The organism is Mesorhizobium sp. WSM4822 (assembly GCF_055811155.1).
Genome location: NZ_JBVVQM010000001.1, coordinates 860,745 through 916,487, shown reverse-complemented (window position 1 = coordinate 916,487; position 55,743 = coordinate 860,745). Strand labels below are relative to the sequence as shown.

Sequence of the window (55,743 nt, the reverse complement as noted above, 5' to 3'; positions counted from 1 at the left end):
CTCATCCTGCTGCTGGTCGCCTCGATCGTCGGCGTCGTCGGCCTGGCGACGGCCGCCGTCATCAGCGTGCGCGGCGGCGGACCGCCGCCGGAACTGACCGTGCCCTGGATTGCCCAACAGATGGAACTGGTGGTGCGGCTTTTGCCGGGGCCGGTCCCCGACGTCCTGCGGGTGCAATTCGCCGACCATCCGGCGGGCGGCAAGGTGGCTCGTGCGGAAACGGCGATGCTCAACGACATCCTGCACCGCCGTGGCCTCGACTTCCCGGCGGTCGTCAACGAGAAGTCGGACGAACCCGGCCAGATCGCATCGATGCACCTGCCTGACAGCCGCTGGGCGATCATGGAGGTGCCGCACCTCAAGCCGCCGCGTCGCGAATGGCTGGTTCTGGCCGGCTGGATCTCGCTGATCGTCGCCGGCGCCACGGCGGTGTCGGTCTATTTCACCTCGGTGCTGATCCGCCCGCTCGAGATGCTGGAGGCCGCCGTCTCCAAGATCGGATCGGACGGCGTGCTGGCGGCGGTGCCGGAAGTGGGCTCGGCCGAGGTCAAGGCCACCGCGCATGCGCTGAACCAACTCTCGTCGCGGCTGCGGACCGCCATGGAAAGCCGCATGCGGCTGGTCGCCGCCGCCAGCCATGATCTGCGAACGCCGATGACGCGCATGCGGCTGCGCGCCGAATTCCTCGACGACGAACGCGACAAATGGCTTCACGACCTCGACGAACTCGACCGCATCGCCGACAGCGCCATCCGTCTGGTGCGCGAAGAGGTGAACCAGGACGCCGTCGAACCGGTCGACCTGGCAAAGACGGTGCGCGATATCGAAGCCGAGATGGCATCGCTCGGCCATGCCGTGTCGATCGGGCACCTGGACAAGGTTTGCGTGCGGGCCGGCGCGCTTGGCCTGCGCCGCGCCTTACGCAACCTGATCGTCAACGCCGCCACCCATGGCAAGGCGTGCCGCATCGACCTGGCCGCAGCCGACAATCGCGCCGTTCTGACCATATCTGACCACGGCCCGGGCATACCCACGGAACTCCTGAACAAGGCGTTCGAGCCCTTCTTCCGCGTCAACCCCGGCCGCCTGCAATCCGTCCCCGGAGCCGGTCTTGGCCTCGCCATCGCCAAGGAGATCGTCGAGCGCTACGGGGGCACGATAACGCTGGAAAACCGCCCGGGCGGCGGGCTGGAACAGACGGTGGTGTTCGACGCGGTGTAACGGTTAGCGGTCAGCCGAGTAATCGGCGTTGACGAAAAAACAGAGACGATGCTGCACCGCGCAAAGCCAATGTTCCAAATCATATCTCCACGGAGCCAGGACCGAACCCATATAGCCAAAATATAGATCGCAAAATTTCTTGTGATCCAACAAAGAACTAGGCTCTCAAGCCAGGAGCTCCTCAATCAACCGAGGCGGGAACATCGGCACAACTTAAACCACAGCGTTTAAATTCTGAGGAAACTCGCCAGAAATGGCGAGAACCGGCCGGTTTGTCAATTTTTAGCACTTGCTCACATAAGTATTTCAGCCGGGTAGATTTTTTGTGTTGCGCTGCACAACGCCGTAGCCGAACGATCTCCTAGTGGGACTCGTTTGCGACTGGACATACGCCGTGGAGGATTCCGCCAGGTTGACCAGCTTGAGTTGTCCGTCCGTCGATTTCGAGCCCGGCCCGGCCGTGCTCGCAATGCGCAGATTTGCGGGTGCCTTGGCGGGTCTCGTCCGCCTTAGCCTGCCGCTCGAAACGGCCGGCTGGCGGCCTCATCGCGGATATCACGCCGGCGGAAGCCGCTGATGGGAAGCGCCCGTGACATCCAACTTGATGCGTTGAGAGCTATCGCCGTAACGATGGTGTTGTATTCCCATTTCTTCGCGGAGGGACCTTCGTTCTGGGGCCATATCGGTGTGCGGCTGTTCTTCGTGCTGAGCGGCTTCCTGATCACGCGCCTGCTCCTGGAGGCGCGCTCGGCCACCGAATTCGAAACCGGCCCGGCGCTGCGCTCCTTCTACATCCGGCGGATGTTGCGGATATTCCCGCCCTATTTTGCCGTCCTGGGTTTCGTCTGGCTGGTCGACCTGGATCAGTCCAGGGGATCGCTGGTCTGGCATGCGCTTTATCTGTCGAACTTCTGGTATGCGCTGCAAAATAACTGGAACCCTTGGGTGCTGGGCCATTTCTGGAGCCTGAGCATCGAGGAGCAGTTCTATCTTGCCTGGCCGCTGGTCGTCCTGCTGGCCCCACGCCGCCGCTTCGAGGCCATCTGCATCGCCGTCATCGCACTGTCGCTGGCCTATCGCTTCTATTGGCCGATCACCGCCACGCCGACGCTGACGCGCGACCTGCTGCCGCCGGCATCCATGGATGCGCTGGCGTCGGGCGCGCTGCTTGCCTGCTGGCATTTTAGGGGCGCCGGCCTGCCGCACTGGATGCGGCTGGGCTGGCCTGCCTTCGCGGCCGCATTCCTTGTCATCGAGTGGTTAGTCCCGGAGCCCGCCGATCCGACACTGGAATGGGCCCGCTGGCTGCTGCGGGAAGTCCTGCCCCTGGTGCCGCTGATGGTCATCGTGGCAGCCTGTTCGCGCGGCCTTGGCGGCATCCTGGGCAGGCTTGCCGAAGTGCCGCCGCTGCTTGGCCTCGGCCGCATCAGCTACGGCGTCTATCTCTATCATCCGATATTGCTGTCGCTCGCCGTCAAGGCGCAGCCCTGGATTCCGCTCAACGTCTCGGAGCAAGGGCCAGGGCGATTCCTGGTCGCGGGCGCCGCCACGATTGTCGCGGCCTGGATTTCCTGGGTGGTTTTCGAGAGGCCGCTCAACAGCCTGAAGCGCTACTTCCCCTATGTCGCGCGCACCCGCTCTGCACAGGGCAGCCATGATGGCTGGCTCGCGACGGCGGCCGTCGGACCGCCCGATGGCCGCACACCGGCGCTCGAACTCCAGCGCACGGATGCAAGACGATGACCGCCGCGCCGCTCGTCTCCGTCCTGTTGCCGGTCTACAATGCCGGCCCCTATCTCGCCGCCGCGCTGGGAAGCATCCTGCGGCAGGATCACAGTCGCCTGGAGATCATCGCGATCGATGACGGCTCGACCGACAATTCGCTCGAGATACTCGAGCGATGCCAAAAGGCCGATAGCCGCATTTCGATCGTCTCGCGCGAAAACCGCGGCCTCGTCGCGACGCTCAACGAAGGGCTGGCGCTCGCCCGGGGCGAACTGGTTGCACGGATGGATGCCGACGACGTCGCCTATCCCTGGCGTCTGTCGCGCCAGGTGGCGCTGTTCGAGCGGCGGCCCGAACTGGGCTTCTGCGGCGCCGGCGTCGACATGTTGATCCGCGGCCGCATCGCCATCGGCAGGCCCGATCCGGTGTTCAAATTCGGCCGCATCCCTGTATTGGCGATGTTCTTCACGATCTTCATGCACCCGACGGTCGTCTACAACAGGAAGGTCATCGACGACAGCGTTCTCCACTACGACCCGATCTACAGGCACGCCGAGGATTTCGATCTTTTCAGGCGGCTGGCCGGCCGTTACCCGGCAGCCATGATGCCCGAAAACCTGGTCGTCTACCGCGTCCATGAGGCAAGCGTGACCAGCCGGCACGTCAAGGAGATGCGCAGGACGCATTTGCGGATCGTGGCCGAGAACCTTGAGCGCGAGGGCCTGGCGCAGGCCACGCGGGACCTGCGCGACATCGGCGATGCGGTCAGCCACGACACGGTCGCCCGTGCGGCCAGCTTCATCGTCGCGCTGGAGGAGGAAATCCGCTCGCTGCCGGCGGCGACGCGGCCGAGCTTCGAGGCTGGCGCGCTGAACCTGTTCTATTTCCTCTACCAGCTCGTCGCCGACGAAAAGCAGCCGGCGCTGACGCATGAATTGCTGACGCGGACCGCGAAATGGAACGCCATCCGGCGCCGCGAGCAATATGCGCTGCGGCCCGGCGCCTGGGCGCCCTGGCTCAGCCTCGCCTCGCTGTCGGCCGCCAGACAAGCCGATGCCATGGCGTACTTCTTCAAATCCGCGCCCGCCGCGGCGGTTCTGGCGTCTCATCGGTTGAGTTAAAGGCATGATCGTCAAAGCCCACCAAGCTCTGCAGCGCGATCGTTCGACGGCGCTTGACCCTGCCCCGACCGGTCGCGGCCGTGACCGATCGGCGCCGGAAGTCAGCTTCATCATCTGCACCCGCAACCGCGTCGCGGTGCTCGATGCCTGCATCAAGTCGGTGCAGGCCGCCTGCCGCGCACATGCCGGCTTCGCCGCCGAACTCGTGGTCGTCGACAACGGTTCGATCGACCGCACGGCCGAACGCCTGGCCAGCATCGCCGCTGCGTCGGACATTCCGTTCACGCCCGTCTGCGAGCCGCGCCCAGGATTGGCGGGTGCCCGCAACGCCGGGCTGCGGCGCGCGCGCGGCCGTGTGCTCGTCTTCGTCGACGATGACTGCGCGCTCCATCGCGACTATTTGCGCGATCTGGAGCGACACTATGCGTCCGGGGAACAATGGCTCATCCGGGGCGGCCGTGTCGAGCTTGGCGATGCCAGGGATTTGCCGTTCACCATCAAGCGGTCGTGGGCGCGCGAGCGGCTGACGCCGGATGTCCATCCCGGCGGTTTCGTGCTGGGCTGCAACATGACGATGCACCGCGACGTCGCGGCCCGCATCGGCTATTTCGACGAACGCTTCGGCGCCGGCGGACCATTGCGGTCGGCCGAGGATACCGATTATCTCGTGCGCGCGATGCTGCTCGGCATCGCGGTCGAGTATGTGCCTGACATGACGATATTCCATCATCACGGCCGGCGGGATCGCAAAGCCATCGAAAAGCTGCACCGCGACTACAGCCTGGGCAATGGCGGGCTCTGCCTGAAGCATGTTCGCCACGCGCCCTGGCTGCTTCGCCATTTCTACTGGGCCGCAAGAGGGGCTTTCCGGGAATTGGCGGGAGGACCCGCCTTCGATCGTGAACTCAACCTGCCGCACTGGCCGATCGTCGCCATGAATTTGCTCGGCGCGGCCAGGTTCGCGGTTCTCCTGCTGGCCAGGCGGCCGCGGGCCGAGCCGGTGCGGCAAGATCAGCAAGCCAATGCCCAGGCGAGGTGAAACGCTATAATGCCGATGCTGCCGCCAAGCCTGCCGATGCTGTTCCGGGCGTTCGGAAAGCGGCAACTGCGCCTGCTTCCGGCGGTGGTGGTACTCGGCCTGGTCAGCGCCGTCCTCGAAGGGTTCGGCATCGGCCTGATCATCCCGTTGCTGGGCATCATCATGGGACATGGGGATGCGGCCGGCATGGACGGCTTCTCCGCTGCCCTCCAGCATGTCGGATCGGGCCTGAGCGAGCGCGACCGGCTTGTGGTCATTTCGGTCGCCATCCTCGGCTCGATCGTCCTGAAGAACGTCTTCGCCTTCGCCAACACGCTGCTGACGACCTTCATCTCCGGCAAGGCAAGCCATTCCATCCGCAGCGCCTTGTCGGAGCAGCTGTTGCGGGTCGGCTACCCGTTCTTCCTGCGGCAAAGCCCCGGACGCCTGCTCAACATCATCTCCAACGAATCCTGGCGGGCCTCCGATGCGATCCAGATCATGCTGTCGGCCATCGTCAGCGCATCGGCCGCCATCATCCTCCTGGCTTTCCTGTTGCTGCTTTCGTGGCGCATGACGCTTCTGGTCACGCTCGGACTGGCGCTGGTCCAGATCGCGCATGCCATCCTCTCGGCCAATCTGAAGGAGCCCAGCCGCAGCGTCGCTTCGCGCAACGGCCATCTCGCCTCGCAGATGCTTCACCTTGTGCATGCCGGACGGCTGATCCGCATCTTCGGACAGGAGAACCGGGAAAAGGCGATATTCGACACGGCGTCGGATGCGGTTCGCCGCGCTTCCTTCGCGCTGCTCGTGCGCCAGGGAGCGCTGCCGCCGCTGACGGAGGTTCTCCACGCCATGCTGTTCCTGGCCGTGGTGATCGGCGCCTGGCTGGCGCAGGTGAGTTTCCCGCTGATCATCGCCTTCGTCATCCTGCTCTACAGGCTGCAGCCGCATATGCGGGCCCTGCAGGGGTCGTGGAGCCAGCTGCAGGGCCTGAGCGGATCGCTTGAAGAGGTGACATGGCTGCTGGATCCCGCCGGCAAGCCGCAACCGCCGCAAGGCGACGGGCCGTTCCACGGTCTGCGCCAGGGCATCAATTTCGACGATGTGACATTCACCTATTCCGGCACGGACCGGCGCGAGGTGGTGCTGCATGCGGCGACATTCGAAATCCGCGGTGGCCGCTCGACGGCGCTGATCGGCCGCTCGGGCGCCGGCAAGACGACGATCGTCAATCTCCTGTGCCGCTTCGTGGAACCGGACACCGGCAGCATCCTCGTCGATGGATCGCCGCTCGACCGGATCGACGCCAGCCAGTGGCGCCGCCACATCGCCCTGGCCAGCCAGGAACTGGAACTGGTCGACGGCAGTATTTTTGAAAACATAACCTACGGCCAGGACGCGGCGACAGCCGGCGATGCCGAGGCCGCCGCAAGACTGGCCGAAGCGCATGAGTTCATCGAAAGGCTGCCTCAGGGCTACGAGACCCTGGTCGGCTACAGGGGCGTCAACCTGTCGGCGGGACAGAGGCAGCGGATCGCCTTGGCCAGAGCCCTGGTGCGCGATCCCGATCTCCTCATCCTGGACGAAGCCACCAATGCAGTGGACGGGCTGTCGGAAGCGGCCATCGTCGAGACCCTGAAGTCGAGAGCCGGCCGCCGCACGACCATCGTCATCAGCCACCACCACAGCACCATCTCGTTCTGCGACGACGTGGTCATCCTGAGCGGCGGCCGGGTGAAAAAGCAGGCCCCTTTCGGCGCCCTGGCCTCGCTCAGCATGGACGAGCTTTATCAGCACGAGCCGCTCGACTGAGAAGGCACCGGGCCGGCCCGCGATCGCTTCCCGGGCGTGTTTGCAGCCGCCGGCCGGCGGGTCGTCGCAAAGGTTCGAATCAGAAGCTTGGGGAAGTGCCGCTGGCACCTTCCGTGATCGCACCAATGCCGTGCGGGACCGAGGCGCGCTACCTTACCTGTGCGGCGGACCTGTCGATCCGCCTGGCCGGTGCCCCATTGGGCTTACTCTCCGGGTGAGGTGCCGGCCTCCCATGCACAAAAACAAAACCTGAAGCGCGTCGCCTGAATCCTTTCAGGCGTGGCAGGCCTCAGCCAGCGGCGCCGACATTCCTGCGCATGCGCCGCCTGCCTGTCGTCCGTGCTTTCTTCGCCATCGCCCCGGCTATCTCGACCACGCCGTTCTCGGGCGGCCTGCCATTGGTGGCCTTGTGGAGCCGCTCGTAGGGCAGCAGTTCCTTGATCCGGGCATTGAGCGAGGCGATTTCTGCCTTGAGGTCCTCGCATTCCTGCCTCTGCACGTCGAACTGTATCTGTTCGGACGCCTGTTGCAGCGTCAGTTGAGAAAGGTTGGCGTTCACCTTGGAAAGACTCATCTTGTCGCTTTCGCTCTCCTGGGTCAGCGCGGACAGTCTTTCATCGGCGATCTTCTTTTCGGCCAGGGCGTCGTTCAGTTCGCTCTTGAGCCTGGCGATCTCGCCTGCGGCTTCGCTGTTTTCGGTCGAGGTTTGCTCCAGCCGCGATTGCAGGTTCTGAATCTCCGAGCTCAACCCGCGCATTTCCGCCTGGCCGCGAGCCAGCTCGGCTTCCTTGTCGCCTTCCATCATGCGGGCCGCTTCGCTCGTTTCCGACAGCTTCGCCTGTGCGGCCTCGAGCGACTTCTGGAGCCGCATCTCCTCTTTCTCACTCTTGCCGAGCGCGGCCAGCAGCTCCGCCAGCCGCGCTGCTTCGCTGGCATGGATCGTCGACAGCTCGTCGAGCCTGTGGCGCGCCTGCGATTCCCGCTTCAGCGCCTTGTCGAGTTCGATCGAGAGGTTGACGTGCTTTTCGCGCAGCATCTTGCTTTCGCGCAAGCGCCTGTTGGCCTCGACCGTCCTGGCGGTCAGCCGCTTGGCGATGTCGCCGAACTCCGCTTCGCGCTTGGCGCTCGCATTGGCTGTCTCCACCAGTTCCAGCCTTACCGCGGCCAGTGCCGCACGAAGCGTCTCCCGGTCCTGGACCAGGCTTGTCTCGCGCTGCTGCAGCGCTTCGAAAGCGCCTTCACGCTCGCGAAGTTTTCTCGTCGTATCGTGCAGCTTCTCCGACAGCGCCCTCTGTTCGGCGGCCAGGGCCGCATTGGCAACCTCCAGCTCGTTGGCGCGCAGGATGTCGCTGTGCAGGATGTTGAGGAATTCGCGCGTCAAATGGTGTGAGGTGCCGATCTCCGACAGCTTGTCGTTGATCTCCTCCAGATAGTCCCTGGCGTCATGGAAGAGACCCTCGAAGGCGCTCAACGCAGCCAGCCGGGTCTGTGTATGGGCGGTCAGCCGTGGCGCGGTTTCGGAACTGTCCTCATCACCCGCGGCGTCGGCCTTCCCGGCATTGTCGTCATTTGCCGCGTCGGCCTGGGGTGGCCCGCCATCGGCTGCCGCCGGGGCATCCGGCACATCGTCGCTCTCTGGCGGCACCAGGTCGTCGGCGTCGAGACTTGCATCCAGCGCGTCCGCCAGATCGATCTGCAGATCCTGGATTGCTTTATCCACGTCTTCAGCACGCTTGATCAGGCCTCTGAAGTTCATCACCAAACTCCCCTTACGCATACCTCGCTTCGAACTTAACAAACTGCTAATATATCCTTACATCCGCTGCTTGCGCAGGGGAAGCCCCGTCGGCACAAAGGTAAATTTGGGACATTTGGGGGGTTGGATGCTGCGAGCGACCAATGCCGCGGCAGGGAAAAGCGTGCAGCGCCGCGCTGACCCCACCCGCTGCTTCGCAGCGACTTGCCGGGCGAGCCACAGGTCTCTGCGCAAAAAAACCGGGCGCCCTACCTCCCCCTTGTGGGGAGGTCGGACCGCAGGTCCGGGTGGGGGTGCTGGCGCTGACCCCCACCCGGATCCGCTTTGCGGATCGACCCTCCCCACAAGGGGGAGGGTAAGAAAGTCACCCCGCCATGGCCAGCGGCACGGCGCTCTTGTTGGGGATCTGGATGTCGATTTCCAGCGTCGACATGGTCTCGCCGCGGTCCATCGAGACCTGCAGATAATCCTGGTCGATCTGCACGTGCTTGGCGATGACGGCCATGATCTCCTCGCGCAGGATGGAGACGAGGTCGGGCTGGCTGCGGTTGCGGCGCTCATAGGCGAGCAGCACTTGCAGCCGCTCGCGCGCCACCGGCGCGCTGGAGCGCCGCTTGAAGATATCGAGCAGGTTCATGCCGCCCTCCTTCCCAAAAGACGATCGAGGAAGCCCTTGCGCTCGAAGGGCACGATGACGGGCAATTCCTCGCCCTCCAGCCGCCTGGCGGCGTCGATATAGGCGCGTGCAGCGGAATTGAGCGGCTCCGACAGCGTCACCGGCGAACCGAGGTTGGAGGCGCGCAGCACGTCCTGGCTCTCCGGAATGATGCCGAGCAGCGGCACCGACAGGATTTCCAGCACGTCGTCGATGGACAGCATTTCGCCGCGCGAGGCGCGCGCCGCATCGTAGCGGGTGACCAGCACATGCTTGGCGATCTGCTCGCCCTGCTCGGCGCGCAAGGTGCGTGCGTCGAGCAGGCCGATGATGCGATCGGAATCGCGCACCGACGACACTTCCGGATTGGTGACGATGACCGCCTCGTCGGCAAAGCGCATGGCGAGCTGCGCGCCGCGCTCGATGCCGGCCGGGCTGTCGCAGAACACGTAGTCGAACACCGAGCGCAGCTTGTCGATGACTTCGCCGACACCCTCCTCGGTCAGCGCATCCTTGTCGCGCGTCTGCGAGGCCGGCAGCAGGAACAGCGTCTCGACCCGCTTGTCGCGGATCAGCGCCTGCGAGAGTTTCGCCTGGCCCTGGATGACGTTGACGAGGTCGAACACCACGCGCCGCTCGGCGCCCATGATCAGGTCGAGGTTGCGCAGGCCGACGTCGAAGTCGACAAGCGCCACCTTCTTGCCGGTCTTGGCCACGGCCGCCCCGAGGGCCGCCGTCGAGGTCGTCTTGCCGACGCCCCCCTTGCCCGAGGTGACCACCACTACCTTGCCCATTGAAAAGCCTCCGTTGTTGTTGTTCTTGGTCGGGCAGCCCTCGGCCGCCCCAATATCGAAACGAATGTCAGCTCAGCGTCGAAACCCGCAAAGCGTCGCCGTCGAGAAACGCCTGCACCGGCTTGCCGCGCGAAACGCCTTCCATCTCCTCGGCGGTGACGTACCAGCCGTCGACCGCCAGAAGTTCCGCCTCGTTCTTGCGGCAGAAGATGCGCGCGCCCCTGTTGCCCAGCGCACCCGCCGAAGCGCGCCCGCGCAGCGTGCCGTAGACATGGATCGAGCCCGCCGCGATGATCTCCGACCCGGAAGCGACCGAACCGAGCACGATGACATCGCCATGCGGATGCACGATCGCCTGGCCGGAGCGGATCGGCGCCTTGATCATCAGCGTGCCCGAAGCTTCAACCTGCGGCTCGCTATCGCCCACCTTGCTTGCGTCAACCTTGCCGTCGCCGACCTTGTCCTTGTCCGGGCCGGCTTCAGGCTCCCTGCCCTCGGCCTTGCCCTCCGATGTGCCGGGAACATCCTCCCGCGGCTTGCGGGGCAGCAGCCCATCCGTCGTTGCCTCCTTGGCGCCGACCAGCACCGGCGGCAGGTTAGGCGCGAGTGCGGTGTGGCCGTCGAGCTCGATGGCGTAGATGCGGATGCCGCGATGGCCAAGCACGTCGACCAGCGATTCGATCGCGGCGACATCGGGCTTCAAGGTGTTGAGGTCAAGCACCACCGGCCGCCCGGCAAAATAGCCGGGCGAGTTGCCGATCCAGTGATCCAGCCCCTCCAGCCACACGTCCAAGGGCGCTTCGGGCGTCAGCGTGAAAGCGACGAAAGAGCGGGCACGAAAACGAATGGATTTGGCCTCGAGGGGGGCGGCAAAGGTCACGGCTGGCGAATCCTTACTGAGAGGTAAACGCTAGCGAGGGAATGGTTAACGAATGGTTAATGCGAGGGGGTGGGATGGGACTGGAACGGTTGGTTGGATGCGGCTCCACTACCGACAAATTGAAAGGCCATCAGATCGCCATCGGCGGACACCAACATCTGATCTATTGCTCGGTACTTCCGTTTGAAAGCACAGGGCACTATCAAGACCGCCTAGAGTGAGGCTTGAACCATTTGATATTCAAACGGTGTAAGACCACCTGCGATGTAATCCCGCTCGCGAAGTGATCTTAGTGTGGTTATGGCCTCATCAAGATCATGGTCTCCCCCTAAATAGCCATATACCTTCATTCCTAAAGGGATAGGAATTCCTATTTCCTCCAAACCCTTCACATGTCGTGGAAGATAGTGGCTTTCGATGGTCTCAGCCATCGTTAGATAATCAACCTTGAGAAGTCCGATACGCAAAGCGTAATGATTCACTAGAAGCTGCAACGCCGAGAGCACGGAGGGTACGTAGAAATCTACCTCGCGAATTGCACGGAGAGCTCGATCAATCTCGCGCTGAACCGCTTCAGCTTTGGACGACGCAACTATCCTATTGAGGTAATCTCTTATGCGACCGCCTGTACCCAGCATCCGAAACGCGAAGAAAGCAGCTTGACCGGAAGAAACAAGCGATGAGTCCTTGGCAAACGGGCGCCAACCCATTGCAAGAGTGGCTACCAGCTCCTCATAACTCGCCCGACCCGACCATATTATTCGCCGGTCTCCAGCCTGAAGCCGCTCTTTCACTTTGTCTGCGACAATTCGGATGGATGCGATCGGAAAAGTGGCCAACTGCTCTATTAGCTCAGCAGGAAGATCCAGGTCTGTTTCAAGCTGCGAACGGCGCTCTCGAAATGATTCATCACTGGCAAAGCCCTCAATTCCGATTAGGAAGTCATCACTCAAATCGGCCGGATCGGCTAGACTTGGGATATCCAATTGGTAAGCTTCAGGATCGGGAGGTTCGTTGAATAAAAAAACATTCCCAATCATGTACTTTCTGAATCTGCCCGCACGCCCAGAAATGTTTCTATAAGAAAAATAGTCAAATCGCTTCGAACGTATTTTATCATCAAATATAAAGACGTTCTCCGCCTTTGTATTGACGCCTTCGATGAGTGTGGAGGTGCAAATGAGGATGTTAAGATCCCCCTCCTCGAAGGCACGAAGAATTTGTTGCGACACGCTTCGAGGCATCGCGCCATGGTGCATACCGATGCCAATTTGAAGTGCTGTCGCGACGACCCAATCGGGGTGATAGTGGTCGGCAAGCCATAAGCCCAACTCCCTGCAATAAGGAGCCTCGTATCCAATACCTTCCTGGATTAGGGCATCTGCAAGTTTTCGAGCTGAGGCCGGCGACTTGCAGAACACCAGTGACTTCTCCGCGGACCGTTCCGCAAGCAGAGAAGCGAGGCGCCTACGCTTGTAGGTCTCATGGCTGAAGTCGTGAATGATAGTGGCAACTGTGGCAGCATCTGAATCTATCCGCTTGGCCGAAATTTTTCCCAAATTCACATCGTAGTCAAGATTTGGTCCAAGAAGAAATATCTGTTTAGCTCGCGGCGCATATCGACTAAATACTATATTTAAACAGCGACTACGTGCGTCGTTAACATCGGCGTTAAGTTTATAAAACTCATCTATCACAAGTAAATCAATATTCTCTAGATCGACGCGATCTCTTAGCCTTTCTTGTGTCAAAATTAGGATATTTCCTAACTCTTCAGACAGTATTTGATCATTGCGGTGAATTATTCTATGGGTCTTGCTAAAGGCTCTGTCCAAGCGGCGCCTTTGCTCGTCCAAAAGCGCCAAGGTAGGTACGACTAGCACCACTGTCCTGGGTCGACGAACATCAATGAGATTGTCGACTAGAAAAGACTTTCCGAAGCTTGTTGGCGCGCTAAGAACCAGATTCTGCCCTAATGCAAGAACGTCAAAAGCATGAGCCTGCTCCCTATGAAACAAGTACTTTGAGGATAAATCTCCGGAGGGTCTAAAGCCTTCTCTTGCGATCGCGTCCTGCCAGTCCAATTGAGCATGCTCAAGATAAGGGAAAAGCCCTACCTCTCGCAGTAACCCTTGAGTTACGGGCAAAAGACTCTCTAGCGCTGTAAAATCTAACACGGTCGCATGGAGTGCAATGATGTGTTGATTTAACCAGCCATCGGCGGCGCCGTTCTCTAATATGTAACGCCCAAGCGATGACGCCTTTCGAAAAATACTTACGAGGTCAGAGCCATCCGCCGCAAGAACTGCCTCTAACTCCTGCCGCCTCATGATCGATAGAAACCCATGCGTCGATCGAACTCGTCTTGGAGCAATTTCTTCGAGTTCATAGGTATCATGATCTTGAAGACACTAACTGGGATAGTGAGGCGTGCAAACTCGTCGTCCAACGCGAGGACCTCTGCTTCAAGGCGGGAATTATAGTCGTCTTCGTTCTGAAAATCCGAGCAGGAATCGCTATCATAGGTCACCAATATAGGCACCACTATGCGATCAAAAATTTGGTCAAGAGGAGTGTCAACGTCAAACATCCATTGGAGACGTTCATAACCAGGCGTGTATTTCGAGATTTTTCCACCCAGCATAATCTTTTCACTGCGCAGAAATCCGCGATCGAGGTGTTCCTTGACCGACCTGACAGCATCGCGCACGGCGCGTTTGCCGTCCCGGTAGAATTTCGCCTCTCCCAACCATATCTCAATCTCTCCGTCTCCAGAGAGGCGAACATGAGCCAGATCGAAACCCTTCACCACCTCGTTGGATGAAGTTTTGTAGAAGAGCTTGGAGACGGCTGGAAACGTCCCGAAGAATTGCCTACAACAGATGTGGAGCAACAGTTCGCCTAGCTCACCGCGACTTGGTCCCGCGCGTTCCGAATAGAGGTGTTCTATAGCACGCTCCATCAGGCGTCGGACCTGTGACGTATTCTCGATACGATCTGGTAGGTCGTCCGGCCTAAACGCAAACTCCGGCAACCAGTCTGTCAAATGCGCAGCCAGCCGACCGAATCGCCACTTACGGCCATCAAAATGAGGGCACGGAACCAATAGGCTCCGTTTTACGATCGCGTCTGTCTTGCGCGCAATTAATAATGGGGATGGGATGGGGTACATCGACTGAAATAGGAATCCCTATGGGTGCCTGCACAATATACTAAAGTACGCATGCGGCAATGCGAGGTCTTACGGGTCAGACGAGCAACCTCTGAGGTGGATAGGTCCCCCTTGTCCACAGCCGCTTCTTTTGGCATGACTTAAATATTTTCAGGCGGGATATTCGAGAAACACAATGGCTTATATTTTCCTCAGTCACTCGCATGCTGACAAGCCTTTTGCGCGAAAATTGGCAGCCAGCTTGAGAGGCAATGGCCACTCGGTCTGGATTGATGAAGCTGAGATAAACATCGGCGATTCTCTAATCGGAAAGATTAGAGAAGGGCTTGATAAAGTCGACTATGTGTGTGCCATCCTGTCAAAATCTTCGATCGATAGTCAATGGGTTCAAAAGGAATTGGACATCGCGAGTAACCGTGAAATTGATGAGAAACGAGTGGTGGTGCTGCCGTTACTTATTTCTGATATTGAGTTGCCAGGATTTCTTCGCGGGAAATTTTACGGCGATTTTAGGGATGAGGCTCGATACGATGAGATTTTTGAAGGCCTTCTCCGTGCAGTAGGAGGGGGGAAGAAAGTCGACGAAGCATCACCTGAAGAAATCGAAACTCTTCGCGTCGCGTTGGATCACGCCCAAGCCCAGGCGGAGGCTCATCAACGAGCAGCAAAGCGTGCAGAAAATGCCGCGTTTCGAGCGAAATCAACCCGTTTGAAAGAGGCCATCGCCGAAGCAAATAAGAACTTTCCTCGTCATGCGACAATAAATAATACGTATGCCTTTGAAGTCGCCGACAGTCCTGTTACGCTTGACTATCTTCTCTGGGCAATCGCCAAGGCAGCACGAAAAGGGGCTCACCCTTTGGAGGCGCTGATCTCGGTTACCAATCAATGGGAAGACGTCGAGAACATGCTGCAGGCTTATAGCGAGATGGTTGAGAGACCATAGTTCAGTCCGCTAGGATCGCTCCGGCGGCATTCAGTCACTAACATGCTCCAAAAGCTCTCGATCGCTCCGCCGTCGATCCTCCTGCTCCAAGCTAGGGATCAGGATCTGTAGCGTCGCGAGCGCATCCTTCCAGCCATCCCGATTGACCCCGATCTCCTCGATGTTCCTGATTGCCTTCAGAAGCTCGTCGGCTGCGTTCTTTACATCTGTGCCCAAACTCCGGCCGAGCTTTATGGGAAGTCGCGTTACTAGGCGGTCGTGAGCAGTTCGAAGCGCGTGAAGATCCCGCGCTGGATCATGCCCGGCTGACAGAAACTCTGGCGCGCCACCTTGCCGACGCATTGCAGCGTCCTTGGCTGAATTCAATGCGGCCAGCAATTCTTTCAGGCGATCACCGTCTTCCTGCTGATTTTTCTTCTCCACGACAGTCTCTGCGGCTTTCTTCGCAGCCTGCTTTGCAGACGTGGCTGCCCAAGCCGCGTAGACGGAAAGGCCAATGCCAGCCAAGTTCAGGAGATTCCAGAATAGAGCGGCTTCCATGGCTTAGCGATTACTCGGATGAACCGCAGCCGCGAGGATGGCCTTTGCCTCGGCAACCGTGAGATCGAACCGACGTTCTCGCGGCGTCTTGCGCCACTCCTCCAGCATCCTCTGATAGATTTCGCGGACAGGCATATGCGAGTTCCAGTAATTCTTCTTTGGCGTCGGCACGAATTCAAAGCGTTTAAGGCGCTCGATCGTGTACGCCGTGAAAGCCATAAACTTCCCCTCGTTATTGCCATCGTAGCCCATGAATTTTGTGAAAGGACTATTTTTGATCTCCTCATCGTCAGTCCGAGACACGAACCGATTAATCGCATCGAACATGTCCAGCGTGTCCCAAACCTCGCTGGACTCAGCCGCAGTCATCACATCGTCCCCGTCGTAGATGTGGTCCATGTCCCAGCCATAAAGCATTTCGTAGCCACGCTCGATTGCCTCGCGCTGCACAGCGATGTCATCGGCATCGTTGGGATAAAGTGCCTCCAGAATTCTCATCTGATTAGAGAGGAAGAGCCGATCCAGGCGGCTGAGTTTGGGTTTTTCATCAGACATTTCAAACTCCTGGAGGCTGTCAAATACAACACCGATTTGTATTCTGGCGACACATGGATACCAGAAAGGCAAAGGCACACAAGGAATCGAAACGAGTTTGCGGCGACAAGGCGGACTGACATAGTTACTCGATCAGCCTCAAGGCAGTTGGTCCGCTTGTGATGGGGGAACAACGACAGCGGACTTCCAATGTCCGATGTCGTGAGTTGACCCGTTCCGGTCGTTGCATCCCCTCACGGGAAAGAACTTCCCCGCTCCATCGAAGACATAGGGCGGCCGAGCGCAGCTTCCTTCACCCCCTTTCAAAACGCATGCACGATCCCACGACACAGGCTATGTTGCCCCGTCTGGCCGAAATCATCGAAGGGGGCATGACATGCAGGCAATGCCGATAGCGCATCAAGCCGCGCAACCCGTGGCCGGCCCCTCCCTGGCCGGCTATCCGGCCGCCATCCTGTGCTGGCTGCTTTCGGCCGGTGTCTATATCGCGGCCAAATGGGTGGCGCCTGAAATGCCGCCCTGGGGCCTCTGCTTCTGGCGGCTGACGCTGGCCTGCACCATCCTGCTGCCGATTGTACACCGTCATCACGAGGCGATGATCGGGCTTTTGCGAACGCGCGCCGTGGAGATCGTCGCCGTGGGGGCGATCGGCCTGACGCTGTGCCAGGGTATGATCTACCACGGCCTCAACCACACCGACGCCACCACGGCCGGCATCATCATGGCGCTGTCGCCTGTCATGACGATGGTGCTCGCCCGTTTCGTGCTTGGCGAGCCGCTCGGGCTGTGGAAGTCGCTTGGCGCGCTGGTTGCGCTTGCCGGGATGATTTTTATCGTTGCCCACGGCAATTTGACGGCGCTGCTGCAACTCAAAGTCAATGCCGGCGAGCTGTGGATTGTCGGCAGCGCGTTCTGCTGGGGCCTCTACACCGTGCTTTTGCGCCGTGCCAAATTCGGCATCGAACTTCTGCCGATGGTCGTGCTGCTGCTCGGCGCCGGTGCGCTGGTCGCCTTGCCTTTCCATCTGTGGGAATTGTTCAACGACGAACGCTCCGCCATGAACGTCCACAGCCTTCTCGCGCTCGCCTATCTGGCAGGTCCCGGCGGCGCCTTGATGTACTACCTCTACAACAAAAGCGTGCAAACGCTGGGCGCGAGCCGGGCAAGCATGCTGCTCTACCTGCAGACGGTGTTCGTGGCCATGCTCGCCTATCTGCTGCTCGGCGAGGACTTGCACGATTACGATCTGGTCGGTGCGGCCTTCATCGTCGCCGGCATCGTCCTCGCAACAATGGTCAAACCCAGGCCGGCCGAACCACGCGCGGCGTAGAAATCTTGGAGGCGACGGCTGTGCGGCGGGTCAACAAAAAACCCGCCTGGCGGCGGGTCACTGGCGCAAATCAGCACCATAGGCAAAAATGTAGCATAGCTGCCCTCACCCCGTCAAGAAAAAATTCCTATCGGCATCGACATAAGCTGCCTGCCCGGACACATGCATTCCCAACCAAAGGCCAGCGGCGCAAACTGCGGTGGAGGCCAACATTTCAACGAAAGTAAAATTCAGATCCAGCTTGACGGAACATTAGCCATAGCTAATTGTTGATCTGTGCGGCAGGTGGTGCCCTCCATCGCCTGCCGAAGATCGGCCGTCCGATCGGCCCGCGTCCTCCGCCAGAGGCGCGGGCTTTCGGGGCCGCCGCGCAATCCAGCCGATATTTTCCGTTCTTCAGCTCATTTCGCCAGTCCCTCGTCAGAGCTCCTCCGCCCTTTGGCCTTGAGGCTGCGGGCGGCCTGCTCGACCGCGGCGCGGTCGTTGCCCAGGCGGTCGAGCAGTTCCTGCGCCTCGTCGCCGGAGATGCCGGTGCGCACCGCCAGCGCCTCGACCTCCAGCACGTCGGAGCTGGCGATCTCACCGGTTTCAGGCAGCGCGTCGTCCGCCGTCAGCGGCAGTGCCGACTCGCGGTCGATCTCGGCCTCGGCCTGGTGCCAGTGCCGTTCGGGGTCGCCGTGCATGCGGCCTTCCCGTTCCCAGATCTGGTAGGCGCGCTCACGAATTCTGTCGTCCCGGTCGTCGCTCATGGTCAGTCCTCCTTGGGTCGTGGTTGAACGCCGCGCCAATGCGGACGCTCCGGAAAATCCGCGCGATCGGATCGGGCGGCGCGCGGGCTCTACTGGCATTGCCGTCTCGGGCCGCCGGAATAAGGCTGGTAGGAGTTGTCTTCCGGGCGGTAGGAGCGGTAGCGGCTGAAGCAGGAATCGACATGGTCGGCCGAAAGGGCTTCGCCGCCACCGTCGGCAACGTAGACGCCCAGGCCGGCGCCGTTTTCGCCGCCATCGCCGGCAGCCGGCTGGGCGGCCTGAACAGCCTGACCGGCGGCTTGGAGATAGGGCGAAATGCAGGGGCGCAGCTGCCCGCTGTAGGAGCGATAGCTGTTGTCGTCCGGATGGTAGGAGCGATAGCGGCTGGCGCACCAGGCGAGATGCGGAGGCGGCAACTCGGTCGTCGTGGGCGCGATGGCGCCGGTGACCGTCGGGTCGGGCGGTGTTTCCTGCGGTTTGGCGGGGATGTCGGGCGGCGCGGACTGGGCGGCCGGCAGGCGTTCGAGGCCCTGCCCGGCCTTGTTCACCGGCCGCGCTTTTTTGGTCCACAGTTCCGCCACGCTGACGGTGGCCGTTGCCTGGCGCGGCGGCTTTGCCGCAAGCAGCCAGGCCGCAAAACCCAGTCCGCTGCCGAAGACCGCAAGGGTCAGCACGAAGCCGCAGACCAGTCCCAAAACCGCTTTCACGACACGCTCCTTAAGTCCCTGCTCATAGAATGCGGGGCCTCAAGGCTGGTTCCAGAAAAACGCCGGACGCACGCCCCGAGCGCTGCCGCCGGGCGCGTCCGGCAAGCGCCGTCAAGACAGGCTCAAAAGAGCGCCCAGACACAGTTCAGAAACAATATTCAACAGTTCGGAAAAACTGCCGAAAAGATCGGATGGCATAAGCACCCCACAACAACTGGAAAAATGGCCGTGCCGGGCGATGCCCGGCCTGGACGGGAAAATATGGAAATGGATCACGGTGTCGACATCGCCGAACTGGACGCGGAACGATCGGGGCTGGAAAGCGGCCTGGCAAGTGTCGATGCGCTGGTAAGAACGGCCCCCGCGACAGCCAGGCGCGGGCAAATCCTGACGGGCGCCGACTTTGCCCGGAAAGGCCTGCCCGGCGAGCGGCTCGACACCGTCTTCGAACAGCTTGCCGAAATGTTTGCAGCGCTGCCGGCGGTGATCTCGGACGGGCGTGTCTGGACCTATCGGGAACTGGACAGCCGTGCCAACCAGTTCGCCCGCCTGCTGGTCAAGCGCGGCGTGCGGCCGGGCGACCGCGTCGGACTCATCCTCGACCGCTCGGCGGAGACCTATGTCGCGTTGCTCGCCGTGATGAAGGCGGGCGCTGCCTTCGTGCCGCTGGCCACCGCGTTCCCCGAGGAGCGGATGGCGCTCATCATCGAGGACGCCGGCGTCAGCCTGATCGTCACCATCGCCGCCTACGCGTCGCGCGCCGGTCAGCTGCCGGTTCCGCATCTGCTGATCGACAGCACTGCCGCCGAAATCTCCAAAGAGTCCGACGCGCCGCTGAAGCCGCATGCGAAGGCCGCTTTATCGGACGACACCTGCTACATCCTCTACACCTCGGGCACCACGGGCAAGCCCAAGGGCGTGGTCATCAAGCACCAGAGTTTCGTCAATTTCATCCGCGTCGCCGCCGCCTCCTATGGCTACCGGCCGGGCGACCGCGTCTATCAGGGCATGACCATCGCCTTCGACTTTTCCTCCGAGGAGATCTGGGTGCCGTTCGTCGCCGGCGCGACGGTGGTGCCGGCACCGGGCCAGATGCCGCTGGTGGGCGAGGAACTGGCCGATTTCCTGCGGCTTCACGACATCACCTGCATCGCCTGCAGCCCGACGCTGCTGTCGTCGATGACGTCGGATGTGCCCAGCCTGCGCACGCTGCTGGTCGGCGGCGAAGCCTGCCCGCACAATCTGGTGGTGCGCTGGTCGAAGCCGGGCCGACAGATCCTCAACACCTACGGCCCGACCGAGGCGACCGTCACCGCCACAATGGGCGCGCTGACGCCGGACAGCCCCGTCACCATCGGCGCGCCGCTGCCGACCTACTCCATCGTCATTCTCGACGCATCGCTGCCGCAGCTTGCCGAGCCGGGCGAACTGGGCGAGATCGGCATTGCCGGCATCGGGCTCGCGGTCGGCTATCTCAACAGGCCCGACCTGACCGAACAGAAATTCATCGCCGATTTCGTCGGCCTGCCGAACAACCCGTCGAAGCGCATCTACCGGACCGGCGACCTTGGCCGCATCAACGACCAAAGCGAGATCGAGTATAACGGCCGCATCGACACCCAGGTGAAGATCCGCGGCTACCGCATCGAGCTCGGCGAGATCGAGGCGGTGCTGCTCGACCAGCCCGAGATCGCGCAGGCTGCGGTCACCACCTGGGAGATCGAGCCCGGCCGCGTCGAACTCGTCGCCTATTACGCCCCCAAGGCCGGCCAGAAGGCGATCTCGCGCGCCGACCTCGCCAGGACGATGAAGCGGCGGCTGCCCGACTACATGGTGCCCTCCTATCTGGAGGAACTGCCTGTTATCCCGATGACGGTTTCCAACAAGGTGGATTTGCGCCAGCTGCCGAAGCCGACAAGCGTGCGGCTTTCGGGCGATCGCGCCATGGTCGCGCCCGGCAATGACGACGAGCGTTTCCTCGCCGACGCGCTGGCCGCCGTACTGAAATTCGACGAAGTGTCTGTCGAGGACAATTTCTTCGACGATCTCGGCGCCAACTCGCTGCTGATGGCGCATTTCTGCGCGCGCCTGCGCACCAGGAAGGAATGGGCGACGGCGTCGATGCGCGACATCTATCTCCACCCGACCGTGGCGCGTCTCGCGCTGCACCTGGGCGTGGCGGACGAGATGGCGACGGCCACCAACGAGCCTGTCCTCACCCGCCGGGCCTCGAATTTCGCCTACTGGACCTGCGGCGCCGCACAGCTGCTGTTCTACGCGCTCTACAGCTATGGCGCCCTGTGGGCGGTCAATGACGGCCTCAACTGGATGTATGACGCGCTCGACGATCCGCTGCAGCTCTACATCAGGTGCGTGGCGCTTTCGGCCGCCGTGTTCTTCGGCATGTCGGGCTTTGCCGTCATCGCCAAATGGGTGCTGGTCGGCCGCTGGAAGGCGGAGGCGTTTCCCATCTGGGGCGTGCGCTACTTCCGCTTCTGGGTGGTCAAGACATTGATCCGCACCGCCCCCGTCGTGCTGTTCCGCGGCAGCCCGCTCTACAGCATCTACCTGCAGCTTCTCGGCACCAAGCTCGGCAAGAACGCCGTCATCGAATCGAAATCCGTCCCCGTCTGCACGGATCTCATCTCGATCGGCGCCAACACCATCCTGCGCAAGGAATCGATGATCCTCGGCTTCCGGGCGCAGTCCGGCTATATCCACACCGGGCCGCTGACCATCGGTCGCGATGCCTTCGTCGGCGTCGGCTCGACGCTCGACATCGACACCCGCATCGGCGACGGCGCCCAGCTCGGCCATTCGTCCTCGCTGCACCGCGGACAAAGCATACCGGACGGCGAACGCTGGCATGGATCGCCGGCGGTGCCGACCACGGCCGACTATTGCAAGGTGCGCAATGTCGATCCGTCCAACATCCGGCGCTTCCTGTTCGAAGCGGTTCAACTGATCGGACTGTTTGCCATCGTCACCCCCTTGCCGCTTTTGTTCCACAGCTATTGGGAAAATGTCGGCGACGATTACCAGGAAACGATCGGCATCGTCGCGATCGGCACCACGGTCACGCTTTTCGGCTACATCGCCGTGGCCTTCCTAGCGGCGACGCTGGTGCCGCGCCTGACAAACCTGATCCTGAAGCCAGGCCGCACCTACACGCTTTACGGCTTTCGCTACTGGCTGCAGACGGTCGCCGAATTCTCGAGCAACTCCCGCGTGCTAGGTCTCCTGTTCGGCGACAGCTCGGCCATCGTGCACTATATCAGGGCCATCGGCTGGAACCTCAACAAGGTGGTGCAGACCGGCTCCAATTTCGGCTCCAACCAGCAGCACGAAAACCCGCTTCTGTGCGAGATCGGCACCGAGACCATGGTGTCGGACGGGCTGTTCATGATCAACATGCACAAATCCGCCTCCGCCTTCCGGCTCGAGCCGACGAGGATCGGCGAGCGCAACTATCTCGGCAACAACATCTACTATCCGCCGGACGGGCGCACCGGCGACAACGTCCTGCTCGGCACCAAGGTGATGATCCCCATCGACGGGCCGCTGCGCGAGAACGTCGGGCTTCTGGGTTCCCCTGCCTTTGAAATCCCGCGCATGGTGAACCGCGACAAGGAACTCATCGCGGGCGTCGACGAAGACGACCGGCGCCGGCGCATCCCGCACAAGAACCGCCACAATCTGGTGACGATCCTGCTGTTCGTGGCAACGCAATGGGTCATGCTGTTCGCCACGCTGGCGATCTGGGACCGGGCGCTGAACTACTACACCGAATGGGCTGAGGTCGCGCTGTTCGTCGCCGTGCTCCTGACCTCGGCGATCACCATTCCGTTCTACATCTTCGTGGAACGGGCAAGCCTTGGTTTCGGCCGGCTGAAGCCGCAGATGACGACCATCTACGACGTCGCGTTCTGGCGCCACGAGCGCCACTGGAAGCTGGCGGATTCGCCGATCGTGCGGCTGTTCGCCGGCACGCCGTTCCGGCCCATGATCCTGCGCATGCTGGGCGTCAAGATCGGCAGCCGTGTCTATGACGGCGGCAGCAACCTCACCGAACGCTCGCTGGTGGAGATCGGCGACGACGCCACCCTCAACGAGGGCTGCGTCATCCAGGCCCATTCGCTGGAGGAAGGCGCTTTCAAGTCCGACTTCATCCGCATCGGCAAGGGCTGCACGCTCGGACCTTCAGCCTTTGTCCACTACGGCGTCGTGATGGGCGAAGGCTCGGTGGTCGATGTCGACTCCTTCGTCATGAAGGGCGAAGAACTGGAGCCCAACTCCATATGGCGTGGCAACCCGGCCAAGCTGCACCGCTTCGTCGAGCCGATCACCGACGATGGCTCCAAGGCATCGGCCAGGGCATCGGCTTGAAGAAGGGCATCGGCTTGAACACCGGGGACATCCGTCTCGTTGCCGTGACCGAGGCCAACCGTGCCCTGGTCACGGCCCTGGAACTCGCCCCGGAGCAGAAGGATTTCGTCGCCGGCAATGCGGCGTCGCTGGAAGAAGCCGGGACTGACGAAGACGCACGGCCACGCGTCGTCATGGCAGGGACCCGTGTCGTCGGTTTCCTCATGTACGAGGCGCCCGAGGATGACGACGAGGCGCGCATCTACCGCTTCATGATCGACCGCGCTTCTCAAGGCAAAGGTTACGGCAAGGCCGCGCTGCGCGAAGTGCTGGGCGAAATCCAGGGGCTCGGCCACATCAGCCACGTCTCGATCTGCTACGAACCGGAGAATGATGCGGCGCGAAACCTCTATCGCAGCGCCGGTTTCGTCGAAGAAGGGCTGGACGAGGACGGCGAAATGATCGCCGGTCTCGCTTTGCCGGCACGGACGCACGAGCCGTGACGCGGTTGCCCGAGGAAATCGCCTTGGCCGAAGCGATCGCCGCCATCGCACCATCGGGAGTCCGGATCGGATGTCGGATGATCCGCGACGGCGACGAGGCCCATCTGCTGCCCGGAGAAGCGCATTCCATCCCCGTGCGTCGGCCTGTCATGCGGCGCGCCAGCGGCGCGGCCCGGTGGATCGCGCACGGACTGCTGGCGGAGCTTGGCGCCGGCGACGTCGCCATCCTGCGCACGCCAACCGGCGCGCCGGTCTGGCCCGACGGGATAACCGGTTCGCTCGCTCACGACGACGACATAGCCGTGGCGGCGGTTGCACCGATTGGCGATATCGCCTCGCTCGGCATCGACGTCGAGCCTGCGCAGCCTCTCCCGGATGATATTTTGGCGCTCGTGACAACGCCCGCGGACCGCACGAACGCAGCCGACCGGCATCTTGCCGGCCGCATCCTCTTTGCCGCCAAGGAAGCCGTCTACAAGGCCGTCTATCCGCTCGATCGCGAGGTGCTGGGCTATGAGGACATCACCGTCGACCTGAACGCAGGCCAGGCGACGACGAAGACGGGCCGCAAGACCAGGCTCGTTTACTGCGCTGCCCCGCGCGTGGTGGTGCTGGCGTTTATCGATGGAGATGGGGTTTGGGGTCGGCGCGATTATTCTGCTGCGCTACGGCGTCATGAGTTCCTAGCCGAAAGCGGCAATCGTTGACGTTGGCGCTGCCCCTCACTGTCCTGCCGGACATCTCTCCCCGTATAGTGACGGGGAGAGAGGGGCTGGCCGCGACGCCGGCATTCTTCCCGCAACGCTGGAGATTGGCGAAATCGCCGATGACAGCACCCCTCTCCCCGTCACTTTACGGGGAGAGGATGCCGGCAGGCAGGAGAGGGGCGGCGCAGACGCTGGCCATTATGAACGGTCGCTGTGACGCTGTAGGATTATCCGGGTGGATCCTGGCATCACGAGCCTGGAATCTTCGAAGACTGTTCCTCTTGCGCGCCAACGATCTCCCTATATTCCCGCACTTCGCCATCGAGCCCGCGCAGCCGCCAGCTCTCCCCCTGCCTGCCCTCGACATGACAGGGCCCGATCGGCACCTTGCCGCCGCCTTCCGGCAGGTCGAGCACATAGACGGGGTTGCAGATGCCCGACAGCCGCGCCCGCAGCGCTTCGGTCAGCGCCTGTCCCTGCGCGATCGTCGTGCGCCGGTGCGCCATGCCGCGCGCGAGGTCGCCATGGTGCAGGTAATAGGGTTTGACGCCGAGGCGGTACATCAGCTCGCGGCAGAGCTCCTCCAGCGCCTCGATGCTGTCGTTGACGCCTTTGAGCAGAACGCTCTGGTTGAGCAGCACGAACCCGGCTTGCCGAAGCGTGCGGCAGGCCGCTTCCGTGGCCTGAGTGATTTCCCGCGCGTGATTGAAATGGGTGACGACGGTGACCATCAGCCGACCCTGCAGCGCCGCGACGAGCGCTGATGTAATGCGCGACGGCAGCACCACCGGCACGCGCGTATGGATGCGCAGCAGCCGCACATGGGGGATCGCTTCGATGCGCGCGAAGATGTCGGCCAGCGCCTTGTCGGGCAAGGACAGCGGATCTCCGCCGGTCAGGATCACCTCGCGGATTTCGGGGTGATCCGCGATATAGGCCAGCGCCGGCTCCAGCGCCTCGTGCGTATAGCCACGACCGATCGAGGTCAGCGATTCCTTGCGGAAGCAGAACCGGCAATAGACCGCGCATTGATAGGTCGGGAACAGCAGCACCCGGTCGGCATGGCGGTGCGTCAATCGCGGCACCGGGCTGAAGTCATGGTCGGCGATCGGATCGTCGAGCTCGCCCTCCGCTTCCTCAAGTTCTTGCGGCGACGGAATGACCTGCGCCCGGATCGGATCGGCGGCGTCGTTCCAGTCGATCAGGTCGAGATAGGCTTTGGGCGCGCGCACCTTGTGGTTCGCCGCCGCGGCCCGGGCGGCCGCGCGCTCGGCTGGCGACAGCGGGAGGGACGCCAGGTCGCGCACGTGGCGCACACCGGCGCGGACGTCCGCCTGCCAGGCGGTGTCGGGATCGACGGCGGGTGCATCGTGGAGGTTGGTGTCTGAAGTCATCAGGGTTCTCAGGACAGTTTCTGGCGGAGCTATCGGCCGGATGGCCAGGCGGGTCAACCTTCCGGGGTGGCCGCCGCCATCAAATCCACCGCCTGCAAATCCGTAGGTATTTAGCCAAAATGGCACTATTCTGCGCAGTCTGGGCTTCAGGGAAAACGAATGGATTTCAGCACAGGCCATGGTTACCTGCTCATCGGCGGCCTCATCCTCGTCGGTACTGGGCTGCTCATCCTGTCGCTGATCGTCAATCTGCGCGTCGCCCACAGTGTGCGCGACGACGTGCGCCATCGCGAAAAGCTGCTGGAATACCACCGCAACATCTTCTCGCAGTTGGGCGTGATCCTGATCGGCATCGGCGTGTCGCTGTTCATCTTCTTTTTCCAGCAGAATTACCAAGACCAGCGCAGACGCGAAGCGGATCTTCAGCAGGTTCTGGCCAAGCTGGCGGCGCGCATCGCTCGTGGCGCTCCCCTCGTCGAGTCACTTGGCGAATTCGACGGGCTGCTGGATGACGGCGGGGCCTATATTAGTCCCGAACTTGGTGGAACCAACGCCGCCATCGGCGCGCAGGGAGCGGAGCTTGGCAAGCAGGTCCGCGAAATCCTGCTGGTTGAGCGCGACGTCGACATCCGGGACTTCGACATCCTCAACCTGTCGCGCGATTTCGAGTCGTCGTTCGTCGTCAACGAGCTCGATCCGACGCTATGGTTCGACATCGTGCGCGACGAGAGCGAGATCAAATATGCCATCACCCAACTCACCCTCGACTACAAGGACCTGCAGGATGCGATCGGCGGCGAGCCGATCGAGGTTGCGATCGCCAATCCTGAAACCGAGCGCAAGATCAAGCACGAGGTGCTCGACATCTTCTACGATGCCGACCTCTTGCGCCAGCGCAGCAGGCGATTTCTTGGCCGCGCATGCTGGCTTCTCAGCCACGGACGCAGCTTTGTCAGTCTTGCAACGGTCGATGCGATCGAGGCCGATGCGAAGTCACATCAGGAATGGATAGACAGGTCGAAGCCCTTGCTGGCGCAGACGAAATCGGGCAACGGCGATTGCTTCAAACTGCTCCGGTACGGCCCGGCATCCTGAACTCCCGGCCGCACCGTTCGATTTGGAAGTCAGTCCCCCACACGTTGCAGCGTGCCGAGATGATTGTCGTCGAGAAAACCTACGGTCATGGCCGACGCCTTGCCGTCAGCGCCGACCACAAAACTTACACCCGAGGGGCTATCCGGCGTCTCCGCGTCGGGGAAGGTCAGGAAAAGGTCACCGTCGAAATGCCTCAATGAGTAGGACCGGCCGGCGGCCGGGCCTACCCTGAGCACAAGGTGGTCTCCCGCTTCCGACACAATCGCATCGCCGATGAAGTCGTTGGCGTACCGGCCGGCATAGACGCTGTCCGGCCCGGCTGGCCGTGGCGGAGACGGCGGCGCGGCATAGGCGGCCTTGGCCGCCGCGACCGCCGGACCGAACAGGCCCGCATAGATATCATTCCACGCCTTGACCCAGTCCTTCTCGACGTTACCGTCGAAGACGAGATCGGCGAAGCTGTCGGACAATCCCTCCGGCAGGCCAGTCGGAAAGGCGTTGGCGACGATGACGATGCCCAGCTTCTCCTTTGGGAAGACTGTCACCAGGGTACGCGCCCCGACACTGAAGGCGCCGGCGTGGCCCCAGCTCAGGCCGTGTCGGCCGAATTCGACGTTCCAGCCGAGGCCGTAGAACGATGCGCCGCCGGAGACGGGGTTGTTGCCGCGCGCTATCAGCGGAACATGCGTCTGGCTTAGCGCATCGGCGGCAATCAGTGTCTTGCCGGCATAAACGCCGTTGCCGAGGATGAGGCGCAGCCATTGCGAGAGGTCACGTGCCGTGGAGCTGACGCCGCCGGCGGGCGCCTGCGCATCCGGATCGCGCTCTATCTTCGCGGCCCAGGCGCCATCGACCTTGACGTGAAGCGCAGCACGGTTGCTTTGCTTGACGAAGTCCGAATGACGGGAACTGGTCGAGGCCATGCCAAGCGGACGGTAGAGCTTCTCCTCGGCGACCTCCTCCCAGGGCTTTCCTGTCGGTGTCGCGGCTGCCATGGCACCCTCTGTCAATCCGAAATTGCTGTAGGCATACCCGGCGCGAAAGCTCGACGATGGTGGCACGAACCGCAGGCGATGCACGATCTCGACGCGGTCGTAGCCAATACCTTCGAGGTCGTCTCCGGCGGTGCCTGGAAGCCCGCTGCGATGCGAAAACAGGTCACGAACGGTGAGTTGGCTCGCCGGATAAGGATCGGCCAACCGGAAGGCCGGATCGAGATCGGCGATCTTCGAATCCCAGGACACGATCCTGTCGCTAACCAACGCCGCTACGACGGTGGCGGAAACCGGTTTGGAAAGGGAGGCGATCTGGAACACCGTGTCGGCGTCGACGGTCTCTGGCTTGCCGGCCTCGCGATGCCCAAAACCCTTGAGGAAGATCACCTCGTCATCGCGCACGACGCCGATGGCGAGACCGGGTACAGCACCGTCCGCTACGGCGGCTTCGGCAAGCGCTTCGAGCTTCGACAGGGCAGCAGTGATGCGCTCGGGCGTGAGGGTATCGGCCGGCGCCGCGTGCGGCCAAAGCACCATTGCGGCGATGAAGACCCAAACCCTCCAATGACAGAGATTCCGATTCAGCCGCATGCACAAGCCTCCTCCCAAGCATTCACAAGGCCATGATACAGGGCCGCACGGGTGAGGCCAGCCCTTCTCGGGCCATTCGCGCAACCGGACGGTCGATCTCCTGATCGGCCGCGCCGACGACGCCATCACCTCTGCCGGGCTACCGCATCGACGTCGAAAGCGCGCTGATCGAACATCCGGCGGTCAACGAGCGAGTTGCCGAAGACACCCAGCGGCAAGATTCAGCGGTTCCTGCTGAGGAAGGCCGAGGTGGAGAAGCGGAAGGGGGTGATGCTGCCGATCTCCCCACTTGTGGGACCCGAAGGACGGGCGAGACCCGTGGCTCGCCCGGGAACGGCCCGGCACTACTCCTTTGCGCGAAAAACTTCCGGCACGACGAACACTTCCTCGGCCCGGCCATAGCCGCCGTCGGCGACCTCCTCCACCAGCACCATCGTGAAGGGGCGCACACCCTCGCCGAAAAAGTCGACGAACATGGCTGTCGTTCGATGGATGAGGTCTTCCTTCTGCGCCCTTGAGAGCGCCGCTTGCGGTAACTTGATGTTGGCGAATGGCATGATCTTTTCCTTTCTGTGGAATTTGAGGTTCGGCGTGGAGCGGTCGGCGACGGCTCAGACGACGCCGCCATTGGCGCGGATGATTTGTCCGTTGACCCAGAAGCTGTCCGGCCCGGCCAGGAACGAGACCAGCCCGGCAATGTCGTCGGGCTGGCCAAGCCGGCCGAGCGGGATCATCTTGCCGATGGCCTCGATCTGCGCCTCGCTCTTGCCGTCCGTGAACAGCGCGGTTTCGATCGGCCCGGGCGCTACTGCGTTAACTGTGATGCGGCGCGCGCCAAGCTCCTTGGCCAGGATGTGGGTCATCGCCTCGACACCCGCCTTGGTGGCGGCGTAGACGCCGTAGCCCGGCTGGTAGAGGCCGACGACGCTGCTGGAAAAATTGACGATGCGGCCGCCGTCGCGAAGCCGGCGCGCGCCTTCCCGCATGCCGCGGAACACGCCGCCGAGATTGATCGCGATCTGCGTGTCGAACGAAGCGTCGTCGGTCTGCGCCATCGGCGAAATCTTCATGACGCCGGCATTGTTGACGAGGATGTCGATGCCGCCGAACGCCTTCTCGCCGGCGTCGAACAGCGCTGCGATCCCATTCGGATCGGCGATATCGGCCTGAACGGCGATTGCCTTGCCGCCGCCGGCTTCGATGCTGCGCACAAGCTCTTCGGCCTCGGCGCGGCCCCGTGCATAATTGAGGACGACGGCGACGCCATCGCGGGCGAGCCGCTGTGCGATGGCGGCGCCGATGCCTTTGGAGGCGCCGGTCACGATCGCGGTTCTGGTTTGGCCACCCGTACTTGTTTGATTGGATGTCATGGAAGTCTCTCCGTGTTGGTGACACGGATATAGGCCGACCCGCTTTCCGTATAATCAGCCATCTATTGACATCACTATTCGGAAATTGCGAACAAGGGCCATGGATCGACTGGACACGATGCGGCTCTTCGTTCGCGTTCTGGAGCGGCGCAGCTTTACCGCTGCCGCGGCCGATCTCGGCCTGCCGCGTTCAACTGCAACGGAAGCGATCCGGCGGCTGGAAGAGCATCTCGGCGCGCGGCTTCTGGAACGAACGACGCGGCAGGTGAACGCCACGCAGGACGGCGAAGCCTACTATCGGCGCTGCCTGTCGATCCTGGCCGAGATCGAGGATGCCGAGGCCGCCTTTCGCAATGCCGAGCCTTTCGGCCTGCTGCGCATCGACGCCAGCACGCTGCTCACCCGCACATTCCTGTTGCCGCGCCTGCCGGAGTTCCTCGCCCGCTATGTCAGGATCGACCTGCAGATCGGCCAAAGCGACCGGCTGGTCGATCTCGTGCGCGAAGGCGTCGACTGCGTCATCCGCGTCGGCGAGCCGCCCGACAGCGGCATGATCATGCGGCGGCTGGCTGTCATCCGCGAGATCACCTGCGCCAGCCCTGCCTATCTCGAGCGCCACGGCACGCCCGTCTCCCCCGATGCGCTCGACGGTCACCAGGCGGTGGGCTTTGTTTCGTCGCGCACCGGCGAGACCCTTCCGTTCGAATTCACCGTCGCCGGCAGTATCCGTGAGGTGCGGCTGCCATGCCGCGTCGCCGCCAACAATTCCGACACCGCCGCCGATCTGGCGCGGCTTGGCCTCGGCCTCATCCAGGCACCGCGCTATCGCTTCGAGAAGGATCTGGCGGATGGGACGCTCGTCGAGGTGCTGGCCGACTATCCGCCATCGCCGACACCGCTGTCGGCGCTCTACCCGCAGAACCGTCAGCTCTCGCCACGCCTGCGCGTCTTCCTCGACTGGGCCTCGCGCATCTTCGCCGAGGCCGATCTCTAGGGCAATTCCAGGAAAAATGTGAACAGTTTCCCGGCAAAGCGCGTCACGGGCTGAGGCCGTTCCGGTCCAAAGGCGGACAAGGGCGAATGAGCGCACTTGATCCATAGCCGAAGTTTCACGAAAATCATCCCAAAGTCGGTTGCTGCCATTCAGCGCGCCACTTTCCGTCTGTTGGACTGGATATTGCGGCGCCTGGCCTAATCGCCGCAGTTGAGGAACCGGATAGCCATTATGAGGAGACTGTTTATAACGGTCGCTGAAATCGCGATGACCAAGGGGAGACGATGCGCTACATACGTCCGCTTTCAATAGAAGATGCCGTTGGCCACTTGGCCGGGTCGGCTGGTACGGCCGCCATCCTCGCGGGAGGCAGCGACCTCCTGGTCAGGATGAAGGGCGGCTTTGCCGAACCAGAGCTGATCGTCGACATCAAGGCGATCGATGGCTTGAGCGAGATCCGGGAAACTGCTGAAGGCTTCAGCATCGGCGCCGCGGTTCCCTGCGCCGTCCTGGGAGAGAACACCGCCCTCAAGAAGGCATGGCCTGGTGTCGTCGAGGCGGCCAAGCTGATCGGCTCCAAGCAGGTGCAGGGACGCTGCACCATCGTGGGCAATCTCTGCAACGCCTCGCCGGCCGCCGATAGCGTGCCGGCGCTGGTTGCCGCCGGCGCCAAGGCAGTGGTCGTCGGGCCGGCGGGCCGGCGCACGATTCCCGTGCAGAGCGTGCCGACCGCGCCGGGCAAGACGTCGCTGGCCAAAGGCGAGATCATCGAGGCGATCCTGCTCGACAAGCGCGAGCCGCGCTCTGGCGATGCCTATCTGCGTTTCATTCCACGCACCGAGATGGATATCGCGGTGGTCAGCGCCGGGGTGAACCTGACGCTCGACGAGCACGGGGTCGTCAAATCGGCCCGCGTAGCGCTGGGCGCCGTGGCGGCGACGGTGCTTCTGGTCGAAGAAGCCGCGGAGGTGCTCGTTGGCTCCAGGCTGGACGAAGCGACGCTGGAGCGGCTCGCCAAGGTCTGTGCGGGCGCCTGCCGTCCCATCGACGACAAGCGCGGCACCATCGAATTCAGACGAAAAGTTGCGGGTGTGCTGGCCCAGCGGGCCGCCACATCAGCCTATGCACGTGCAGGAGGCAAATGATGGCTGGTATAGCAGTTTCAACGACAATCAACGGCGACGCTGTCGAGTATCTTTGCCAGCCGGACGAGACGCTGCTCGATGTCCTGCGCGATCGGCTGGGGCTGACGGGCGCCAAGGAAGGCTGCGGCACCGGCGACTGCGGCGCCTGCTCGATCATCCTCGACGATCGGCTGGTTTGCTCATGCCTGGTGCTCGGCGCCGAGGCTGAAGGCCGGCGCGTCGAGACCATCGAGGGCATGGCCCATGGCGATACGCTGCACCCGCTGCAGCAGAAGTTCCTCGAGCATGCGGCGCTGCAATGCGGCATCTGCACGCCGGGCTTCCTGATCGCGGCCAAGGACCTCCTGGCCAAGAACCCCGACCCGACCGAGGAGGAAATCCGCTTCGGCCTCGCCGGGAACCTCTGCCGCTGCACCGGCTACGACAAGATCGTGCGCGCCGTCCAGGACGCGGCCATCGTGATGAAGGGAGCCTGAGATGAATTTCGATCCACGTTTTTCCGGACGTAAATTCGCCTCCGTCGGCACGCGTCCGATCCGTCCCGACGGCATCGACAAGGTGACGGGCCGCGCGCGCTATGGCGCCGACTTCAACATGGCCGGCCAGCTGGTCGGGCGTGTTCTCAGAAGCCCGCACGCTCACGCCAGGATCGTCAAGATCGACACCTCGAAGGCGGAAAAGCTCGCCGGCGTCAAGGCGGTGATCACCGCGGCCGACCTGCCCGATCTCACCGATGGCGATGCCGCCATGTACGACGTCCTCGACAATTGCATGGCGCGCACGAAAGCGCTCTATGACGGCCACGCGGTGGCCGCGGTCGCCGCGATCGATGCCCGCACCGCCAGGCAGGCGCTGAAGCTCATCGAGATTGAATACGAGCTTTTGCCGCATGTCACCGATGTCGACGAGGCGGCGAAGCACACGGCGCCCTTGATCAATGATGCCATCTTCACCGAGGGCCTCGAGGAAAAGCCGGTAAAACCCTCCAACGTCACCAAGCGCAGCCAGTTTGGCCATGGCGATGTCCATCAGGGTTTCGGGCAGGCCGACTTTATCGTCGAGCGTTCCTTCAAGACCGAGCAGACGCACCAGGGCTATATCGAGCCGCATGCCTGCGTGGCGAATTTCAGCTCCGACGGCACCGCCGACCTCTGGGTGTGCACGCAAGGCCATTTCGTCTACCGCCAGCACTGCGCCCAGTTGCTTGGCATGGAAGCCTCGAAACTGCGCGTCACCTCCTCGGAGATCGGCGGCGGTTTTGGCGGCAAGACCCATGTCTGGGCCGAGCCGGTGGCGCTGGCGCTGTCGCGCAAGGCCGGACGGCCGGTGAAGCTGGTGATGACCCGCGACGAGGTGTTCCGCGCCTCGGGCCCGACCAGCGCCACCTCGATCGACGTCAAGATCGGCGCCCGCAAGGACGGCACGATCACCGCCGCCGAAGCGACGCTGCGCTACAGCTGCGGCCCGTATGCCGGCTCCTGGGCCGAGATCGGTGCGATGACGGCGTTCGCCTGCTACAAGCTCGATAACGTCAAGACGGTCGGCTACGAAGTGCTGGTCAACCGGCCGAAGACCGCGGCCTATCGCGCGCCTTCGGCGCCGATGGCGGCGTTCGCTGTGGAAAGTGCTGTCGACGAGCTGGCCAAGAAGATCGGCATGGACCCGGTCGACTTCCGCATCAGGAACGCCGCGCAGGAAGGCACACGGTCCTCCTACGGCCCGGTCTACGGACCGATCGGCATCGGCCCGACGCTGGAGGCGGTGAAGAGCCATCCGCACATGAAGGCGCCGCTGGGCCCGAACCAGGGCCGTGGCATGGCTTGCGGCTTCTGGTTCAATTTCGGCGGCCAGACCTGCACCGACCTCAACATCGGCATGGACGGCTCGGTCTCGCTTGCGGTCGGCACGGTCGACGTCGGTGGCTCGCGCGCCTCGCTGTCGCTGGTGGCGGCGGAGGAACTCGGCATCGACTATTCCCAGGTCAAGGCGATCGTCGCCGACACGTCCAGCCTCGGCTACAACGACATGACGGACGGCAGCCGCGGCACCTTCTCGTCTTCCATGGCGACGATCTCGGCCGCCCGCAACGCGATCAAGATCCTGCGCGAGCGCGCCGCGCAGATGTGGGACATTGCCGTCGACGACGTGGTCTGGGAAAAGGGCCACGCGATCGCCAAGGGCGAGAAGCACGGCAATCTCGGCAAGCTGTCGCTAAAGGAGATCGCGGTCGAGTCGGGCAAGACCGGCGGCCCGATCGCCGGCCACAGCGAACTCGTCGCCGATGGCGCCGGCGTCTCCTTCGCCACCCATATCTGCGATATCGAGGTCGATCCCGATACCGGCGCTACCAGGGTCATCCGCTACACGGTCGTGCAGGATGCCGGCAAGGCGGTGCACCCGACCTATGTCGAGGGCCAATACCAGGGCGGTGCCGCGCAAGGCATCGGCTGGGCGCTCAACGAGGAGTATATCTACGGCAAGGACGGGCGGCTGCAGAATGCCGGCTTCCTCGACTACCGCATCCCGGTCTGTTCGGACCTGCCGATGATCGACACGCAGATCCTCGAAATCCCCAACCCCAACCACCCCTACGGGGTGCGCGGCGTCGGCGAGACGTCGATCGTGCCGCCGCTGGCGGCGATCGCCAATGCGGTGTCGAATGCCGCTGGCGTACGCATGACGCACATCCCGATGTCGCCGCCGCGCATCCTGGCGGCGATCGAGGCGGAACGGGAATGGTCGAAGTAACGCTCTGGGGCTCGCTCGCCGCGACCGCCGGAGGCCAGAGCAAGGTCGAGATCGAGGCCAAGGACATAAGGGAGCTGTTCAGGAAGCTGGCTGAACAGTATCCCGGCCTCGAGCCCTTGATCGACAAGGGCATCGCGGTTGCGATCGACGGGACGATCTATCGCGATACGTGGTCGAAGAAGCTGCCGCAGGGGGCGGAGATTTTTCTGCTGCCGCGGTTGGCGGGGGGGTGATGGGACAGCTGACAGGGTAAAAAGTACACTGTCACCGTAATTCTAAGAAGGCCAAAAACCGCTGTTGGATTCGACCGGGAGGAGGGTCTGATTTGCGCCTCATGCCGGTCATCGCCACGGCTCATCGCCTCTTCTCACGAGCGGACATCTTCGCGACTAGGCTGAAGCTCGCTCGGCGCCGAGAACCGCAGCGAATGTCATGGACTCGATGGTCCGCCCTCTCATCTTTCCGTCCGCCCACCGCATATGCGCGACGTCGAAACTCCGGGAAGGATTGCGTTGGAGCGGCGCTGATCAGACTGGCTGCGCCTCTTCAGTGTGGCGTGCGTTCCAATGGCGCAGCAGGACCGGGACGAAAAGCGCCACGCCGAGTAGCGAGGAATAGAGTTCGGGTGCCACCAGAAGCAGGGCGGCGAACACGAGCAGCACGTTTTCCCATGGGCGTGTGCGCACCAGAAGGTAGCGCGATAGCGCGGCGCCCAGGCAGGTGATGCCCAGCACGCAGCCGAAAAAGGCGAGGAAGAAGTTCGGCCAGGTGAAATCCTTCGTCACCAGCAGCAAGGACGGTGAGAAGACGAACACGAAAGGAACCAGTGCCTTACCCATCCCCAGCCGGAAGGCGGTGTTGCCGGTCTTGAACGGGTCCGCCCCCGCCATGCCAGCGGCGGCGTACGCCGCCAGCGCCACCGGTGGTGTGATGTCCGCCAGCAGTCCGTAATAGAACACGAAGAAGTGAGCGACGATCGGCTCGGTGCCGAGCATAACAAGCGCCGGCGCCGCGATCGTCACCATAATGATGTAGTTCGCGGTCGTCGGGATGCCGCAGCCCATCAGGATGCAGACGACGCCAGTCATGATCAAGGTGAACAATAGGGTCAGACCCTGGGCCGAGAAGATCGCCTCAGGGATGAAGGTGCCGAAGAGAAGGGAAAGGTGTCCAGCCGTCGATGTGACGATGTAGGACAGCTTGAAGCCCACTCCGGTCAGGGTGACGACGCCCACGACGATGCCGACGGTTGCGGCGGCGGCTCCGACTGCGAGCGCATATTTGGCGCCGTCGCGCAGGCACATCACGATGTCGGCGACAGACATGCGCCGGCGCGGATTGAGCAAGCCGACGAGAATACACAAGGTGATGCCCCAGAAGGCGGCCATGTAGGGCGTGTAGCCCGAGAGCAGCACGCCGATGAGGACGACGAGCGGGATGATCGTCGGCCAGTCCCGCTTCAGCGCCTCGACGACATCGGGCATCTCGTCCGGCCTGAGCCCCCTAAGGCCGGTTCGCTTGGCCTCGAAATGCACCTGCATGAACACGCCAAAGAAGTGCATGAAGGCGGGCACGATGGCGGCAAGGATGATGGTCGTGTAGGGTAGTTCGAGAAATTCGATCATCAGGAAGGCCGCTGCGCCCATGATCGGCGGCGTCACCTGACCGCCGGTCGAGGACGCCGCTTCCACCGCTGCGGCGAAATGTTTCTTGTAGCCGAGCTTGATCATCGCCGGGATGGTCAGCGAGCCGACGGTAACGGTGTTGGCGACCGACGAGCCGGAAATCATGCCGAACAGCGCCGAGCCGAAGATCGACACCTTGGCGGGACCGCCGGCGTAGCGGCCGGCGACCCACGCCGCGCAGTCGAGGAAGAGCTGGCCGAGGCCAATGCGGGTGGCGAAGACGCCGAACAGCACGAAGTGGAAGACGTAGGTGGCGACGACGCCGAGCGCGATGCCGTAGATGCCCTGCGTCGTCAGATAAAGGTGATCGACAAGCTGGGAGACGGACGCGCCGGGGTGCACTAGAATGCTCGGCATGTACCGCCCCAACAGCGCGTAGGCCATGAAGACGACGGCGATGATGGGCAGCGGGATGCCGACGGAGCGGCGCGTCGCCTCCAGCAGAAGCAGGATGAGGATAAGGCCGAACACCACGTCGAGCGCCGTGGGATTGCCGACGCGGAAGGCAAGGTCGTCGAGCGGGATCATAGGCACGTGCATGACGACGACGACCGCAGCGATCGCCAGCAGCCAGTCGAAAAGGGGTATGCCGAGCGGCCGCAGGAGGCTGGACCGCGCGGGCTGGTCGTAGCTTTTCTTCACCAGCGGGAAGACGAGGAAGATCAGCGCCAGCACCATCGACAGGTGGATACCCCGGTGCAACATTTCCTGCAGCAGGCCGAAACCGGCGGTGTAGTAGTGAAACAGTGACAGCGCCACCAGGAGGAAGCCGACCAGCCAGCCCGCGACACGGGTCAGTGGCCGGAAGCGGATTTCGGAGTCGAATTTCTCCTCCAGTTCGCGAGCGTTCTCCTCATCGAACTCCATTGCGGAAAGCTTGATCTTGTCGTCATCGCTCATGGCCGGTTCCGTGTCCTGAATTTCCAGACAAAAGAGGCGGAAAGCATCCCTTCCGCCTCGTTGTTGTCAGCCGGGTCCAAATGGCTATTATTTCAGGGTGCCGACTTCCTTGTAGAATTTCTCTGCGCCGGGATGAAAAGGAATGCCGGCGCTGGTAACCGCGTTCTGGAGCGTGATCAGCTTGCCCTTGGCGTGGCCTGCCTGCAGGGCCTTTTGGGTTTCGTCGCTGTAAAGCGACTTGACGATCTTGTAGACGAGGTCGTCGGTCTGCTTGGCGCTGGTCACCCATTGAGCGGCGACGGAAATGGTCTTGGTTTCGCCGACATTTTTGTAGGTGCCTTCCGGCACGGTGTCGGTGGAGAAGAACTTCTGCTCGGACAGCAGCTTGTCGGCCTCGGGGCCGGTGATCGGCACCAGCGTGATGTTGTTGGTGGTGGCAAGCTCAACGATGGCGCCGGTCGGATAGCCGCCGACGAAGAAATAAGCGTCCATGGCGCCATCCTGCAGCCGCTCTCCGGCCGGGCCAGGCTTGAGATATTCGGGCTGCACGTCCTTTTCAGCCAGACCGTAAGCGCCAAGCACAAGTCGCGCATCGACGATGGTGCCGGAGCCCGGCTCGTCAAGAGAGACGCGTTTGCCCTTGAGATCCGCCACCGACTTAATGCCGGCGTCGGCGCGCGCGACCAAATGGATCGTCTCGGGATAAAGCGTCGCGATGAGGCGCAGGTCATCAATCTTGGGCTTGCCCTCGTAGAGGCCGGTGCCCGAATGCGCCCAGTAGGCGACGTCGGATTGCGTGAAGCCCGATTCGGACGCGCCCGACTGGATGGCGCTGATGTTGGCTACCGAACCGTTGGAGGACGTGGCGGTGGCGACCAAGCCTTCGACGCCGGCCGCGCCGGTTGCCGAGATGGCGTTGGCGATCAGGCCGCCCACCGGATAGTAGGTGCCGGACGTTCCGCCCGTGCCGATGCGGAAAAACGCCTGCTGCGCGCGTGCCGGCGAAAATCCGGCCGCAGCCAGTGCCAGAGCGCCCGCGCCTATGGAAAAGGTGCGGCGGTTGATCGAAATAGTCATGCTACCTCCCAGTCTAAAGACGGCAGGATGTTGCAGCGGCCAAGGTGTTGTCAACCTGTACGCGCTTTTTGAGAGCGGATCGGTCCTCGCGGGCTGGGGCTGTCGGCTGTTGCTGGCCGTGGCGCATCCTCAACAGGTGCAAATTTTGAAGAAGCACCAAAATTCGATCTGAAGCTTCATCATTGGTTGAACGGCAGTAGTTCGCATCCTTGCGCCAAAAAGCTGCCTGTCTGAATTCGGCCCAAACGCAGCCATTCACCTCAACCCGCTCCTATCTCTCCTCCACAATCCTCAAATAAGCCGCCGTCACGAATAGCACGATCAGCCCGAACAAGATCCGCCTTGCCCCCTCCGGCATTTGCAGGATGGTCAAGAGCGTCGTCAGCACGGTCAGGATCAGCGCGCCGATGATGGTGCCGGTGTAGCCACCACGGCCGCCGAAGATCGAGGTGCCGCCGATCACGGCGGCGGCCACCGAGGGCAGCACCAGCGGTTCGGCGAGCGACAGCGATGGGCCTTGATCAGGCCAATATAGCGCAGGCGGGTGATGCCGGCGAGCACGCTGGAGATCACATAAGGCCCAACGGCGGCTCTCCATCACTCGCTTCGCAGCCCCGGCCTTTTGCCCGGAAGGCGCCGCCAAGGCTATGGATACTTCGTCGGCCGCACCCCAGGGTTCAAATTGCCCTGCAGTTCCTTCGGCAGCGGCAGGCTTGAGCATTGCAGGTGCACCTCGCGGGCGAAGAGCTTTCGTTGCTTCTGCTCATGCTCCTTGATGGCTGCGACGAGCCCCATCGAGTATGGACCAAGCAAGACGCCGAACCCCCATCCGGGATGCTCCTTCTCGCGAGCCTGGTAATCCGAAGCAGCCCTGCGTGCCTGCTGGCATGCCGGCGAAGCCCATTTCTGGTCCTGCTGCGAAAGCGACGCCTCATAGTCGACCGGGGAGGTCGCGCATCCGGTCACTGCCGCAGCCAATGCGAGGCAGATTGCGATTCTCATCCGAAGCCTCTCCTAAGCCTTGTGCAGGGCCTGCATAGACCTCTTCATCCCACAAGGCGATAGCTGCGGTAAGGCACCTTCTCCACCCTCCGCAACCCCTCGCCCCTCCCCGGGCCTTCCCGCAGCCGGATTCGAACCCATACCTGGAACCAAATCACGGGGCCTGGAACCAAATCACGGGGCCTGGAACCAAATCACGGGCGAGACTGTTCAGTTGTAACTTTGATCCCACGCCGACATCCCGGCCGGCAAAGCGGCGACATTGAGGAGTTCTCACCATGAAGATTTCATCCGGATTTCGTTCCATCGCGGTTGCCGCCATCGCCACCGCGAGCATCGGCTTTGCCAGCGCCGCGCATGCCGATAGCGGCACGATCCGCTTCGCCGTCTACAAGGCGGCGTTTTTCGTCGGCGGCTCCGGCGGCAAGGGCACCTTCACCTTCCATGGCAAGAGCTACCCGATCTCAATCGGCGCCGTGTCCGGAGGCCTGGCTTTCGGCGTGTCCAAGACATATTTCCGCGGCACGGTTCGCCATATCCGCCGCGCCCGCGACGTGACCGGGGTCTACGGAGCAGCCGGCGGCGGCGGCACGATCGGCAAGGGAGCCCAGGTGATCATCATGACCAATGACAAGGGCGCCCAACTCGAACTCACGGGCAAGCAAGTCGGCCTGCAGGTCAACGCCGACCTCAGCGGCATGGCCATCTCGTTCGAGTAAGGCCGTCATTCCAGCCGGACCATATTCAAAGGGCGGTGCCGGCTTCGAGCCGACGCCGCCCTTATCATTTACCTAGCTCCTGAGCCCCGGCGCTTCCTGGCCGGTCCGCTCGACATATTCCGTATAGCCGCCGCCATAGGTGTGGATGCCTTCGGGCGTCAGTTCCAGCACGCGGTTGGAAAGCGCTGCGAGGAAATGCCGGTCGTGCGAGACGAACAGCATGGTGCCCTCGTACTGCGAAAGCGCCGTGATCAGCATCTCCTTGGTGGCGATGTCGAGATGGTTGGTCGGCTCGTCCAGCACCAGAAGGTTGGGCGGGTCGAACAGCATCAGCGCCATCACCAGCCGCGCCTTCTCGCCACCTGACAGCACGCGGCATTTCTTCTCGATCTCGTCGCCCGAAAAACCGAAGCAGCCGGCAAGTGCCCTGAGCGGCGCCTGGCCGGCTTGCGGAAACGCGTCCTCCAGCGTCTGGAACACGGTGCGCTCGCCTTCCAGCACCTCCATGGCGTGCTGGGCGAAATAACCCATCTTGACACTTGGGCCCCGCGCGACCGTGCCGGTGTCGGGCTCGGAAGCGCCGGCGACCAGCTTCAAGAGCGTCGATTTGCCGGCGCCGTTGACGCCCATGATGCACCAGCGCTCGCGGCGGCGCACCTGGAAGTCGAGCCCCTCATAGATGGAGCGGCTGCCATAGCCCTTGTGGACGTTCTTCAGCGTCACGACATCTTCGCCGCAGCGCGGCGCCGGCAGGAAATCGAAGGAAACCGTCTGGCGGCGCTTCGGCGGCTCGACGCGGTCGATCTTGTCCAGCTTCTTCACCCGGCTCTGCACCTGCGCGGCATGCGAGGCGCGCGCCTTGAAGCGCTCGATGAAGGCGATCTCCTTGGCCAGCATTGCCTGCTGGCGCTCGAACTGTGCCTGCTGCTGCTTGTCGGCGATCGCCCGCTGCTGCTGGTAGAATTCGTAGTTTCCCGAATAGGCGGTCAGCGAACCGGCGTCGATCTCGACCACCTTGTTGACGATGCGGTTCATGAACTCTCGGTCGTGCGAGGTCATCAGCAACGCGCCATCATAGTTTTTCAGGAAGGATTCCAGCCAGATCAGGCTCTCCAGGTCGAGATGGTTGCTTGGCTCATCGAGCAGCATGGCGTCGGGCCGCATCAACAGGATGCGGGCCAGCGCCACGCGCATCTTCCAGCCGCCGGAGAGCTTTCCGACATCGCCGTCCATCATCTCCTGCGAAAAGCCGAGACCGTCGAGCACTTCGCGGGCGCGGCCATCCAGCGCATAACCGTCGAGTTCCTCGAAGCGGTGCTGCGCCTCGCCGTATTTTTCGATGATTTCGTCCATCCGGTCGGCCTGCTCGGGATCGGCCATGGCCGCCTCGAGGGCTGCCATTTCGGCCGCGACTTCGGACACCGGCCCGGCGCCGTTCATCACTTCGGCCACAGCGCTGTGGCCTTCCATGTCGCCGACATCCTGGCTGAAATAGCCGATGGTGACGCCGCGATCGACCTGCACCTGGCCTTCGTCAGGCTGCTCCTGGCCGGTGATCATGCGAAACAGCGTCGTCTTGCCGGCGCCGTTCGGCCCGACGAGGCCGACCTTCTCGCCCTTCTGCAGGGAGGCCGACGCTTCGATGAAGACAAGCTGACGGCCGTTCTGCTTGCTGATGCTTTCAAGTCTGATCATGCGGTGTCCGGGCTATATGCTTGCGCGAAAGGATTTGCCCGGCGCCTTACGCGAAGGATGGCCGCAAAGGAAGAGGCGCAAGCGCCGCAGCGGCGGAACGCTCTCCTTCCCCCCTTGTGGGGGAAGGTGGATCGGCGCGTCAGCGCCGAGACGGATGAGGGGTGTTCCAGCGAAGTGAGACGTCGGCGTTCCCTGGAACACCCCTCATCCGACCTCGCTTCGCGAGGCCACCTTCTCCCACAGGGGGAGAAGGGAAAACCCCGGCAGACACACTCCAGAAACAAGATTCAACATCCGGGAAAAACTCGCGAAAACATCGCCTGTCATAACCACCCTCGCGGCGGTCAAGCGGGCTGCTGCACAACGCGAAGAAATGGTCCCGAAAATGCAACGACGTTCGACCGGATGGATCGGTGCCCTGACAGGCATTTCGCTCGCCATGCTGGCGGTCGCACAATCGGGTGCGGACGCAGCGGTCACCCGGAGCGAATATTGCAGCCAGCTCGGCCTTCAACTCGACGGAGCCATTCAGACCAAAGCCAAACCCGGTGCCAGTGCAGGCGAGATCGCCGAGGCAACCGCGCTCCAGGACAAGGCGAACCGGTTTTGTGCCGAGCGCAAGCAGGCGCAAGGCATCCGGACCTATGCCAATGCCCTGAAACTCCTTGGAGTGACGCCGGTCGACCTGAACCAATAGTATCTGCCTTTGAACCATCAAGCACGCCAAGGCTGCTTGATCGCCCCTCCTTCCTGACTTCCTCCCGGGAAAAGGCCGCCACTCGCAAAAGCGAGGGCGGCTTTTTTCTTGGCTACGCAATGCCGGAGGAAATGCGCGGCAGGCACCTGTCAAATCCGCATAAAAACAGATGCTTATAACAATTCGGCGATTCAGATACTGAAGCACTTCATGCGACGCTGAGTGCCGATCACAATCTGCCCAGGAATCGGGTGGCGGGCCGCATGCGAAACGCATGCCCCTCGCCGCAGAAAGAGCCTGAGCGGCTTACTTCCTGCCTTGCGGATGGATCGTCTCGCCGCGCTTCAGCATTGCTACGAACGTCTCGATCTTCTTCTTGCGCCCGGCCTCGGTCTTCATGTTGTGGGTGCGGAAGGCGAGCGCGAAGCGGTTTTGCGCGCTGAGTTTTTCAAGCATCGCCTTGGCGGCGGGTTCCGCGTCTATGGCTGCTTGCAGGTCGTCGGGGATTTTCATCTGCTTGCCGCTGCCATAGGCGCGCGCCCAGCGCCCGTCCGCCTTGGCCGCCTCGACCTGTTTGAGCCCATGCTCGGTCATGCGGCCCTCCTCGACCAGCCGCGCGACATTGTCGATGTTGATCAGGCTCCAGATGCTCTTCCGGCCGCGCGGCGTGTAGCGCTGCAGGAAACTCTTGTCGTCCAGCCCCTTGCGCACCGCGTCGATCCAGCCGAAGCACAGCACCACGTCGATGGCTTCCTTCGGCGTGATCGACTTCAGTCCCGACCCCACCTTGTGAACCTTGATCCACACTTCGGTTTCCGTGGCGTGGTGCTTGCCGAGCCACGCGTAGAAGCTGCCCGCATCCGGAAACTCGTGCACCTTGTCGGGATCGACCTTGACCGGCGCCATTAGCCGGCCTGTTTGTTCAGTGCCGCTCGCGCCACCATAGTTCCTGCTCCCACTGTCGTATTGCCCCGCATTGCGCCCATCGTCATCGCCCGGCATGTGGCACAGATCGCTGTCAGTTTTCGTCAGTTGCGTCACCACAAGCTAAGGAAAGCATCGCCGCGCGACTTCGTCGGGGAGAAGAGAGGGCGCGCGATATTCCACCGCCATGCTATAGGACCGCAAGGTGTCAGTCTGGGGGAATATGCCACCATGAAATCTCTGCTGCTCGCTTTTCTATCTTTGCTGTTGCCGAGCCTCGCCCTTGCGGAGCCGATCGAAACCCGGAAAATCGTCACGGCTGTGACTGGCGACTTCAACGGCGATGGCGCCGTCGATCTTGCCATGGTGGTGGAGACCGAGCCCGGCCAGCCGATGGACGTCCACTTCTTCCTCAGGGACAAGGAGCACAATTACCTCAAACCCGTCGAGATCGTGCACGAGCAGATCGACGGGGAATGGAACGGCTACGACCGGCCGGGCTACGAGAACTCCGACACCGAGCCGGAACTGACGATGCTGCCCAATGGCTCGATCAAATTCTACCTGCCAGCGATGCCGGTCGGCAGCGAACGGACCGACATGACGCTAACCATCGCCTGGCGCAACGGTGCCTTCATCGTCGCCGGCTTCGCCTATAACCATGATGACTATTTGAAGGAAAATGCCGAAAGCGCCTGCGAGTACAATGTGCTGACCGGCAAAGGCACCAGCAGCGAAAAGCAGCCGGACGGCAGCACCAAGCACAAGACCGTCTCCGTCGAAGGCCAGGCCATCGCTTTCAAGGACTGGAACCCGGGCGCTGCCTTCACCGCTTGCGGCAACTGATCGCCCTGCATCATCGGCGCTTCCGATAGCGCTATCGGTTTCTTCCGTTTTCACTTGCCGTACCGAACTGCCAATTCCCTGCCCTTCTCCATCCAAGCAAAGGCAGAGCGAATGAGCATTTCAAATCAGAAAATCCTGATCGTCGGCGGCGGCTCCGGCATGGGTCTGGCGCTGGCCCGGCGCTGCGTTGAGGCTGGGGTCGGTGTGATCATAGCCGGTCGCGGCGAGAACCGGTTGCGGCAGGCGCGCGAGGCGCTTGGCAATCCCGACGAGGCCCTGGCCGCGATGGCCGAGCGGCTGCCGCCGGGCGAATTGGCAACCCGATGACATCGCGGACGCCATCGACGCGTCTACTGCAGCTGCGGCTTTTTCAGAAAACTGCCGCGGTCGGCCGATTTGACGCGCAGCCAGGTTTCGCGGCCGTCGCGCAGCACCCGCATCGGAATCTCGGCCCCCGCCGAGCCGCTTTCCCACAGCTTGCGATAGAAATCGGCCAGCCCGTCGACCGCGCCGTCGCGGATGTCGGAGATGATGTCGCCCTGACGCAGGCCGGCCTTGGCCGCCGGGCCGCCCTCGGTCACGCTCATCACCACCACCCTGCCGTCGCTTTCGGCCGACAGGGCGCCGAGCCACGGGCGCGGCGGCTTGGCCACCTGGCCGCGCGTCAGGAGGTCGTCGAGAATGGGCGGCAACAGATCGATCGGCACCACCATGTTGATGTCGGCCACCTCGCCGTTGCGGCTCATCTGTAGGCGCAGCGAGCCGATGCCGAGCAGCGAGCCGTCGGCGCCGAACAGCCCGGCACCGCCCCAGGACGGATGCGCCGGCGCAATGAAGATCGCCTCGTCGAGCAGATATTCCCAATAGCCGGCGAATTCCTGCTTGGTGACGATCCTGGCCTGCACCGACTGGCCGATGCCGTCGGCCAGCACGACGGCGTCGCCGATCCTGGCCTTGCCGGCATCGCCCAACGCCACGGCCGGCAGGCCGAGCGGCGCCAGCGCCTGCACCAGGCCAAAGCCCGATTCCTGGTCATAGGCGAGCGCGTGCGCGGGGATGACGCGGCCGTCATGGCTGGTCAGCCAGACCTCTTCCGCTTCGGTGATGAGATAGCCGATGGTCAGCACCAGCCCGTCATTGCGAATGACGACGCCGCTGCCTTCCCTGAGCGTGCCAAGCGCGCTGGCCGTAAAGGCATCTTCGGGGACAGTGGCCCGCACGGCAACGACCGAGCGCGGATTGGGATTGATGGTCATGCTTTTGTCCTGGATGGGCTTTGGTGACATCTTCTATAGGTATGCCACGCCGGAGAAGGCGCAAGGGCGAGGAAGTGCCCAATTGCCGATGTTGGCCCTGCGGGCATCGATAATAGTTCAACGCAAGTTGAACTTACACATCCGCAGCCCTAGTTTATGGCGACCTGCCATCTTTCCCCGACACGAGGCCACGAAATGACCGACTACACACCGCCGAAAGTATGGACCTGGAACAAGCCGAGCGGCGGAGCCTTTGCCAGCATCAACCGGCCGATCGCCGGATCGACGCATGACAAGGAACTGCCCGTCGGCAAGCATCCGTTGCAGCTCTATTCGCTGGCGACGCCGAACGGCGTCAAGGTCACCGTCATGCTGGAAGAGCTTCTGGCGCGCGGCCACAAGGGCGCCGAATACGATGCCTGGCTGATCCGGATCAACGATGGCGACCAGTTCGGCAGCGGCTTCGTCGAGGTCAATCCCAACTCCAAGATCCCGGCCCTGATGGACCGCAGCGGCAAGACGCCGGTGCGCATCTTCGAATCCGGTTCGATCCTGGTCTATCTCGCCGAAAAGTTCGGCGAATTCCTGCCGACCGAACAGCCGGCCCGCGCCGAGGTGCTGTCCTGGCTGTTCTGGCAGATGGGCTCGGCGCCCTATCTGGGCGGCGGCTTCGGTCACTTTTATGCCTATGCGCCGGAAAAGTTCGAATATGCCATCGACCGCTTCTCGATGGAGGTGAAACGCCAGATGGATGTGCTCGACCGCCGACTGGCCGAGACCGAATATCTCGGCGGCAAGGACTATTCCATCGCCGATATGGCGGTGTGGCCCTGGTATGGCGGGCTGGCGCTCGGCCGCATGTACAATGATTCCGCCGAGTTCCTGTCCGTGCAGGAATACACACATGTGCAACGCTGGGCCAAGGCGATCGACGCACGACCGACGGTCAAGCGCGGCCGCATGGTCAACCGCGCTTTCGGCGAGCCTGCCATGCAATTGCATGAGCGCCACGACGCCAGCGATTTCGAGACCAAGACGCAGGATAGACTGGCCGCCGAATAGGCCATAGCGGGTCGCGGCAAAGGAAACCCGCCACCGACGCGACGTCGGGGCGGGTTTTCCCCAAGGTCCAGTGCTGCGGGAACCCCCTTAGTGCAGCACTTCAACGATCTGGCGGGTCTCCGGATCGACGAGGACCGTCTGGTCATTGATCACGGCGACGCGATATTTGACGTCGGGCACCTCACGCAATTCGACAGTGTCCGGCACCGAGGAGCCGAGCTTGAGTTCGACCCCCAGAAGGTTCACCGAGGCAAGCGGTTCCCTCTTGATGTATTCGCGAACGACCGTCTCCTGCTCCGGCTGGACGACGACGACGCTCTCCGCCAGCGCCGCACCAATGCCGCCCATCAGGACGACTGCGGCCGCCGCGCTTGTAAGATAAAGTTTCATGACCGTCTCCTAGTGACAATTGAATTCCGCCCTCCATAAAAACTCCACCGCTGCCATGCGGTTCCATCGAACTTCAGAATTGAAGATGTTACGTTTGGCCCGGATATTAATTTGTTGCTGATCAGACATGCGGCAGACAGCGCAGAAATGCTTGAAAATTTGCACAAATGTGTACGGACATTAGAAGACGAAAAATTCCTGCTGTAGTCGGATTGGCGAAGCACCTGTCGTCGCCGCGTCAAATCAGCCTCGCGTCCCTCTATCTGGACGATGGGAGCACGAAAAAGGCTCGCCCCGCCGGGAGCAGAGCGAGCCATGACAGTTCCGATGGAGGTGGCAACCTCACCGGTACCGCTAGAGAACGCGGAGCATCATCACTTGTTCCACCTGACGGCCGGAGCTCCATGCGAAGCTGGTCGCGCATGCGTCATGTTCCCACGATAACGCTGCGCCGAAATCTCCGGCAGGGATATGCTCGGACGCTGTCTCGGTGACCAAACACCGTGGTCGCGCTGGTGGCGAGGTTCCCCGAATTGCCCGGGCGCACACGCGCGAGTGATCCTGGTTACCCGGTCTTAAAGCCGGACACCGTCGCGACGCAATGGCGGGAAGGCGTCTACCGGATCCTGGCTCGGCGCGATATCGTGCGAGCCCCTGAAGATCAGCCTCACGATGAGCACGAAGTAGCCGACCTGCAGGACAAGCAGCGTCGCTATCGTCCAGGCAAATGCCTCCCAGAAAGAGCCGGTAACCATATAGGTCCAGACCGCGACGATGATGGCCGTGGCTGACATTCCTACGAGAAACTGTCCAAAATACATGGTTTCCCAAAACCGTCGAAACCGCGGCGGTTTCGATCAGTCCCTGCCTCATTCCCATTTCCCGCGGACAACATTTCATTATTTTAGCAACTTCGCAAGTAAGTGACCGATCGCCACTGCGCGCTCTCCATTGCGCGGCGACTTGGCAACGGTGGCGACCCGGGAACGGCAGCGGGTGCTGGCGGGGGCTGCCAGCTGTCGGCAATCCAGAAGCACGCCTGCACTTCAAGCACGGGAACAAACGCCGGCACCCCGAGTTTCGCCTCCAGTTTTCAAGGAAAGGAGCCCAGCATGGCACCGCGCAACAAACCAGGCGCCGATATCGAAGGTGACGCACCGCAGGCGGACGGGCCGACCATCGAGCAGCAGGATTGGGATGCAATCAAGGGCGGCGAGATCCTGCCAGAGTCCGTGCCGGAAAACGGCGACATACGTTACGGCATCGAAAAAGATGGCGATCTGCCCGACGAGGACGACGATAACGCGTATCAGGACAGCGACGACGCCCTTCCCGATGATGAGGAAGAAGCCGCGATCACGCGCGATCAGAACCGCGAGGGCCCATTCGACGAGACGTGAGCCATTTCGTCGCCCGAGACATGACTGCCTGTTGTTGAACTTGCCAAAGCCACATTTTCCATGCCCGTTTCGCGGGAAAATGTGCTTGGCTGGCTAAGTTTTCCCCCTAAGCTTTATATCAGATTTACCTAAAATAGCGGAACATCCAAGGGACATTATCGGAACTGAACAAGGCCCCTTGGACTTTTGCGCACAACAGATAAGACCTTGGTCCTACAGGAAAAAGCAAAAGCCCGACCTGACCGATTGAAGCTCCGCCAAGGGAACATCGGGCCGCGCTTGTCGTTTGTCGCGAAGGTTCGGCACCCCTGGTGTGCCATATCCGGAGAACGGCGCGATGCCCCACCGATCCACCATCGTCAAGACAGGCCATGGTCCAGGCACGGCGATCGCCGTGCTCATGGTTGGATTGATGGCGGTGGGCATCGTCTTCCTCGTTCTCGGCAGTTCGCTCTACTTCAGCGAGCAGCCTGCGGATCAACGTGCCCTGCCTTCGCCGCCCGCTCGATCGACACACGATAGCAAAGCGGCAAACTGAACGAGCCCGAACCAATTGCCGAGCGATGGCGAGATTGCGGCCGCGCGGGTCCTCCAGGCTTCGTCCAGTGGAGCGGACGGCTTCGGGCGATGTATTGTCCACCGGAGGCTTTTGGCGCCGCTTGCATTAATGTGGAGCTCCAGCCTCGGCAAACGGCATTCTGCTCGGCAACCGCCGGAAAAATGCGGACGCCGAGCCGATCGCGCTGGTCAAGCCGCTAAGACGTGCTGGCTAGCTGCTAAAACCGAAGGATGACCGAGGGCCCGCGTCTGCGATAGCACCGGACGCGACGGCGACCATGCCGCCAATAACTACGGCAGACCCGTCTCCATCGCCGCCCGTGCCGGCGCCGGCGCCAGCCCCGATCCCAGTCCCGATCCCGGTCCCGATCCCAGTCCCGATCCCAGCGTCGATGGTCGACCGGCTGCACCTCCGCATGTGTACCGTCGTCGAAGGCCTCTGTTTGTGACGCCTCTATTTCATCGAGAATGCCGTTTCCGGCGCCTGGAACACCGGCCACTGCTTCGATCGGGCGAATTGCCCCTGCAAGGGCTGCTGCCCCGGCAATGCCAAACATTGCTGTCAAGAAGGATCGCCGATCCATAGTAAACCTCCCAACGTTGCTTAAGCTGAACGAAGCGCTCGCTTGCCGAATGAGCAGGCCCGCGCGTGGTGAAGATAGAGGATTCGCCAGCCGCCGAAGCGGCTTGCGAATCCTATCAGCGCAGGAAGGGACGTTGCTGCGCCGATCGACGACATGTCAGCCAAGGACTATTCCCATCACCAGAAAGGTGACGGCCGTCGCGAAATCGGTGCGAGCAACCAGCGCGCTTGGCCAACACTTTTGTCCATCTGTTTCTCCGAATCCGGGAGACAAACAGTCGTGAACAGAGAGCCGTTCCCGTCGGTAAGACCAATGCGCTCGCGGACCGGACTTAAGTCGCACTTCTCATCCGACCGAAGCCCCAGCGGAGGAACATTTTCATTTGGCTCAAGTTCAGTTGCTCGTCAGCGTTGGACGATCTTGTCATGCTGACTCGCAAGGAGAAACAGTATGAAAATGCACCTAACGGGCGCCGCTGCGGCGCTATTGCTGTTGGCCGGAGTCGGCGCCGTTGCCGCTCAGGATGTTGTCATTCAGCCTGAACAGGACACCGTCATCCGCGAGTATGTGAAGAAGCAGCCCCTCGCTTCGGTCAAGGTTCCCGGTGTGGAACTGAATATTGGTAGCGCGTTGCCGGAAACGGTCGAGCTTCATGAGATCCCCGATGTCCAATACCGCTACGTGGTCGTCGACAACCGCACGGTCCTGGTGGATCCGGGCACCCGCAAGATCATCAAGGTCTACGACTGAATTTCGAACGGTCCCAAACCCGCCGCCAGCCACGGCGGCGGGTCGCACATGTCAGGTTCCAATCAGGACGAGTGAAGATGACAAGCAAAGCTGTGAGATCCCCTGCTTTGGGCGTTCGCCTGGCCGATCTCCAAGCCAGAATGCGCAATGCGCGGGTGACGGATGCCGAAATGAAAACCTTTCAAAAGGTCGCGGCCATCATGGAAGATCGTCATGGCCGGATCGATGCCGACGACCTGATTGCGGCGTCGTTCCTCGCCGATCCGGTGCAGGAGCGACGGACGCCTTGAGGGGCATGCCGACAACCAGCAGACTTTTTGATTCCCCGTACCGGGAAAGCGCGCCGAAAGTCTCAGCCGAATCCGCACTTTTGCTCCGGCCTATTCCGCTTTCGCGGAAGTTTCGAGCGACCTGCGATGTGCAATGTTGCTAATGCGGCGGTACGAGCCGCCCTGGTTGACGCGGGCGCCCGAGCCATCCCAACAATGCGCCCCCCCGTCCGCGTCGACCACGGCAGCCGCCCAGCGCTGTCTTCCCTCGCGAACTCCTCAAGCCGGCCTGCCTGATGCGGCCTGCGGCGACGGTCGGGCTTCAGCCGCCGACAAGCGCCTTTGTGGTCACCAGATTGACACCGGCCTCCGCGAATTCGCCATTGTGCCTGGTGATGACCTGTTCGGCACTCTCGCTGGCATTGTCCAGCGTGCTGTGCGCATCGGACACCACGATCACGCCGAGCCCTCTGGCGATCGCGCCCTTGACCGTCGCGGCCACGCAAAAATCGGTCTGTGCGCCCAAGAGCACGACAGCACCCGCACCTTGCCCGGCCACCCAGTCGCCGAAGGCGGGATTGCTGAATGCATCGCGCACCGATTTGGCAAAGGTCGGCTCGTCCGCCGCCTGGCCGAGCGCGGGCCAAACCGGCCAGCCCGGCTCATCCGGTGCCAACGGATCGCCATCGGGTCCGTCATGCCTGATAAAAGCGACCTTGCGCCCGCCGCGCCGCGCCCAATCGATCACCGCCTTGGTGCGCTCGACGATGCCTGGCGCATCATGGATCGGCGGCTCGTGCACACCGTCGAACATGCCGGTCTGGAGATCGATGACAATGAGGGGCGCGTTGTCCGGGAGGCTGGGAGCTGACATGGTTTTTCATAGCACGGCGGACAATGCGATCAAGGTTCCGTTCACTCCGGCGCGCCGGCAAACAGCACGATGCTGTCGCCGCCGGCGGCCGGCCAATCCCTGATGGTGCGGTCGTTGCCGCCGGTCAGCACCGTGCCATCGGCGGTGAAGGCCACCGCGTAGATCGGGCCAGTCCGGCTATCGAACATCGCGATTTGGTTGCCGGTGTCCATGTCCCACAGCCGCGCCGTGCCGTCGAGCGAGCCGGAGACCAGGCGCTGGCCGTCGGCCGACAGCGCCAATGCGTAGACAGTGCCTTCGTGGCCTTCAAAGCGGCGCGCTTCGCGGCCGCTGTCCAGATCCCAGAGCTTGATCGTGTAATCGCCACTGCCGGTGACCAGATGATGCCCGTCGGCGGTGAACGCGGCGCCATATGTGCCTCGCTCATGCCCGTGCCAACTTCGTAATTGCTTGCCGCTTTCAATGTCCCAAAGTTTCAGTGTGCCGTCTATGCTGCCGCTGAGGGCTTGCCTGCCATCGGGCGAGACGGCGACGGCGCTGACCGACCAGCCGTTCCCGCTCATGGCGTGCAGCACAGCGCCCTTCTTGAGATCCCAGACGATGACATTGCCCGTGTCGTGCCCGCTGATGGCATGTTTGCCGTCCGGGCTGATCGCCAGCTTTCTGACGCCGCCATTGCCGCCCGAGGAGAAGACATGCAGCACCGCGCCGTCGGAAAGTTTGCGCTGCACGATCTCGCCGTCGTCGCCGGCCGTCAGCGCGCTGACGCCGTCGGGCATGAACAGCGCCGTGCGGGCCATATCCTTGTGCACGCCGAGAGTGCGGATCAGCTGCTTGGCGGCGATGTCCCACAGCTTGATCGTGTGATCGGTGCTGGCGCTCATGACCGAGTGCCCGTCGGGCGCCACCGCCAGCCAGACGACCGAGTCGCGGTGGCCCTCGGGCTGCGTCGGTAGCGGCGGCGGAGCCGGCGGCAATGGCGCCACGATGGGCGGCGGAATGATCGCGACCTCCGGCGGCGCAGGAGGCGCGAGCGCGGTCGGCGGCACTAGCGTTGGCGGGGTCGGTTGCACCAGCGCCGGCGGCGTCAGTGGGACCGGTGCCGCAGGCGGATTGGCGGCCTCCGGCGGCGAAGCAGCTTCTGCTGGTGCAGGCGGTGGGGCTGCCGGCTCTGAGGCCGGCGGCGCGCTGGCGACATCCTGCCCCTTGGGTTCGTTGGCCTTCGGCTCGCCAGGGTTGGGTCCGTCGGCCTTCGGTTCGACGGGCTCGCTGGCTATGTCGCCGCCCTCATGCCAAGGGCCGAACCGGTCGGCGGCCAGTGCGGCGACCACGACCAATGGCAGGACGAGAAAGACTCTGCGCAGGCCGGGCCTGCCAGCGTCCTGCATCTCCGCCGCGCGACCAAACAGCGGCGCGCCCGCTGCTTGGCCCGACCGGTCCGGCAAGAGGCCGGCCCAAAACAGCCCTGCACCAAGCAGGCAGGCGAACGCCGCCACCAGGAACCCCGCCAGCCGTAACGAGGCTGGATCCATCGGCGGGCCTGAAAAGCCGCGCCAGAGGAAAGCCTCGCCGATTGCCGGCCAATAGATCCGCGCCAGGCAGCCTACGGCGACAACGACCAGGGCAAGCGCGAGCAATCTGTCGGCACCCTTGTTCATTGAAACCCCTCGGCGTTGTTGCGGCCCTCACCATGTGACGGTTGCCCGCCGCATGTCGACGCCAAGACTATCAGCCGCAAGCTCGTGTCGCCAAGAGCCCGTGTGGACGCCCGGCTTGGTTGACACATCTTGCGTATCTGCCATTCTCGCGTAGGGATGAGGAGAGATTACCATGAAGAAGACTTACGCGAAGCCGGCTTTCGTCAAGAAGGGCAAGCTTTCAGCCGTCACGGCAAACGGCTCGACCAGCGCCACGATATAATCTGGCACACTCTTGGCCGAATCGTGCCTGGCGCTGGAGCAATTCCAGAAAAAGCACCGAAGGCCTTCGATCCGGAATGGCGTAAACAAAGAATTGGAGGGCGGGCGCCTTGCCGCTCCTCCTTGGATTTATTGCAGTTTTACCGATTTCAGCCGCATGGTTGACAGATGGCCGCAGTCTGGCATCATCGGATCGGGATTTTAGGAGAGTCTGATATGAAAAAGATCTATGTGAAGCCATCGTTCTTGAAAAAAGGCCGGTTGTCGGCGGTCACTGCGGCCAACGGCGCCTCGATTATTATTGTGCCGGGCTGACCGTTAACATAACCTGATTGAAGCGGGGCGAAATTTCGCTCCGCTTTGGCATGCCTAAATCTCAGCGCGTTAAGACCAGATCGTCCACGACCATTTGCCAATAGTGCTTCGTCGAAAGGCGAACACGCGTTACAGCTTTGAGCATTGGGGCGTAGTGCAGCGGCGTCAGCGCCGACAGCGTGACCTCGTCGCTTGCAATCAGCTGCTCGCCAAGCCAGCTTTCGATCAGCGCCACCTCCCCTTCTGACGCCAGCCAGGCGGCGCTCAGCATGACCGAGTGAAAGCCGAACGGCCGTTCGCAGCTGAATTCGGCCGGCAGCCCGCTGCTGGTGTAGAGCACATGGTCGCCGGAAACATTGCCATTGACATAGCCCTGGCTATCCTTGGTGAAGTCGCGGGCCATCGCATTCAGGTTGCGCCACGCCAATCCGGCATGGCCAGCCGGAATTTTCCTGAGGCTGCGCGACGTCACATCGTCGAAATCGATCGTTTCGAGGGCGGCATCAGTGTCGATGCCGGCGCGTTGCGGCGACAGCAGGCCTAGATCCGCCGAGTAGGGCGACAGCGTCAGCCGCCGCTCCAAGCCGCCGCCGCTGACGCTGACCGTGTCGGCTTCTTCAGCCAAGTCGAAGCTGAAGACGGCACCCGGGGCCAGTGCCCGCGTCTCCAGGACGTGCCCGTCCCCCGACATGGAGAGGGTCGCTGGTCCATCGCCGGCAACGCGCCCGCTGACGCGGCGCGGCGGTGCCAGACCAACCGGCAGCAGCATCTCCTGCGATACCATCCCGGCCGGCGAACCCGGCAGCGGCATGAAGCGTCGGGACTGAATGTCATTTTCGCTTTTCGCCTGCCAGCCGGGCGGCACCGAAACCACAAAGCGCCAGTTGCCCGGCTTGCGGATCACGGCCTTTCTGCTTTTCACCGACATGGGAAAATTGGCAAAGCCGGCATTGTTGGTGCGCGCGGATGCGGCGAGCTTGCCCGCTTCGTCATACAGCCGCACCATGATCCCGGCCATCGGCCGGTCTCCGGCGCCGTATTTGCCGTCGCGATCGACATCGAAATAGACGAAGGATGAGTAATTGAGCATACCCCCGCGGGCATTCCAATCGGTACGGACGGCATAGTCGGCAGCCGGATTGGTCTGCCGCCGTCCCTTGCGACGGCTGCGCTTCCGCCACAGCAGCCAGGACATGACAGCAGCCGCAAGCACCACAATGGCGACGGCCAATATCGAGACAGCGCCCAAGTCAGGCATGGAGCCTCGATCCACAAATCTCCTGGGGGGTTGCGTTCACGGGCGATCCGGCTGCGTTGGAGTACTTTGCCGACAGGTTATTGCATGTCGGCCAAAAGCGAACCCGGATTGGGACAGCAACATGCATCGAGGCAAAAGACTTTAAGCGCGTTGCAGGGAGCCGTTCAAGCGCGACGCAATGAAAGCAGTCGCCTACTTCAATTCCACCCACACCGGCGCATGGTCGCTGGCGCCGTCCTCGCCGCGCACGTCGCGGTCGATGCCGGCGGAGGTCAGGCGGCGTGCCAGTTTCTTCGACAGCAGGATGTGATCGAGCCGAAGGCCGGCATCGCGCGGCCAGCGGTTGCGGCGATAGTCCCAGAATGTGTAAAGCGTCTCCTTCGGATGCTTCTTGCGCAGGGCATCAAGCCAACCCTGATCGAGCAGGCGCTGGAACGACGCCCGGCTTTCCGGCTGCACCAGCGCGTTGTCGTCATAGGAGCGGGTGGCGTAGATATCGCGCGGCTCGGGCACGATGTTGTAGTCGCCGGCCAGCACCACCGGCAGGCCGGTGTCGAGCAACTGTTCGGCATGCACCTCCAGCCGCGCGTGCCAGGCGAGCTTGTAGGCGAATTTCGGGCCGGGCTGAGGATTGCCGTTCGGCGCATAGAGACAAGCGACGATGATGCCGTT

53 protein-coding genes and 1 pseudogene (2 of these 54 running past the window's edge) are annotated in these 55,743 nt (G+C 62.5%); 27 read left to right on the top strand and 27 right to left on the bottom strand.

The features are described 5' to 3' along the window. The 5 genes from AC0L3E_RS04560 to AC0L3E_RS04540 all read left to right on the top strand — a co-directional run. On the top strand, nt 1-1,221 hold the 3' portion of the coding sequence (locus tag AC0L3E_RS04560) for a sensor histidine kinase (protein WP_473604330.1). It extends 21 nt beyond the left edge of the window; the window shows 1,221 of its 1,242 coding nt (coding positions 22-1,242); the start codon falls outside the window, past its left edge; its stop codon occupies nt 1,219-1,221. 576 nt (nt 1,222-1,797) lie between these two features. Then, nucleotides 1,798-2,964, top strand: a complete 1,167-nt coding sequence (locus AC0L3E_RS04555) for an acyltransferase family protein (protein WP_128308879.1) — start codon at nt 1,798-1,800, stop codon at nt 2,962-2,964. Continuing rightward, on the top strand, nt 2,961-4,067 hold the full coding sequence (locus AC0L3E_RS04550; protein ID WP_127809804.1) for a glycosyltransferase family 2 protein: 1,107 nt from the start codon (nt 2,961-2,963) through the stop codon (nt 4,065-4,067). Before AC0L3E_RS04555 ends, AC0L3E_RS04550 begins: the two co-directional genes overlap by 4 nt. A gap of 4 nt (nt 4,068-4,071) precedes the next feature. Continuing rightward, complete coding sequence (locus AC0L3E_RS04545; RefSeq protein ID WP_473604329.1) at nt 4,072-5,106, top strand: glycosyltransferase family 2 protein; 1,035 nt, start codon at nt 4,072-4,074, stop codon at nt 5,104-5,106. Nucleotides 5,107-5,115: 9 nt separating this feature from the next. Next, a complete protein-coding gene (locus AC0L3E_RS04540; protein ID WP_473604328.1) occupies nt 5,116-6,900 on the top strand; it encodes an ABC transporter ATP-binding protein in 1,785 nt (594 codons plus the stop codon). A 289-nt stretch (nt 6,901-7,189) separates the two neighbouring features. Here the strand turns inward: AC0L3E_RS04540 and AC0L3E_RS04535 are convergent, their stop codons facing one another. From AC0L3E_RS04535 to AC0L3E_RS04510, 6 genes are all read right to left on the bottom strand, one after another. Continuing rightward, nucleotides 7,190-8,656 (bottom strand): coiled-coil domain-containing protein, encoded by a 1,467-nt coding sequence (locus tag AC0L3E_RS04535; protein ID WP_473604327.1) that lies wholly within the window; start codon nt 8,654-8,656, stop codon nt 7,190-7,192. A 364-nt stretch (nt 8,657-9,020) separates the two neighbouring features. Continuing rightward, nucleotides 9,021-9,293 (bottom strand): cell division topological specificity factor MinE, encoded by a 273-nt coding sequence (minE, locus tag AC0L3E_RS04530; RefSeq protein ID WP_024501686.1) that lies wholly within the window; start codon nt 9,291-9,293, stop codon nt 9,021-9,023. Further along, nucleotides 9,290-10,105, bottom strand: a complete 816-nt coding sequence (gene minD / locus AC0L3E_RS04525; protein ID WP_127415391.1) for a septum site-determining protein MinD — start codon at nt 10,103-10,105, stop codon at nt 9,290-9,292. The genes minE and minD overlap by 4 nt, the downstream gene beginning before the upstream one ends. A 67-nt stretch (nt 10,106-10,172) precedes the next feature. Then, a complete protein-coding gene (gene minC / locus AC0L3E_RS04520; RefSeq protein ID WP_473604326.1) occupies nt 10,173-10,985 on the bottom strand; it encodes a septum site-determining protein MinC in 813 nt (270 codons plus the stop codon). A gap of 212 nt (nt 10,986-11,197) precedes the next feature. Then, the gene (locus AC0L3E_RS04515) at nt 11,198-13,315 is read right to left on the bottom strand and encodes a DEAD/DEAH box helicase (RefSeq protein ID WP_473604325.1); all 2,118 of its coding nucleotides are present in this window, start codon (nt 13,313-13,315) and stop codon (nt 11,198-11,200) included. Next, the gene (locus AC0L3E_RS04510) at nt 13,312-14,157 is read right to left on the bottom strand and encodes a HamA C-terminal domain-containing protein (RefSeq protein WP_473604324.1); all 846 of its coding nucleotides are present in this window, start codon (nt 14,155-14,157) and stop codon (nt 13,312-13,314) included. The genes AC0L3E_RS04515 and AC0L3E_RS04510 overlap by 4 nt, the downstream gene beginning before the upstream one ends. Nucleotides 14,158-14,332: 175 nt before the next feature. On the opposite strand from AC0L3E_RS04510, the gene AC0L3E_RS04505 reads away from it, so the two are divergent. Then, nucleotides 14,333-15,103 (top strand): toll/interleukin-1 receptor domain-containing protein, encoded by a 771-nt coding sequence (locus tag AC0L3E_RS04505; protein WP_473604323.1) that lies wholly within the window; start codon nt 14,333-14,335, stop codon nt 15,101-15,103. 30 nt (nt 15,104-15,133) lie between these two features. Here the strand turns inward: AC0L3E_RS04505 and AC0L3E_RS04500 are convergent, their stop codons facing one another. Together AC0L3E_RS04500 and AC0L3E_RS04495 are read right to left on the bottom strand one after the other, a co-directional pair. After that, nucleotides 15,134-15,610, bottom strand: coding sequence for a hypothetical protein (locus AC0L3E_RS04500; RefSeq protein WP_473604322.1), 477 nt, complete (start codon nt 15,608-15,610; stop codon nt 15,134-15,136). 36 nt (nt 15,611-15,646) lie between these two features. Then, complete coding sequence (locus tag AC0L3E_RS04495; RefSeq protein WP_473604321.1) at nt 15,647-16,198, bottom strand: YfbU family protein; 552 nt, start codon at nt 16,196-16,198, stop codon at nt 15,647-15,649. 376 nt (nt 16,199-16,574) lie between these two features. Between AC0L3E_RS04495 and AC0L3E_RS04490 the strand changes: the two genes are divergently transcribed. Next, nucleotides 16,575-17,528: a DMT family transporter gene (locus AC0L3E_RS04490; RefSeq protein WP_473604319.1), complete on the top strand. Its 954-nt coding sequence runs from the start codon at nt 16,575-16,577 to the stop codon at nt 17,526-17,528. A gap of 401 nt (nt 17,529-17,929) precedes the next feature. Here the strand turns inward: AC0L3E_RS04490 and AC0L3E_RS04485 are convergent, their stop codons facing one another. After that, nucleotides 17,930-18,277 carry a DUF2934 domain-containing protein gene (locus AC0L3E_RS04485; RefSeq protein ID WP_473604318.1) on the bottom strand — a complete coding sequence of 116 codons (348 nt, stop codon included), beginning with the start codon at nt 18,275-18,277 and terminating at the stop codon, nt 17,930-17,932. 89 nt (nt 18,278-18,366) lie between these two features. Beyond that, on the bottom strand, nt 18,367-18,984 hold the full coding sequence (locus AC0L3E_RS04480; protein WP_473604317.1) for a BA14K family protein: 618 nt from the start codon (nt 18,982-18,984) through the stop codon (nt 18,367-18,369). A 261-nt stretch (nt 18,985-19,245) separates the two neighbouring features. Between AC0L3E_RS04480 and AC0L3E_RS04475 the strand changes: the two genes are divergently transcribed. Genes AC0L3E_RS04475 through AC0L3E_RS04465 form a run of 3 tightly spaced genes read left to right on the top strand, consistent with a single transcriptional unit; the run spans nt 19,246 to nt 24,559 of the window. Beyond that, nucleotides 19,246-23,370 (top strand): Pls/PosA family non-ribosomal peptide synthetase, encoded by a 4,125-nt coding sequence (locus AC0L3E_RS04475; RefSeq protein WP_473604316.1) that lies wholly within the window; start codon nt 19,246-19,248, stop codon nt 23,368-23,370. Continuing rightward, nucleotides 23,367-23,852: a GNAT family N-acetyltransferase gene (locus tag AC0L3E_RS04470; RefSeq protein ID WP_473604314.1), complete on the top strand. Its 486-nt coding sequence runs from the start codon at nt 23,367-23,369 to the stop codon at nt 23,850-23,852. Before AC0L3E_RS04475 ends, AC0L3E_RS04470 begins: the two co-directional genes overlap by 4 nt. After that, nucleotides 23,849-24,559, top strand: coding sequence for a 4'-phosphopantetheinyl transferase family protein (locus tag AC0L3E_RS04465; RefSeq protein ID WP_473604313.1), 711 nt, complete (start codon nt 23,849-23,851; stop codon nt 24,557-24,559). The genes AC0L3E_RS04470 and AC0L3E_RS04465 overlap by 4 nt, the downstream gene beginning before the upstream one ends. A gap of 248 nt (nt 24,560-24,807) precedes the next feature. On the opposite strand, the gene AC0L3E_RS04460 is transcribed toward AC0L3E_RS04465, so the two are convergent. Then, entirely contained in the window at nt 24,808-25,953 is a 1,146-nt protein-coding gene (locus tag AC0L3E_RS04460; RefSeq protein WP_473604312.1) for a KamA family radical SAM protein, read from the bottom strand. A gap of 159 nt (nt 25,954-26,112) precedes the next feature. On the opposite strand from AC0L3E_RS04460, the gene AC0L3E_RS04455 reads away from it, so the two are divergent. Beyond that, the gene (locus AC0L3E_RS04455) at nt 26,113-27,048 is read left to right on the top strand and encodes a hypothetical protein (protein WP_128309215.1); all 936 of its coding nucleotides are present in this window, start codon (nt 26,113-26,115) and stop codon (nt 27,046-27,048) included. A gap of 29 nt (nt 27,049-27,077) precedes the next feature. Here the strand turns inward: AC0L3E_RS04455 and AC0L3E_RS04450 are convergent, their stop codons facing one another. From AC0L3E_RS04450 to AC0L3E_RS04440, 3 genes are all read right to left on the bottom strand, one after another. Beyond that, nucleotides 27,078-28,634: a serine hydrolase gene (locus tag AC0L3E_RS04450; protein ID WP_127269407.1), complete on the bottom strand. Its 1,557-nt coding sequence runs from the start codon at nt 28,632-28,634 to the stop codon at nt 27,078-27,080. Nucleotides 28,635-28,978: 344 nt separating this feature from the next. Then, nucleotides 28,979-29,191 (bottom strand): tautomerase family protein, encoded by a 213-nt coding sequence (locus AC0L3E_RS04445; protein WP_473604310.1) that lies wholly within the window; start codon nt 29,189-29,191, stop codon nt 28,979-28,981. A gap of 54 nt (nt 29,192-29,245) precedes the next feature. Then, nucleotides 29,246-30,004, bottom strand: coding sequence for an SDR family oxidoreductase (locus AC0L3E_RS04440; RefSeq protein WP_127269409.1), 759 nt, complete (start codon nt 30,002-30,004; stop codon nt 29,246-29,248). 100 nt (nt 30,005-30,104) lie between these two features. On the opposite strand from AC0L3E_RS04440, the gene AC0L3E_RS04435 reads away from it, so the two are divergent. The 5 genes from AC0L3E_RS04435 (at nt 30,105) to AC0L3E_RS04415 (ending at nt 35,124) form a co-directional block, all read left to right on the top strand. Next, nucleotides 30,105-30,998, top strand: coding sequence for a LysR family transcriptional regulator (locus AC0L3E_RS04435; protein WP_127272499.1), 894 nt, complete (start codon nt 30,105-30,107; stop codon nt 30,996-30,998). A gap of 284 nt (nt 30,999-31,282) precedes the next feature. After that, nucleotides 31,283-32,143 (top strand): FAD binding domain-containing protein, encoded by an 861-nt coding sequence (locus AC0L3E_RS04430; RefSeq protein ID WP_128309217.1) that lies wholly within the window; start codon nt 31,283-31,285, stop codon nt 32,141-32,143. Further along, on the top strand, nt 32,143-32,619 hold the full coding sequence (locus tag AC0L3E_RS04425; RefSeq protein ID WP_013530647.1) for a (2Fe-2S)-binding protein: 477 nt from the start codon (nt 32,143-32,145) through the stop codon (nt 32,617-32,619). Before AC0L3E_RS04430 ends, AC0L3E_RS04425 begins: the two co-directional genes overlap by 1 nt. A gap of 1 nt (nt 32,620) precedes the next feature. After that, nucleotides 32,621-34,891, top strand: coding sequence for a xanthine dehydrogenase family protein molybdopterin-binding subunit (locus AC0L3E_RS04420; protein WP_473604308.1), 2,271 nt, complete (start codon nt 32,621-32,623; stop codon nt 34,889-34,891). Next, nucleotides 34,879-35,124: a MoaD/ThiS family protein gene (locus tag AC0L3E_RS04415; protein WP_128309635.1), complete on the top strand. Its 246-nt coding sequence runs from the start codon at nt 34,879-34,881 to the stop codon at nt 35,122-35,124. The genes AC0L3E_RS04420 and AC0L3E_RS04415 overlap by 13 nt, the downstream gene beginning before the upstream one ends. A gap of 294 nt (nt 35,125-35,418) precedes the next feature. Here AC0L3E_RS04415 and AC0L3E_RS04410 read toward each other — a convergent pair whose 3' ends face one another. From AC0L3E_RS04410 to AC0L3E_RS04395, 4 genes and pseudogenes are all read right to left on the bottom strand, one after another. Then, nucleotides 35,419-37,476, bottom strand: coding sequence for a TRAP transporter permease (locus tag AC0L3E_RS04410; RefSeq protein WP_128309636.1), 2,058 nt, complete (start codon nt 37,474-37,476; stop codon nt 35,419-35,421). 87 nt (nt 37,477-37,563) lie between these two features. Next, a complete protein-coding gene (locus AC0L3E_RS04405) occupies nt 37,564-38,553 on the bottom strand; it encodes a TAXI family TRAP transporter solute-binding subunit (protein WP_013530643.1) in 990 nt (329 codons plus the stop codon). 271 nt (nt 38,554-38,824) lie between these two features. Further along, a pseudogene (locus AC0L3E_RS04400) lies at nt 38,825-39,129 on the bottom strand (ABC transporter permease); the annotation flags it as partial. A gap of 69 nt (nt 39,130-39,198) precedes the next feature. Continuing rightward, nucleotides 39,199-39,555, bottom strand: coding sequence for a hypothetical protein (locus AC0L3E_RS04395; RefSeq protein WP_473604306.1), 357 nt, complete (start codon nt 39,553-39,555; stop codon nt 39,199-39,201). Nucleotides 39,556-39,833: 278 nt separating this feature from the next. Between AC0L3E_RS04395 and AC0L3E_RS04390 the strand changes: the two genes are divergently transcribed. Then, on the top strand, nt 39,834-40,274 hold the full coding sequence (locus tag AC0L3E_RS04390; RefSeq protein ID WP_127267000.1) for a hypothetical protein: 441 nt from the start codon (nt 39,834-39,836) through the stop codon (nt 40,272-40,274). A 72-nt stretch (nt 40,275-40,346) separates the two neighbouring features. On the opposite strand, the gene abc-f is transcribed toward AC0L3E_RS04390, so the two are convergent. After that, the gene (abc-f, locus tag AC0L3E_RS04385) at nt 40,347-41,969 is read right to left on the bottom strand and encodes a ribosomal protection-like ABC-F family protein (protein ID WP_352773983.1); all 1,623 of its coding nucleotides are present in this window, start codon (nt 41,967-41,969) and stop codon (nt 40,347-40,349) included. 385 nt (nt 41,970-42,354) lie between these two features. On the opposite strand from abc-f, the gene AC0L3E_RS04380 reads away from it, so the two are divergent. Beyond that, on the top strand, nt 42,355-42,666 hold the full coding sequence (locus AC0L3E_RS04380) for a hypothetical protein (protein ID WP_473604305.1): 312 nt from the start codon (nt 42,355-42,357) through the stop codon (nt 42,664-42,666). Between the two features lie 306 nt (nt 42,667-42,972). Here the strand turns inward: AC0L3E_RS04380 and AC0L3E_RS04375 are convergent, their stop codons facing one another. Further along, nucleotides 42,973-43,572, bottom strand: a complete 600-nt coding sequence (locus AC0L3E_RS04375) for a YdeI/OmpD-associated family protein (protein ID WP_473604374.1) — start codon at nt 43,570-43,572, stop codon at nt 42,973-42,975. 249 nt (nt 43,573-43,821) lie between these two features. On the opposite strand from AC0L3E_RS04375, the gene AC0L3E_RS04370 reads away from it, so the two are divergent. Both AC0L3E_RS04370 and AC0L3E_RS04365 read left to right on the top strand, forming a co-directional pair. After that, complete coding sequence (locus AC0L3E_RS04370; RefSeq protein ID WP_473604303.1) at nt 43,822-44,436, top strand: hypothetical protein; 615 nt, start codon at nt 43,822-43,824, stop codon at nt 44,434-44,436. Nucleotides 44,437-44,547: 111 nt separating this feature from the next. Next, the gene (locus tag AC0L3E_RS04365) at nt 44,548-44,763 is read left to right on the top strand and encodes an SDR family NAD(P)-dependent oxidoreductase (protein WP_473604302.1); all 216 of its coding nucleotides are present in this window, start codon (nt 44,548-44,550) and stop codon (nt 44,761-44,763) included. A gap of 23 nt (nt 44,764-44,786) precedes the next feature. On the opposite strand, the gene AC0L3E_RS04360 is transcribed toward AC0L3E_RS04365, so the two are convergent. Next, nucleotides 44,787-45,692 (bottom strand): S1C family serine protease, encoded by a 906-nt coding sequence (locus AC0L3E_RS04360; protein ID WP_027035235.1) that lies wholly within the window; start codon nt 45,690-45,692, stop codon nt 44,787-44,789. 195 nt (nt 45,693-45,887) lie between these two features. On the opposite strand from AC0L3E_RS04360, the gene yghU reads away from it, so the two are divergent. Continuing rightward, complete coding sequence (gene yghU / locus AC0L3E_RS04355) at nt 45,888-46,754, top strand: glutathione-dependent disulfide-bond oxidoreductase (protein WP_473604301.1); 867 nt, start codon at nt 45,888-45,890, stop codon at nt 46,752-46,754. 87 nt (nt 46,755-46,841) lie between these two features. On the opposite strand, the gene AC0L3E_RS04350 is transcribed toward yghU, so the two are convergent. Both AC0L3E_RS04350 and AC0L3E_RS04345 read right to left on the bottom strand, forming a co-directional pair. Then, entirely contained in the window at nt 46,842-47,144 is a 303-nt protein-coding gene (locus AC0L3E_RS04350) for a DUF1236 domain-containing protein (RefSeq protein ID WP_027035237.1), read from the bottom strand. A 575-nt stretch (nt 47,145-47,719) separates the two neighbouring features. Further along, a complete protein-coding gene (locus AC0L3E_RS04345; protein WP_306462370.1) occupies nt 47,720-47,938 on the bottom strand; it encodes an exopolysaccharide production repressor protein in 219 nt (72 codons plus the stop codon). 318 nt (nt 47,939-48,256) lie between these two features. Here AC0L3E_RS04345 and AC0L3E_RS04340 point away from each other — a divergent pair, with 318 nt between their 5' ends. The 4 genes from AC0L3E_RS04340 (at nt 48,257) to AC0L3E_RS04325 (ending at nt 50,726) form a co-directional block, all read left to right on the top strand. Then, entirely contained in the window at nt 48,257-48,544 is a 288-nt protein-coding gene (locus AC0L3E_RS04340) for a hypothetical protein (protein WP_128309776.1), read from the top strand. Between the two features lie 337 nt (nt 48,545-48,881). Continuing rightward, entirely contained in the window at nt 48,882-49,082 is a 201-nt protein-coding gene (locus AC0L3E_RS04335; protein ID WP_473604300.1) for a hypothetical protein, read from the top strand. 1,054 nt (nt 49,083-50,136) lie between these two features. Beyond that, a complete protein-coding gene (locus tag AC0L3E_RS04330; protein WP_127326587.1) occupies nt 50,137-50,436 on the top strand; it encodes a DUF1236 domain-containing protein in 300 nt (99 codons plus the stop codon). A gap of 77 nt (nt 50,437-50,513) precedes the next feature. After that, on the top strand, nt 50,514-50,726 hold the full coding sequence (locus AC0L3E_RS04325; protein WP_127268529.1) for a hypothetical protein: 213 nt from the start codon (nt 50,514-50,516) through the stop codon (nt 50,724-50,726). Nucleotides 50,727-51,027: 301 nt separating this feature from the next. Here the strand turns inward: AC0L3E_RS04325 and AC0L3E_RS04320 are convergent, their stop codons facing one another. After that, nucleotides 51,028-51,579, bottom strand: a complete 552-nt coding sequence (locus AC0L3E_RS04320; RefSeq protein ID WP_128309313.1) for an isochorismatase family protein — start codon at nt 51,577-51,579, stop codon at nt 51,028-51,030. Between the two features lie 41 nt (nt 51,580-51,620). Further along, nucleotides 51,621-53,237, bottom strand: a complete 1,617-nt coding sequence (locus tag AC0L3E_RS04315; RefSeq protein WP_473604299.1) for a WD40 repeat domain-containing protein — start codon at nt 53,235-53,237, stop codon at nt 51,621-51,623. Nucleotides 53,238-53,409: 172 nt separating this feature from the next. Between AC0L3E_RS04315 and AC0L3E_RS04310 the strand changes: the two genes are divergently transcribed. Further along, complete coding sequence (locus tag AC0L3E_RS04310; protein WP_127317985.1) at nt 53,410-53,499, top strand: putative RiPP precursor; 90 nt, start codon at nt 53,410-53,412, stop codon at nt 53,497-53,499. A 215-nt stretch (nt 53,500-53,714) separates the two neighbouring features. After that, nucleotides 53,715-53,813, top strand: a complete 99-nt coding sequence (locus tag AC0L3E_RS04305; RefSeq protein ID WP_127326585.1) for a putative RiPP precursor — start codon at nt 53,715-53,717, stop codon at nt 53,811-53,813. Between the two features lie 61 nt (nt 53,814-53,874). Here AC0L3E_RS04305 and AC0L3E_RS04300 read toward each other — a convergent pair whose 3' ends face one another. Together AC0L3E_RS04300 and AC0L3E_RS04295 are read right to left on the bottom strand one after the other, a co-directional pair. Then, complete coding sequence (locus AC0L3E_RS04300) at nt 53,875-54,831, bottom strand: hypothetical protein (RefSeq protein WP_473604298.1); 957 nt, start codon at nt 54,829-54,831, stop codon at nt 53,875-53,877. Between the two features lie 432 nt (nt 54,832-55,263). Further along, a protein-coding gene (locus AC0L3E_RS04295) for an exodeoxyribonuclease III (protein ID WP_128290287.1) crosses the window boundary here: on the bottom strand, nt 55,264-55,743 show its 3' portion. It continues 291 nt past the right edge of the window; only the last 480 of its 771 coding nucleotides appear in the window; the start codon falls outside the window, past its right edge; it ends in the stop codon at nt 55,264-55,266.

Excerpts from the sequence above, each read along its gene's own strand:
- AC0L3E_RS04555 (WP_128308879.1), top strand. The coding sequence starts at position 1,798 with ATGGGAAGCGCCCGTGACATCCAACTTGATGCGTTGAGAGCTATCGCC.
- AC0L3E_RS04550 (WP_127809804.1), top strand. The coding sequence starts at position 2,961 with ATGACCGCCGCGCCGCTCGTCTCCGTCCTGTTGCCGGTCTACAATGCC.
- AC0L3E_RS04545 (WP_473604329.1), top strand. The coding sequence starts at position 4,072 with ATGATCGTCAAAGCCCACCAAGCTCTGCAGCGCGATCGTTCGACGGCG.
- AC0L3E_RS04540 (WP_473604328.1), top strand. The coding sequence starts at position 5,116 with ATGCCGATGCTGCCGCCAAGCCTGCCGATGCTGTTCCGGGCGTTCGGA.
- AC0L3E_RS04535 (WP_473604327.1), bottom strand. The coding sequence starts at position 8,656 with ATGAACTTCAGAGGCCTGATCAAGCGTGCTGAAGACGTGGATAAAGCA.
- minE (WP_024501686.1), bottom strand. The coding sequence starts at position 9,293 with ATGAACCTGCTCGATATCTTCAAGCGGCGCTCCAGCGCGCCGGTGGCG.
- minD (WP_127415391.1), bottom strand. The coding sequence starts at position 10,105 with ATGGGCAAGGTAGTGGTGGTCACCTCGGGCAAGGGGGGCGTCGGCAAG.
- AC0L3E_RS04515 (WP_473604325.1), bottom strand. The coding sequence starts at position 13,315 with ATGAGGCGGCAGGAGTTAGAGGCAGTTCTTGCGGCGGATGGCTCTGAC.
- AC0L3E_RS04510 (WP_473604324.1), bottom strand. The coding sequence starts at position 14,157 with ATGTACCCCATCCCATCCCCATTATTAATTGCGCGCAAGACAGACGCG.
- AC0L3E_RS04505 (WP_473604323.1), top strand. The coding sequence starts at position 14,333 with ATGGCTTATATTTTCCTCAGTCACTCGCATGCTGACAAGCCTTTTGCG.
- AC0L3E_RS04495 (WP_473604321.1), bottom strand. The coding sequence starts at position 16,198 with ATGTCTGATGAAAAACCCAAACTCAGCCGCCTGGATCGGCTCTTCCTC.
- AC0L3E_RS04490 (WP_473604319.1), top strand. The coding sequence starts at position 16,575 with ATGCAGGCAATGCCGATAGCGCATCAAGCCGCGCAACCCGTGGCCGGC.
- AC0L3E_RS04485 (WP_473604318.1), bottom strand. The coding sequence starts at position 18,277 with ATGAGCGACGACCGGGACGACAGAATTCGTGAGCGCGCCTACCAGATC.
- AC0L3E_RS04475 (WP_473604316.1), top strand. The coding sequence starts at position 19,246 with ATGGAAATGGATCACGGTGTCGACATCGCCGAACTGGACGCGGAACGA.
- AC0L3E_RS04460 (WP_473604312.1), bottom strand. The coding sequence starts at position 25,953 with ATGACTTCAGACACCAACCTCCACGATGCACCCGCCGTCGATCCCGAC.
- AC0L3E_RS04455 (WP_128309215.1), top strand. The coding sequence starts at position 26,113 with ATGGATTTCAGCACAGGCCATGGTTACCTGCTCATCGGCGGCCTCATC.
- AC0L3E_RS04450 (WP_127269407.1), bottom strand. The coding sequence starts at position 28,634 with ATGCGGCTGAATCGGAATCTCTGTCATTGGAGGGTTTGGGTCTTCATC.
- AC0L3E_RS04445 (WP_473604310.1), bottom strand. The coding sequence starts at position 29,191 with ATGCCATTCGCCAACATCAAGTTACCGCAAGCGGCGCTCTCAAGGGCG.
- AC0L3E_RS04440 (WP_127269409.1), bottom strand. The coding sequence starts at position 30,004 with ATGACATCCAATCAAACAAGTACGGGTGGCCAAACCAGAACCGCGATC.
- AC0L3E_RS04435 (WP_127272499.1), top strand. The coding sequence starts at position 30,105 with ATGGATCGACTGGACACGATGCGGCTCTTCGTTCGCGTTCTGGAGCGG.
- AC0L3E_RS04430 (WP_128309217.1), top strand. The coding sequence starts at position 31,283 with ATGCGCTACATACGTCCGCTTTCAATAGAAGATGCCGTTGGCCACTTG.
- AC0L3E_RS04425 (WP_013530647.1), top strand. The coding sequence starts at position 32,143 with ATGGCTGGTATAGCAGTTTCAACGACAATCAACGGCGACGCTGTCGAG.
- AC0L3E_RS04420 (WP_473604308.1), top strand. The coding sequence starts at position 32,621 with ATGAATTTCGATCCACGTTTTTCCGGACGTAAATTCGCCTCCGTCGGC.
- AC0L3E_RS04415 (WP_128309635.1), top strand. The coding sequence starts at position 34,879 with ATGGTCGAAGTAACGCTCTGGGGCTCGCTCGCCGCGACCGCCGGAGGC.
- AC0L3E_RS04410 (WP_128309636.1), bottom strand. The coding sequence starts at position 37,476 with ATGAGCGATGACGACAAGATCAAGCTTTCCGCAATGGAGTTCGATGAG.
- AC0L3E_RS04405 (WP_013530643.1), bottom strand. The coding sequence starts at position 38,553 with ATGACTATTTCGATCAACCGCCGCACCTTTTCCATAGGCGCGGGCGCT.
- AC0L3E_RS04395 (WP_473604306.1), bottom strand. The coding sequence starts at position 39,555 with ATGAGAATCGCAATCTGCCTCGCATTGGCTGCGGCAGTGACCGGATGC.
- AC0L3E_RS04390 (WP_127267000.1), top strand. The coding sequence starts at position 39,834 with ATGAAGATTTCATCCGGATTTCGTTCCATCGCGGTTGCCGCCATCGCC.
- abc-f (WP_352773983.1), bottom strand. The coding sequence starts at position 41,969 with ATGATCAGACTTGAAAGCATCAGCAAGCAGAACGGCCGTCAGCTTGTC.
- AC0L3E_RS04380 (WP_473604305.1), top strand. The coding sequence starts at position 42,355 with ATGCAACGACGTTCGACCGGATGGATCGGTGCCCTGACAGGCATTTCG.
- AC0L3E_RS04375 (WP_473604374.1), bottom strand. The coding sequence starts at position 43,572 with ATGGCGCCGGTCAAGGTCGATCCCGACAAGGTGCACGAGTTTCCGGAT.
- AC0L3E_RS04370 (WP_473604303.1), top strand. The coding sequence starts at position 43,822 with ATGAAATCTCTGCTGCTCGCTTTTCTATCTTTGCTGTTGCCGAGCCTC.
- AC0L3E_RS04365 (WP_473604302.1), top strand. The coding sequence starts at position 44,548 with ATGAGCATTTCAAATCAGAAAATCCTGATCGTCGGCGGCGGCTCCGGC.
- AC0L3E_RS04360 (WP_027035235.1), bottom strand. The coding sequence starts at position 45,692 with ATGACCATCAATCCCAATCCGCGCTCGGTCGTTGCCGTGCGGGCCACT.
- yghU (WP_473604301.1), top strand. The coding sequence starts at position 45,888 with ATGACCGACTACACACCGCCGAAAGTATGGACCTGGAACAAGCCGAGC.
- AC0L3E_RS04350 (WP_027035237.1), bottom strand. The coding sequence starts at position 47,144 with ATGAAACTTTATCTTACAAGCGCGGCGGCCGCAGTCGTCCTGATGGGC.
- AC0L3E_RS04345 (WP_306462370.1), bottom strand. The coding sequence starts at position 47,938 with ATGTCAGCCACGGCCATCATCGTCGCGGTCTGGACCTATATGGTTACC.
- AC0L3E_RS04340 (WP_128309776.1), top strand. The coding sequence starts at position 48,257 with ATGGCACCGCGCAACAAACCAGGCGCCGATATCGAAGGTGACGCACCG.
- AC0L3E_RS04335 (WP_473604300.1), top strand. The coding sequence starts at position 48,882 with ATGCCCCACCGATCCACCATCGTCAAGACAGGCCATGGTCCAGGCACG.
- AC0L3E_RS04330 (WP_127326587.1), top strand. The coding sequence starts at position 50,137 with ATGAAAATGCACCTAACGGGCGCCGCTGCGGCGCTATTGCTGTTGGCC.
- AC0L3E_RS04325 (WP_127268529.1), top strand. The coding sequence starts at position 50,514 with ATGACAAGCAAAGCTGTGAGATCCCCTGCTTTGGGCGTTCGCCTGGCC.
- AC0L3E_RS04320 (WP_128309313.1), bottom strand. The coding sequence starts at position 51,579 with ATGTCAGCTCCCAGCCTCCCGGACAACGCGCCCCTCATTGTCATCGAT.
- AC0L3E_RS04315 (WP_473604299.1), bottom strand. The coding sequence starts at position 53,237 with ATGAACAAGGGTGCCGACAGATTGCTCGCGCTTGCCCTGGTCGTTGTC.
- AC0L3E_RS04310 (WP_127317985.1), top strand. The coding sequence starts at position 53,410 with ATGAAGAAGACTTACGCGAAGCCGGCTTTCGTCAAGAAGGGCAAGCTT.
- AC0L3E_RS04305 (WP_127326585.1), top strand. The coding sequence starts at position 53,715 with ATGAAAAAGATCTATGTGAAGCCATCGTTCTTGAAAAAAGGCCGGTTG.
- AC0L3E_RS04300 (WP_473604298.1), bottom strand. The coding sequence starts at position 54,831 with ATGGCCGGGATCATGGTGCGGCTGTATGACGAAGCGGGCAAGCTCGCC.